The 54,978-nt window shown below is 64.2% G+C and carries 57 protein-coding genes (2 of these 57 only partly in view); 25 read left to right on the forward strand and 32 right to left on the reverse strand.

Annotation, left to right across the window (positions count from 1 at the left end; genetic code table 11):
• Positions 1 to 820, reverse strand: partial view of a c-type cytochrome gene (locus IOC82_RS07970; protein ID WP_290545648.1) — the beginning only. It extends 1,535 nt beyond the left edge of the window; the window shows 820 of its 2,355 coding nt (coding positions 1–820); it begins with the start codon at positions 818 to 820; the stop codon falls past the left edge of the window.
• Between the two features lie 99 nt (positions 821 to 919).
• Positions 920 to 1,324 carry a hypothetical protein gene (locus tag IOC82_RS07975; protein WP_290545649.1) on the reverse strand — a complete coding sequence of 135 codons (405 nt, stop codon included), beginning with the start codon at positions 1,322 to 1,324 and terminating at the stop codon, positions 920 to 922.
• Between the two features lie 153 nt (positions 1,325 to 1,477).
• Here IOC82_RS07975 and IOC82_RS07980 point away from each other — a divergent pair, with 153 nt between their 5' ends.
• Entirely contained in the window at positions 1,478 to 2,137 is a 660-nt protein-coding gene (locus IOC82_RS07980; RefSeq protein ID WP_290545650.1) for a peroxiredoxin, read from the forward strand.
• A gap of 127 nt (positions 2,138 to 2,264) precedes the next feature.
• Here the strand turns inward: IOC82_RS07980 and IOC82_RS07985 are convergent, their stop codons facing one another.
• The 8 genes from IOC82_RS07985 to IOC82_RS08020 form a co-directional block, all read right to left on the reverse strand.
• The gene (locus IOC82_RS07985; protein WP_290545651.1) at positions 2,265 to 3,137 is read right to left on the reverse strand and encodes a DMT family transporter; all 873 of its coding nucleotides are present in this window, start codon (positions 3,135 to 3,137) and stop codon (positions 2,265 to 2,267) included.
• A gap of 29 nt (positions 3,138 to 3,166) precedes the next feature.
• Positions 3,167 to 4,255, reverse strand: a complete 1,089-nt coding sequence (locus IOC82_RS07990; RefSeq protein ID WP_290545652.1) for an aromatic ring-hydroxylating dioxygenase subunit alpha — start codon at positions 4,253 to 4,255, stop codon at positions 3,167 to 3,169.
• 140 nt (positions 4,256 to 4,395) lie between these two features.
• Positions 4,396 to 5,862, reverse strand: a complete 1,467-nt coding sequence (gene gatA, locus IOC82_RS07995; protein WP_290545653.1) for an Asp-tRNA(Asn)/Glu-tRNA(Gln) amidotransferase subunit GatA — start codon at positions 5,860 to 5,862, stop codon at positions 4,396 to 4,398.
• Positions 5,863 to 5,865: 3 nt separating this feature from the next.
• Positions 5,866 to 6,153: an Asp-tRNA(Asn)/Glu-tRNA(Gln) amidotransferase subunit GatC gene (gatC, locus tag IOC82_RS08000; protein ID WP_290545654.1), complete on the reverse strand. Its 288-nt coding sequence runs from the start codon at positions 6,151 to 6,153 to the stop codon at positions 5,866 to 5,868.
• Between the two features lie 88 nt (positions 6,154 to 6,241).
• Positions 6,242 to 6,751 carry an SRPBCC family protein gene (locus tag IOC82_RS08005; RefSeq protein ID WP_290545655.1) on the reverse strand — a complete coding sequence of 170 codons (510 nt, stop codon included), beginning with the start codon at positions 6,749 to 6,751 and terminating at the stop codon, positions 6,242 to 6,244.
• Positions 6,752 to 6,754: 3 nt separating this feature from the next.
• A complete protein-coding gene (locus IOC82_RS08010) occupies positions 6,755 to 7,252 on the reverse strand; it encodes an MGMT family protein (protein ID WP_290545656.1) in 498 nt (165 codons plus the stop codon).
• A 91-nt stretch (positions 7,253 to 7,343) separates the two neighbouring features.
• Positions 7,344 to 7,970, reverse strand: coding sequence for a GNAT family protein (locus IOC82_RS08015; protein ID WP_290545657.1), 627 nt, complete (start codon positions 7,968 to 7,970; stop codon positions 7,344 to 7,346).
• 68 nt (positions 7,971 to 8,038) lie between these two features.
• A complete protein-coding gene (locus tag IOC82_RS08020) occupies positions 8,039 to 8,746 on the reverse strand; it encodes a metal-dependent hydrolase (RefSeq protein WP_290545658.1) in 708 nt (235 codons plus the stop codon).
• A gap of 96 nt (positions 8,747 to 8,842) precedes the next feature.
• On the opposite strand from IOC82_RS08020, the gene ruvX reads away from it, so the two are divergent.
• The 6 genes from ruvX to dprA all read left to right on the forward strand — a co-directional run bounded on the left by ruvX (position 8,843) and on the right by dprA (position 14,372).
• Positions 8,843 to 9,307, forward strand: a complete 465-nt coding sequence (gene ruvX / locus IOC82_RS08025; protein ID WP_290545659.1) for a Holliday junction resolvase RuvX — start codon at positions 8,843 to 8,845, stop codon at positions 9,305 to 9,307.
• Positions 9,304 to 10,239 (forward strand): AEC family transporter, encoded by a 936-nt coding sequence (locus IOC82_RS08030; RefSeq protein ID WP_290545660.1) that lies wholly within the window; start codon positions 9,304 to 9,306, stop codon positions 10,237 to 10,239. Before ruvX ends, IOC82_RS08030 begins: the two co-directional genes overlap by 4 nt.
• A 67-nt stretch (positions 10,240 to 10,306) precedes the next feature.
• Positions 10,307 to 11,266: an aspartate carbamoyltransferase catalytic subunit gene (locus IOC82_RS08035; protein ID WP_290545661.1), complete on the forward strand. Its 960-nt coding sequence runs from the start codon at positions 10,307 to 10,309 to the stop codon at positions 11,264 to 11,266.
• Positions 11,263 to 12,579 (forward strand): dihydroorotase, encoded by a 1,317-nt coding sequence (pyrC, locus tag IOC82_RS08040; protein WP_290545662.1) that lies wholly within the window; start codon positions 11,263 to 11,265, stop codon positions 12,577 to 12,579. Before IOC82_RS08035 ends, pyrC begins: the two co-directional genes overlap by 4 nt.
• A gap of 75 nt (positions 12,580 to 12,654) precedes the next feature.
• Complete coding sequence (plsY, locus tag IOC82_RS08045; RefSeq protein WP_290545663.1) at positions 12,655 to 13,260, forward strand: glycerol-3-phosphate 1-O-acyltransferase PlsY; 606 nt, start codon at positions 12,655 to 12,657, stop codon at positions 13,258 to 13,260.
• Between the two features lie 11 nt (positions 13,261 to 13,271).
• Entirely contained in the window at positions 13,272 to 14,372 is a 1,101-nt protein-coding gene (dprA, locus tag IOC82_RS08050) for a DNA-processing protein DprA (RefSeq protein ID WP_290545664.1), read from the forward strand.
• A gap of 29 nt (positions 14,373 to 14,401) precedes the next feature.
• Here the strand turns inward: dprA and IOC82_RS08055 are convergent, their stop codons facing one another.
• Positions 14,402 to 15,025: an XRE family transcriptional regulator gene (locus tag IOC82_RS08055; RefSeq protein WP_290545665.1), complete on the reverse strand. Its 624-nt coding sequence runs from the start codon at positions 15,023 to 15,025 to the stop codon at positions 14,402 to 14,404.
• A 184-nt stretch (positions 15,026 to 15,209) separates the two neighbouring features.
• Between IOC82_RS08055 and IOC82_RS08060 the strand changes: the two genes are divergently transcribed.
• Genes IOC82_RS08060 through IOC82_RS08080 form a run of 5 tightly spaced genes read left to right on the forward strand, consistent with a single transcriptional unit; the run spans position 15,210 to position 19,465 of the window.
• Positions 15,210 to 16,232 carry an NAD(P)-dependent oxidoreductase gene (locus tag IOC82_RS08060; RefSeq protein ID WP_290545666.1) on the forward strand — a complete coding sequence of 341 codons (1,023 nt, stop codon included), beginning with the start codon at positions 15,210 to 15,212 and terminating at the stop codon, positions 16,230 to 16,232.
• Positions 16,229 to 16,570, forward strand: a complete 342-nt coding sequence (locus IOC82_RS08065; RefSeq protein ID WP_290545667.1) for a DUF2849 domain-containing protein — start codon at positions 16,229 to 16,231, stop codon at positions 16,568 to 16,570. The genes IOC82_RS08060 and IOC82_RS08065 overlap by 4 nt, the downstream gene beginning before the upstream one ends.
• Positions 16,571 to 16,575: 5 nt before the next feature.
• Positions 16,576 to 18,231: a nitrite/sulfite reductase gene (locus tag IOC82_RS08070; RefSeq protein WP_290545668.1), complete on the forward strand. Its 1,656-nt coding sequence runs from the start codon at positions 16,576 to 16,578 to the stop codon at positions 18,229 to 18,231.
• Positions 18,218 to 18,748 (forward strand): DUF934 domain-containing protein, encoded by a 531-nt coding sequence (locus IOC82_RS08075; RefSeq protein WP_290545669.1) that lies wholly within the window; start codon positions 18,218 to 18,220, stop codon positions 18,746 to 18,748. The genes IOC82_RS08070 and IOC82_RS08075 overlap by 14 nt, the downstream gene beginning before the upstream one ends.
• A 6-nt stretch (positions 18,749 to 18,754) precedes the next feature.
• Positions 18,755 to 19,465 (forward strand): phosphoadenylyl-sulfate reductase, encoded by a 711-nt coding sequence (locus tag IOC82_RS08080; protein ID WP_290545670.1) that lies wholly within the window; start codon positions 18,755 to 18,757, stop codon positions 19,463 to 19,465.
• A gap of 10 nt (positions 19,466 to 19,475) precedes the next feature.
• Here the strand turns inward: IOC82_RS08080 and IOC82_RS08085 are convergent, their stop codons facing one another.
• The 3 genes from IOC82_RS08085 to IOC82_RS08095 all read right to left on the reverse strand — a co-directional run bounded on the left by IOC82_RS08085 (position 19,476) and on the right by IOC82_RS08095 (position 21,844).
• Positions 19,476 to 20,132, reverse strand: coding sequence for a glutathione S-transferase family protein (locus tag IOC82_RS08085; protein ID WP_290545671.1), 657 nt, complete (start codon positions 20,130 to 20,132; stop codon positions 19,476 to 19,478).
• Positions 20,129 to 20,545 (reverse strand): rhodanese-like domain-containing protein, encoded by a 417-nt coding sequence (locus IOC82_RS08090; RefSeq protein ID WP_290545672.1) that lies wholly within the window; start codon positions 20,543 to 20,545, stop codon positions 20,129 to 20,131. Before IOC82_RS08090 ends, IOC82_RS08085 begins: the two co-directional genes overlap by 4 nt.
• A gap of 99 nt (positions 20,546 to 20,644) precedes the next feature.
• Complete coding sequence (locus IOC82_RS08095; protein ID WP_290545673.1) at positions 20,645 to 21,844, reverse strand: MFS transporter; 1,200 nt, start codon at positions 21,842 to 21,844, stop codon at positions 20,645 to 20,647.
• A 116-nt stretch (positions 21,845 to 21,960) separates the two neighbouring features.
• Between IOC82_RS08095 and IOC82_RS08100 the strand changes: the two genes are divergently transcribed.
• Positions 21,961 to 23,382 carry a cation diffusion facilitator family transporter gene (locus IOC82_RS08100; RefSeq protein ID WP_290545674.1) on the forward strand — a complete coding sequence of 474 codons (1,422 nt, stop codon included), beginning with the start codon at positions 21,961 to 21,963 and terminating at the stop codon, positions 23,380 to 23,382.
• On the opposite strand, the gene IOC82_RS08105 is transcribed toward IOC82_RS08100, so the two are convergent.
• Positions 23,379 to 23,690: a hypothetical protein gene (locus IOC82_RS08105; protein WP_290545675.1), complete on the reverse strand. Its 312-nt coding sequence runs from the start codon at positions 23,688 to 23,690 to the stop codon at positions 23,379 to 23,381. The two genes, IOC82_RS08100 and IOC82_RS08105, sit on opposite strands and share 4 nt — an antisense overlap.
• A gap of 166 nt (positions 23,691 to 23,856) precedes the next feature.
• Between IOC82_RS08105 and topA the strand changes: the two genes are divergently transcribed.
• The gene (gene topA, locus IOC82_RS08110) at positions 23,857 to 26,496 is read left to right on the forward strand and encodes a type I DNA topoisomerase (RefSeq protein WP_290545676.1); all 2,640 of its coding nucleotides are present in this window, start codon (positions 23,857 to 23,859) and stop codon (positions 26,494 to 26,496) included.
• 134 nt (positions 26,497 to 26,630) lie between these two features.
• Here topA and IOC82_RS08115 read toward each other — a convergent pair whose 3' ends face one another.
• Positions 26,631 to 27,038, reverse strand: a complete 408-nt coding sequence (locus tag IOC82_RS08115; RefSeq protein ID WP_290545677.1) for an NUDIX hydrolase — start codon at positions 27,036 to 27,038, stop codon at positions 26,631 to 26,633.
• Between the two features lie 203 nt (positions 27,039 to 27,241).
• Between IOC82_RS08115 and rnr the strand changes: the two genes are divergently transcribed.
• From rnr to IOC82_RS08130, 3 genes are all read left to right on the forward strand, one after another.
• Positions 27,242 to 29,533, forward strand: a complete 2,292-nt coding sequence (gene rnr / locus IOC82_RS08120; RefSeq protein WP_290545678.1) for a ribonuclease R — start codon at positions 27,242 to 27,244, stop codon at positions 29,531 to 29,533.
• Positions 29,534 to 29,682: 149 nt separating this feature from the next.
• Entirely contained in the window at positions 29,683 to 30,741 is a 1,059-nt protein-coding gene (locus tag IOC82_RS08125) for an ELM1/GtrOC1 family putative glycosyltransferase (RefSeq protein ID WP_290545679.1), read from the forward strand.
• Positions 30,738 to 31,652: a hypothetical protein gene (locus IOC82_RS08130; protein WP_290545680.1), complete on the forward strand. Its 915-nt coding sequence runs from the start codon at positions 30,738 to 30,740 to the stop codon at positions 31,650 to 31,652. The genes IOC82_RS08125 and IOC82_RS08130 overlap by 4 nt, the downstream gene beginning before the upstream one ends.
• A 237-nt stretch (positions 31,653 to 31,889) precedes the next feature.
• Here the strand turns inward: IOC82_RS08130 and IOC82_RS08135 are convergent, their stop codons facing one another.
• Genes IOC82_RS08135 through IOC82_RS08145 form a run of 3 tightly spaced genes read right to left on the reverse strand, consistent with a single transcriptional unit; the run spans position 31,890 to position 34,987 of the window.
• Complete coding sequence (locus IOC82_RS08135; RefSeq protein WP_290545720.1) at positions 31,890 to 32,981, reverse strand: TRAP transporter substrate-binding protein; 1,092 nt, start codon at positions 32,979 to 32,981, stop codon at positions 31,890 to 31,892.
• 38 nt (positions 32,982 to 33,019) lie between these two features.
• Positions 33,020 to 34,432: a TRAP transporter large permease subunit gene (locus IOC82_RS08140; protein WP_290545681.1), complete on the reverse strand. Its 1,413-nt coding sequence runs from the start codon at positions 34,430 to 34,432 to the stop codon at positions 33,020 to 33,022.
• 15 nt (positions 34,433 to 34,447) lie between these two features.
• Positions 34,448 to 34,987 carry a TRAP transporter small permease subunit gene (locus tag IOC82_RS08145; RefSeq protein ID WP_290545682.1) on the reverse strand — a complete coding sequence of 180 codons (540 nt, stop codon included), beginning with the start codon at positions 34,985 to 34,987 and terminating at the stop codon, positions 34,448 to 34,450.
• Positions 34,988 to 35,286: 299 nt separating this feature from the next.
• On the opposite strand from IOC82_RS08145, the gene IOC82_RS08150 reads away from it, so the two are divergent.
• The gene (locus IOC82_RS08150) at positions 35,287 to 35,655 is read left to right on the forward strand and encodes a DUF983 domain-containing protein (protein ID WP_290545683.1); all 369 of its coding nucleotides are present in this window, start codon (positions 35,287 to 35,289) and stop codon (positions 35,653 to 35,655) included.
• On the forward strand, positions 35,652 to 36,344 hold the full coding sequence (locus IOC82_RS08155) for an NUDIX hydrolase (protein ID WP_290545684.1): 693 nt from the start codon (positions 35,652 to 35,654) through the stop codon (positions 36,342 to 36,344). Before IOC82_RS08150 ends, IOC82_RS08155 begins: the two co-directional genes overlap by 4 nt.
• A gap of 252 nt (positions 36,345 to 36,596) precedes the next feature.
• On the opposite strand, the gene IOC82_RS08160 is transcribed toward IOC82_RS08155, so the two are convergent.
• The 3 genes from IOC82_RS08160 to IOC82_RS08170 are packed head-to-tail and all read right to left on the reverse strand — an operon-like array spanning position 36,597 to position 38,548.
• Positions 36,597 to 37,091 carry a hypothetical protein gene (locus tag IOC82_RS08160; protein WP_290545685.1) on the reverse strand — a complete coding sequence of 165 codons (495 nt, stop codon included), beginning with the start codon at positions 37,089 to 37,091 and terminating at the stop codon, positions 36,597 to 36,599.
• A gap of 9 nt (positions 37,092 to 37,100) precedes the next feature.
• Positions 37,101 to 38,252 carry a HigA family addiction module antitoxin gene (locus tag IOC82_RS08165; protein ID WP_290545686.1) on the reverse strand — a complete coding sequence of 384 codons (1,152 nt, stop codon included), beginning with the start codon at positions 38,250 to 38,252 and terminating at the stop codon, positions 37,101 to 37,103.
• Positions 38,252 to 38,548 (reverse strand): type II toxin-antitoxin system RelE/ParE family toxin, encoded by a 297-nt coding sequence (locus IOC82_RS08170; protein WP_290545687.1) that lies wholly within the window; start codon positions 38,546 to 38,548, stop codon positions 38,252 to 38,254. The genes IOC82_RS08165 and IOC82_RS08170 overlap by 1 nt, the downstream gene beginning before the upstream one ends.
• 108 nt (positions 38,549 to 38,656) lie before the next feature.
• Between IOC82_RS08170 and IOC82_RS08175 the strand changes: the two genes are divergently transcribed.
• The 3 genes from IOC82_RS08175 to IOC82_RS08185 all read left to right on the forward strand — a co-directional run bounded on the left by IOC82_RS08175 (position 38,657) and on the right by IOC82_RS08185 (position 41,366).
• Complete coding sequence (locus IOC82_RS08175) at positions 38,657 to 39,550, forward strand: IS1 family transposase (RefSeq protein ID WP_290545688.1); 894 nt, start codon at positions 38,657 to 38,659, stop codon at positions 39,548 to 39,550.
• 81 nt (positions 39,551 to 39,631) lie between these two features.
• Positions 39,632 to 39,799 (forward strand): 50S ribosomal protein L33, encoded by a 168-nt coding sequence (rpmG, locus tag IOC82_RS08180; RefSeq protein WP_111198460.1) that lies wholly within the window; start codon positions 39,632 to 39,634, stop codon positions 39,797 to 39,799.
• 85 nt (positions 39,800 to 39,884) lie between these two features.
• Positions 39,885 to 41,366 carry an aldehyde dehydrogenase gene (locus IOC82_RS08185; RefSeq protein ID WP_290545689.1) on the forward strand — a complete coding sequence of 494 codons (1,482 nt, stop codon included), beginning with the start codon at positions 39,885 to 39,887 and terminating at the stop codon, positions 41,364 to 41,366.
• Positions 41,367 to 41,462: 96 nt separating this feature from the next.
• Here the strand turns inward: IOC82_RS08185 and scpB are convergent, their stop codons facing one another.
• The 6 genes from scpB to IOC82_RS08215 all read right to left on the reverse strand — a co-directional run bounded on the left by scpB (position 41,463) and on the right by IOC82_RS08215 (position 49,994).
• Positions 41,463 to 42,164 carry an SMC-Scp complex subunit ScpB gene (gene scpB / locus IOC82_RS08190; RefSeq protein WP_290545721.1) on the reverse strand — a complete coding sequence of 234 codons (702 nt, stop codon included), beginning with the start codon at positions 42,162 to 42,164 and terminating at the stop codon, positions 41,463 to 41,465.
• Positions 42,165 to 42,425: 261 nt separating this feature from the next.
• Positions 42,426 to 43,274, reverse strand: coding sequence for a ScpA family protein (locus tag IOC82_RS08195; protein WP_290545690.1), 849 nt, complete (start codon positions 43,272 to 43,274; stop codon positions 42,426 to 42,428).
• Positions 43,275 to 43,421: 147 nt separating this feature from the next.
• Entirely contained in the window at positions 43,422 to 44,441 is a 1,020-nt protein-coding gene (gene nagZ, locus IOC82_RS08200) for a beta-N-acetylhexosaminidase (protein WP_290545691.1), read from the reverse strand.
• A 21-nt stretch (positions 44,442 to 44,462) separates the two neighbouring features.
• Positions 44,463 to 47,033: an SPOR domain-containing protein gene (locus tag IOC82_RS08205; protein WP_290545692.1), complete on the reverse strand. Its 2,571-nt coding sequence runs from the start codon at positions 47,031 to 47,033 to the stop codon at positions 44,463 to 44,465.
• A gap of 15 nt (positions 47,034 to 47,048) precedes the next feature.
• Entirely contained in the window at positions 47,049 to 48,782 is a 1,734-nt protein-coding gene (gene argS / locus IOC82_RS08210; RefSeq protein ID WP_290545693.1) for an arginine--tRNA ligase, read from the reverse strand.
• Positions 48,783 to 48,821: 39 nt separating this feature from the next.
• Complete coding sequence (locus IOC82_RS08215) at positions 48,822 to 49,994, reverse strand: deoxyguanosinetriphosphate triphosphohydrolase (protein WP_290545694.1); 1,173 nt, start codon at positions 49,992 to 49,994, stop codon at positions 48,822 to 48,824.
• 47 nt (positions 49,995 to 50,041) lie between these two features.
• On the opposite strand from IOC82_RS08215, the gene erpA reads away from it, so the two are divergent.
• Both erpA and xth read left to right on the forward strand, forming a co-directional pair.
• Positions 50,042 to 50,371 (forward strand): iron-sulfur cluster insertion protein ErpA, encoded by a 330-nt coding sequence (gene erpA, locus IOC82_RS08220; RefSeq protein WP_290545695.1) that lies wholly within the window; start codon positions 50,042 to 50,044, stop codon positions 50,369 to 50,371.
• A gap of 38 nt (positions 50,372 to 50,409) precedes the next feature.
• Positions 50,410 to 51,195 carry an exodeoxyribonuclease III gene (gene xth / locus IOC82_RS08225; RefSeq protein ID WP_290545696.1) on the forward strand — a complete coding sequence of 262 codons (786 nt, stop codon included), beginning with the start codon at positions 50,410 to 50,412 and terminating at the stop codon, positions 51,193 to 51,195.
• 144 nt (positions 51,196 to 51,339) lie between these two features.
• Here the strand turns inward: xth and IOC82_RS08230 are convergent, their stop codons facing one another.
• The 4 genes from IOC82_RS08230 to IOC82_RS08245 form a co-directional block, all read right to left on the reverse strand.
• Positions 51,340 to 51,930, reverse strand: a complete 591-nt coding sequence (locus tag IOC82_RS08230; protein ID WP_290545697.1) for an RES family NAD+ phosphorylase — start codon at positions 51,928 to 51,930, stop codon at positions 51,340 to 51,342.
• Positions 51,930 to 52,268, reverse strand: a complete 339-nt coding sequence (locus tag IOC82_RS08235) for an antitoxin Xre/MbcA/ParS toxin-binding domain-containing protein (protein WP_290545698.1) — start codon at positions 52,266 to 52,268, stop codon at positions 51,930 to 51,932. The genes IOC82_RS08230 and IOC82_RS08235 overlap by 1 nt, the downstream gene beginning before the upstream one ends.
• Positions 52,269 to 52,287: 19 nt before the next feature.
• Positions 52,288 to 52,665: a hypothetical protein gene (locus IOC82_RS08240; protein WP_290545699.1), complete on the reverse strand. Its 378-nt coding sequence runs from the start codon at positions 52,663 to 52,665 to the stop codon at positions 52,288 to 52,290.
• Between the two features lie 192 nt (positions 52,666 to 52,857).
• Complete coding sequence (locus tag IOC82_RS08245; protein WP_290545700.1) at positions 52,858 to 53,202, reverse strand: phasin family protein; 345 nt, start codon at positions 53,200 to 53,202, stop codon at positions 52,858 to 52,860.
• A gap of 352 nt (positions 53,203 to 53,554) precedes the next feature.
• Here IOC82_RS08245 and IOC82_RS08250 point away from each other — a divergent pair, with 352 nt between their 5' ends.
• Positions 53,555 to 54,978: the 5' portion of a D-alanyl-D-alanine carboxypeptidase gene (locus tag IOC82_RS08250; RefSeq protein WP_290545701.1), read on the forward strand. Its footprint extends 70 nt past the window's final position; 1,424 of the gene's 1,494 nt are visible here — the first part of the coding sequence; it begins with the start codon at positions 53,555 to 53,557; the stop codon falls past the right edge of the window.

The raw sequence follows: 54,978 nt of genomic DNA on the forward strand, positions 1-54,978 counted from the left end.
TCGACTTGCCGGTGATGGGCGAGGCGCGCTTGCCGAGGCAGACGATGCCATCGAGCGCCACGGTCACGCCATCGTCCGGGTTGGTGTCATCCGAGCGCGGCAGCGCGATGCACATTCCCTCCGGGCTGGTGCTGACATAGGTCATCACCTCGACGCTGCTGTTGAACAGGAACAGCTGGTCGGTGGGAATGAAGCCCTGGCTCACCCAGCGCGGGTCGCCGATGGGCGGCGGGATGGGCACGCCGTGGCTGCGGCACTCATTGATGTAGGCGAGGCCCGAATTGGTGGTGGCCGAGCGCGGCGCGAGCGTGACGGCGGTGCCGAAGCCATAGCGCTGCAGATAGGCTTCGAAATCCGCGCCGAGATCGATGGGCTTGCCATAGACGAGCGTGCCGGGGGTTGCCGTTTTCGGCAGGTCGAAGCGCAGCACATAGGCAAGGCTGTTGAGGCCGCGGCGGTTGCTCTCGTCCGAGGGGACGGGTTTGGCGTTGGCATAGAGCCAGTCGGCGGCGCGCAGGTCGAGCATCAGGCGCTGGTTGGCGGAGAGCACGCGGTCACGCCGGGCGGCGGCGAGCTGGCGGTCGAAGACGGTGCGCTTTTCCAGCGGCACGCGGCCATAGGCGTCATTGATGTACCAGGCGATGGCGCTGGTGACGAAGCTGGCGGTTGGAATGATCTGGTTGCCACTCTTGTCGAGGAAGGCGCCGTGGCCCATCACGGCGATGGGCCCCGTGGCCTCCTGCGCTGCGGCGGGGCCCGGTGGCAAGGCGGACAGGAACAGGGTGACGAGCAGGCCAAGCCAGGCTGAAAAACCGCGCATTCCACACCCCCATCATGTTACGTGCCAATGCGCCACCGCCGGACACTTGACGTAACGTTAACAGAATAGGTGGTTTATGCAACTCTTGCGTGACAGCCCTCAGCGGCCGGCCGCGAGCGCCTGTTCGCGGCGGGATAAGAACAGCGACATCAGAAGACCGGCGATGACATCGATAAGCGTCATCAACGTCAGGATGAAGAAGGTGGCTGTGCCGGCATAATCGACCAGCAGGAACGCCACGAGTGCCACCCCGAAAGTGGCGACCGAGAGGATGTGGCCGAGGACCGCCGCCCACCCCGGCCATGCCGCCTTGACCATGTTGAGAAACAAGGCAATGAGACCGGCGATCACGAAGAAATCGCCGCCGCGCAGCGTCATTTCCGCGCCCGAGGCGAGCGTCATCGAATAGGCATCGCCGTCGATCATCATGCCGCCGCCCGGCCCCATGAGCAGATAGGCCGCGATGACGATGGCGAGGGCGGGAAAGGCGGTGATATACTTCATGGCGGCGGTTCTCCGGTGTGGCCCATAGCTAACCCGGGTTCGGCGATTCCCGCAAAGCCGGGTTGAGCGAAATGCCGGACAAAATGTTCTTTATTCAGAACCCGACCTGCACTATACTCTACTACCGCGCCAGACAATGATGGAGGCTCCCACATGACCCTGCAAATCGGCGACATCGCCCCGGACTTCGAGGCCAACACCACGGAAGGACGCCTGAAGTTCCATGATTACATCGACGGCTCCTGGGTGGTGTTCTTCTCCCACCCCAAGGATTTCACCCCCGTCTGCACAACCGAACTCGGCTCGGTCGCCAAGATGAAGCACGATTTCGACAAGCGTGGCGTGAAGCTGATCGGCATCTCGATCGACTCGGTCGAGGATCACAAGCGCTGGAAGGACGACATCAAGGACGTGACCGGCGCCACGGTGAATTATCCGATGATCGGCGACGAGGATCTTTCCGTGGCGAAGCTCTATGGCATGATCCACCCCAATGCGTCGGGCAACGCCAAGGGCCGCACCGCGGCGGACAATGCGACCGTGCGCAACGTCTTCGTCATCGGGCCGGACAAGAAGATCAAGTTCATCGCCGCCTATCCGATGAGCACGGGCCGTAACTTCAACGAAATCGTGCGCGTGGTGGACTCCCTCCAGCTCACCGCAACGAAGTCGGTCGCCACACCCGCCGACTGGAAGCAGGGCGAGGACGTGATCATCCTCGCCTCCATTTCTGACGATGCCGCCAAGGAGAAGTTCCCCGGCGGCTGGAAGACGCTGAAGCCATACCTGCGCGTGGTGCCGCAGCCGAAATAAGTGGAAGTGCCCCGCAGCGCCCGCTGCCCGATCTCAAAATGCCCGGCTGCTCCGGGCATTTCCCGTAACCGCTCAAGCGCGTCGTCGGGTCGCGCCGGGCAGGGGCGCGGACCCATGAAAGTGCGCGTCAGTGCTGTACCGCCCCGGCTCGCAGGTGAATGTAGCCGACCGCGAGAATGGTGATCACCGCGCCGAGAAGCTGCAGGCCCGTGAGCACCTCGCCCAGAAGCAAAAACGCCAGCACCAGCCCGAACACAGGGGTGAGGTTGAGGCAGCTTCCAGCCAGCCCTGCCGAGATCCTCGCCAGCGCATACATGTAGAGGGAAAAGGCCACCGCATATTGCAGCACGCCCGAGATGATTACCACCGTCCACTCGCCGGCCCCCGATGGCCCCGCCAGCCCCCCGAAGAGCAGCGCATCCGCCGGAAGGGCCGTCAGCGCCAGCACCAGGGCCGAGAGCTGCTGCAGGCCCACGATCACCGAAGTGTCGTGATTGGCGGCAATGCGGGCGCTGAGCGTCACATAAACGGCAGCGGCGGCGGTGGCCACGAAAATGAGGATGACGCCGGTCGGATCGTTCTCCCCGGCGCCGGTGTCGAAGAGTCCCAGGGCCATGGCGAGGCCCGCCAGCGCGACGAGCGACGACACCACGACCGGCACCCGCAACGGCTGCGCCAGCAGGACTGCCGCAAGCACCAGGATCATGATCGCCTCGCTGGCCTGGATGAGTGTGGCCACCCCTGCTCCCACGCTGACTAGTCCGATGAGGCCGAGAAGATAGGCGAGACCCGGCTCCAGGAGCCCCAGCAGCGCGATGCGGCCAGCCGCAGGACGTGGCGGCAGCCTGCGGCGCAGGACGAGGATAACGCCCCACAACAGCATGTTGCTCACTATCAGCTGCAAGGTGAGCAGCAGCACGGGAGAGGTGTTCTGGAGCGCTGCCTTGGAGAGCACCGTGGCGCTGGCCCAACACAAAGCGGCAAGGGAGGCAGCTGCCACGCCCGTGACGTGCTGCCCCGCCGCAGGACTCATCTGGCACCGACAGCGCGGGCGACGAGGCTATTGAAGTGGGCAAGCGGACCCTCGGTGAGGGCCGGCTGCGCCGGGTTGACCACGAACACCCCATGCTCGAGAGCGCCGGACTTCAGGCCCTTGTGCGCCGCCACGATCAGCTCATTGTCTTCGCGCTCCAGCACGTTTCCTTCCCAGTCCATCAGCGCCTGCGCTTCGGCATCGACCGCGCCATCGACAAAGAAGTAGTCGCAATAGCCAATGGTGCGCTCGGCCGAGACCGGCATCATATGGAAGACGAGAAGGTTCTGCTGGCCGGGGAAAATGTTGAAGGTGAGGTTGGGCCACAGGCCCCAGCCGGAAAACTCCGTCTGCATGCCCTCACGCGGCGTATGGCGGTAGGCGGCATTGTCCGGCCGCAGCGCCGGCGCACGCGTCGACACGTAGAACGCCGATTGCGAGACCTCGAAGGCGGGGATGCACATCAGATCGGCGAGGGCCGGGTGGGTCGGTGTGCAGTGATAGCACTCGAGATAGTTCTCGACCATCACCTTCCAGTTTCCGGCGACCTCCGCCGTGAATCGCCTGGCGAAGCGCAACCTGTCGAGGGCGGGGGACTTCGCCTCAAGCTCCGCCAGGAAGCCGCCGAAACGTTCGTCGAAATTGTCCGGCCCCGCTTCGATCCGCACGAATACAAACCCGTGCCGGACGATCACCTCGACCGGGCGCAGCCCATCATGACCGCAGGGGAACTGTCCGCTGCCGAGACCCGGCACCGCCCGCAACACGCCATCCGTGCGATAGGTCCAGGCATGATAGGGACAGGTGAACTGGTTAACCCTGCCCGCGCCCACCGCCAGAACGTGGCCGCGGTGCACGCAGACATTATAAAAGGCGCGGATCACTTGATCGCTGCCACGCACGATAAGCAGCGGCACCGGTCCGACGTCGAAGGTCTGGTAGCTGCCCGGTTCCGGCAGCTGCGACACATGAAGCGCGTAGAGCCATTCGCACCGGAAGATAGTGCGGAATTCTAAGTCGAAGCGCTCCGCAGAGGAATAGGCCGCCGCAGGCAATGTCGGCACAAACCTCAAAGCCGATGACATCGTTTCGAACCCCGGATACCAACTACAACCTTCCCTAGGGTAAAATCGTTCACATAGTCAACCAGAAAGTATTCTCCCTTGCGAGATGGAGGCGCGGTCCGCCGCGATGCCCTTCCTTTACGACGGGGAGTGACCCCGGCCTACCAGCAGGGCCACGCGCTGAACCGTCCGGCCGCCTGCTCGATCGCCGCCGCAGCCTGGAACAGCGTCTCCTCGCCGAAGGGCTTGCCGATGAGCTGGAGGCCCAATGGCAGGCCATCCGCCGAGAGGCCGGCGGGGACCGCGATGCCCGGGAGGCCAGCCATGTTCACCGTCACCGTGAAGATGTCGTTCAGATACATCTGCACAGGGTCCGTGATCTCGCCCGGCGCGAAGGCGGGGCTGGGGGTGGCGGGGGTCAGCACCAAGTCGACCTCGCTCCAGGCCTTGTCGAAGTCCTGTTTGATCAGTGTGCGGACCTTCTGGGCGCGGACGTAATAGGCGTCGTAGTAACCCGCCGACAGCACATAGGTGCCGATCAGGATGCGGCGCTGCACTTCGCGGCCGAAGCCGGCGGCGCGGGAGTTCTCGTACATATCCACGATGTCGTCACCGGGGACGCGCAAGCCATAGCGCACGCCGTCATAGCGCGCGAGGTTGGAGGAGGCCTCGGCGGGCGCCACGATGTAATAGGCGGGAAGAGCGTATTTTGTGTGGGGCAGCGAAATCTCGACGATCTCCGCTCCTTCAGCCTTCAGCCACTCGGCGCCCTTCTGCCACAGCGCATCGATCTCGGCGGGCATGCCGTCGACGCGGTATTCCTTCGGGATGCCGACGCGCAGGCCCTTGATGGGGCGGCCGATGGCGGCTTCGTAGTCCGGGACGGGGAGATCGACGGAGGTCGTGTCCTTCGGATCCACACTCGCCATGGACTTCAGCATGATCGCGGCATCGCGCACGTCGCGCGCGATGGGGCCGGCCTGATCGAGAGACGAGGCGAAGGCGACGATGCCCCAGCGCGAGCAGCGGCCATAGGTGGGCTTCATGCCCACCGTGCCGGTGAAGGCCGCGGGCTGGCGGATGGAGCCGCCGGTGTCAGTGGCCGTGGCGGCGGCGCAGATGTGGGCGGCGACTGCGGCAGCCGAACCACCCGAAGAGCCGCCGGGCACGAGGGCGGCGTTGGAGCCCTTGCGTTTCCACGGATTGATGACGTTGCCGTAGTAGCTCGTCTCGTTGGAGGAGCCCATGGCGAACTCATCCATGTTGAGCTTGCCGAGCATGACGGCGCCGTCACGCCAGAGATTGGCGCTTACGGTTGATTCATACTGCGGCTTGAAGCCGTCGAGGATGTGGCTGCAGGCCTGGGTGTGGACACCCTCGGTGGCGAAGAGGTCCTTGATGCCGAGCGGGATGCCTTCGAGCGCCCCGCCCTGCCCCGCGGCGAGCCGGGCATCCGAGGCCCTGGCCATCTCACGCGCTTTCTCCGGCGTCTCGACGACATAGGCATTGAGCAAGCGTGCCTTCTCCATGGCGGCGAGATAAGCGTCCGTCAGTTCGAGGGCGGAGAACTGCTTTTTCTTCAAACCCTCGCGGGCGGCGGAAATGGTGAGGGCGGTAAGGCTGGTCATCGCTTACTCCACCACCTTCGGCACCATGAAGAAGTCATCGTCCTTCGCGGGCGCATTGGCGACGATTTTCTGCGGATAGTGTCCGTCGGTCACCTCGTCCTGGCGCATCTTCATCTTCATGGTCACGACGGAGGTCATGGGCTCGACAGTGGCGATATCGACCTCGTTCAGCTGCTCGATGAAGCCCAAGATGGCGTTTAGTTCGCCCGCAAGCCGCGGCACGTCCTCGTCCTTCACCTTCAGGCGCGCAAGCCGCGCCACGCGCTTGACGGTTTGCTGATCGACAGACATCGGGGAATCCAGTCCTTGAGGCTTAATCCAAGCGCGCGGAATAGCATCCGCTCCGGCCCCCTGCAACTTGGCTTTCGAGCCCGCGCCTCTAGGGCCCGGGGGCCGGTGGCATAAGCGCCTTGCCCAGGTCGGCCAGGTAAAGATCCGTGTGCGATCCAGGCGGGGCAACGAGACGGCCGATAAGCCGGAAGACAGGATTGGGGATCGTGACCCGCTCGGTCACCTCAAGGCGTGTCCCTTCGCCCTGCGGCGTGAAACGGCCGGTCCATTCACCGTTGAAGCCGCGGGCGGAGACATAGGAGATGGCGAAGCGCTCATTGGGCAGGCTTTCCTCGATCCTGAATGCGATCCGGTCGCCGTCGCTGGTTTGTTCCACCCAGTTCTGCCCGTCAGACGCCATCTCGATCCTGCCGATGTCGGAGCGCCAGTTCGCTTGCCCCGCTGCGTCGGCGACCTTTGCGAAGACGCGCTCGACGGGGACAGGCAGCACCACGGACCGGTTGGCTTCGGTGGTCCTGGGCAGAAGCAGCCCAGCAATCAGCACAACGCCTCCAAGGGCGAGGATCGAACCTGCAACGACAATGATAGCGGTCTTCATGGGTCAGGCCTCCTCGATGTTGCGCTCAGGCTTGCGCGCTTCATAGTCATAGACGGCCAGTTGCTTGCGCAGCGGCGAGGCGCGTACCCCTTCCGCTGCGAGCAGCACCGACTGGCGTTCGACACCGCCAGGGAGCTTTGGGTTGAGGAAGCCGCCCTTGCGCAGCACCCGCCACCAGGGTGTGAGTTCGTCCTGCGGAACGCCGCGCGCCCGCCGCTCCTCCGCCGCGCGGGCCGACATGTTGGCGAAGATGGCGGTCGAGACCGGGCAGGCCACCGCCACCTTGTGACGCCGCGCGAGCGCCGTCCTGAGATCATCGAGCGTCACGACCTCGCCCGGTTCGAGCTTGCGGATCAGCGCGTCAACCTCCGCCGGGCTCGACACCACCATGGCCCCGCCCTTGGCCTCCGCATAACCCGGCGCACCGCGCGGGATGACATGGACGATGTGCGGCTCGCGCCCGCTGTTCAGGTGCTCGATTGCGGATTTCTTTTTCGCCATAACGACCCCCGGCAAGTCACTGCTGCACGGTGAGGTAGCGCAGGGGTTGAAGTTTGTGAATAAGGCCTGTTTGTTCAGGCTCCGTTCCCGCTCATGCCACCGCCAGGGGTGCTTTCTGACGGCCCTTCTCGTCGAAGTTCTCAGGCCGGAGCCAGCGCTCGAAGCCGGCCCTCACGCGGCGCCAGTCCTTGTCCAGCATGGCGAACCACGCGGTGTCGCGGTTGCGGCCTTTGACGATCATGTGCTGGTGGAAGATGCCCTCGAATTCGAAGCCAAAGCGCGCGGCCGCCTTGCGCGAGGGGGCGTTCAAGGCGTCGCATTTCCATTCGAGGCGGCGCACGCCGAGGTCATCGAAGCAGTGGCGGATCATCAGGAAGATCGCTTCGGTGGCCTCGCGGGTTTGCTGCAGGCCGGGCGACATCCAGATATGTCCGATCTCGATCACCCCATTGGGGGCGTCTGACCGCATGAAGCTGCCCATGCCCACGGCTTTGCCGGTGGCGCGGTCGATGAAGGCATAGAACCACGGATCGCGCGAGGCCTGCCGCTCCCCTATCCAGGATTCGAACTGTTCGAAGCTCGCCCAAGGGCCGTAGCCCAGGTAAGTCCAGACTGTCCCGTCCGGATCGCTGTCCTTGAAGCTTTCATAGAGGTCCCTGGCGTGGCGTTCCGCCGACACCGGCTCAAGCAGCACCCAGCGGCCGTGCAACGGGCGCATGTCGGGTTGGGAACCCGGCGGAAGCGGATCAACGGCGGGGCCGGCCGGGCGTGCAGCCTTCTTGCGCATCAGAAGGTCAGCGTTTCGCCGGACGCCATGACGCGGACCTTGCCGGCATCGGGGCCCATGGCCTTGAGGAACTTCGAGGCGTCGTCATCCACAAAGCCCTTGAAGGAGGCGAAGTGGCAGGGGATCACCGTTTTGAAATCGAAAAAATGGCGGCAGGCATGGGCTGCCTGATCGCCGCCCATGGTGAACCGGTCGCCGATCGGCAGGATGCCGATGTCGGGGCGATAGAGCTCATTGATGAGCTTCATGTCATAGGAGATGCCGGTGTCGCCGGCGATGTAGAGCGTGTTGCCCTGCTCTTTCTTCGGCGCGATCACGAAACCCGACGGGTTGCCGAGATAGACCGGCTGCCCCGCCACCATATCGGAGGAGGAATGCCATGCGTTGGTGAAGATCACGTCGAAACCGTCGAAACCGATGCGGCCGCCATGGTTGCCGGGGCTGTATTTCTCCACCCCCTTGCCGTTGAGCCATGAGCAGACCTCGAAATTGGAAACGAGCGTGGCGCCCGTGGCCTTGAGGATCTCGACCGAGTCGCCCACGTGGTCGCCATGGCCGTGGGTGAGGAGGAGATGGGTGAGCCCCTGGCTTGCCTCCTGCCAGCTGGATTTCGCAGCGGGATTTCCGGTGAAGAACGGGTCGACAAGGATGACAGCCCCGCCGGTTTCGATGCGGAAAGCCGAATGGCCGTGATAGGCGATCTTCATCTGAGGCACTCCTGTGGATGGCGATGTATCCTCCCCTGTCACGGGAATGGCAAGGCAGCGGTTTCGCACCGCCGCGGAATGGTCTAGGTGAATACCATGGCCGCCCCCGACCTCACCCTTGCCGATGCCGTTGCCGCCATTCCCGTCGGCCGGCGGCTGATGGGGCTCGACCTCGGCGCCAAGACCATCGGGGTTGCCACCTCCGACCGCACCCGGATGATCGCGACCCCCGTCGAGACCATCGCGCGCAAGAAGTTCACGCTCGATGCGGAGCGGCTGATCGCCATTGCGGCGGCGGAGAACATCGGGCTCATCGTGCTGGGGCTGCCTGTCAACATGGACGGCACGGAAGGGCCGCGCTGCCAGTCCACCCGGTCCTTTGCGCGCAATTTCGGCAGGCTGTCGCCCATCCCCATCGTATTTTGGGATGAGCGGCTATCGACGGCGGCGGTGGAGCGGATGCTCATCCAGGCCGATGCCTCGCGCGCCAAGCGTGACGCGGTGATCGACAAGCTCGCCGCCGCATGGATTTTGCAGGCCGCACTCGACTCGCTCAGATGACGGCGATCTTCCTCGCGCTTCTTCCGGTCTTCATGGTGATCCTCGTCGGTTTTGCGCTGAGGAAAGGGCAAGTCATCCCGGACGGGCAATGGGCGGGTCTCGACCATGTCTGCTATTTCGTGCTGTTCCCGGCGATCATCTTCAAGGAGATCGCGGCGGCGGATTTCTCCAACGTGCCGGTGATGCAGATGGCGGGAGCCATGGCGATTTCGGTGATCGCGATGATCGGGCTGCTCGTCCTGTTCAACAAGCCGCTGATGGCGGCGCTGGGGATTAACGGGCCGCAATTCACCTCGCTCGTGCAGGGGGCGGCGCGCTGGCACACCTTTATCGCCTTCGCCATCATCCCGCTGACCTTCGGCACGCAGGCGCTGTCGCTGGGCGCGGTGAGTGCGGCGGTGATGACGCCGCTGCTCAACATCCTTTGCGTCACCGTCATGGCCCGCTTCGCGCACGAGACCGATGTGCCGCCGGGCCGGCTTCTGCTGTCGATTCTGAAGAACCCCTTTGTCTTCTCCTCCCTCGGCGGTGTCGCCTGGCAGCTTTCGGGGCTGGAGCTTCCGGCCATGGCGCTGCAGGTGCTGGACATGATTGGGCGCGGCGCTCTGGGCCTTGCCTTGCTCACCGTGGGGGCTGGCCTGCGCATCGGCTCCGTAGTCACGGAATGGCGGCCGGTGGCGCTGGCCGTCGTGCTGAAGCTCCTGGCCATGCCGGCCCTGATGGCGGCAAGCCTGTGGCTGATGGGTGTTGATGGCGAGGCCTTCGCGGTGGCGCTCCTTTGCGGGGCGGTGCCGACCGGCTCCGGCTCCTATGTCCTGGCCCGCAAGATGGGGGGCGATGCGCCCATGGTGGCCAACATGCTGACCATTCAGGTGATCGCCGCGGCCGTCACAATTCCCCTCGTTTTGTGGCTGGCGGGTGTGGCCCGTTAACCCGCTGTGCAAAGGCTTGAGATCGCCCTTGCCGGGGGCGGAAATAGCGCTTACACACCCGGCTTTAATGACACGCGAAGCCCGCCCGCCGCTCCTCAGGCGCCAGCACTTGCTGGCCATCGAGGATATCTCCTCCCTCGAAGCTATCCGCCTTCTCGACCTCGCCGAACGCTATGTCGAGGTGAGCCGCCAGACCGATAAGCGGCAATTGGTGCTTCAGGGCAGGACGCAGGTGAACCTGTTCTTCGAGGCCTCCACCCGCACGCAAAGCTCCTTCGAGATCGCCGGCAAACGTATGGGCGCCGACGTGATGAACATGGCGGTGGCCACATCCGCAGTCTCCAAGGGCGAGACGCTGCTTGACACGGCGATGACCATCAACGCCATGCAGCCGGATTTTCTGGTGGTGCGGCATCCCTCGTCAGGGGCTGCCGAGCTGCTGGCGCAGAAAGTCTCCTGTGCTGTCATTAATGCGGGCGATGGCCAGCATGAGCACCCTACTCAAGCACTTCTCGATGCGCTGACCATACGCCGCCACAAGGAGACTTTCGAGGGCCTGACCGTGGCGATCTGCGGCGACGTGCTGCATTCGCGGGTCGCCCGCTCCAACATCCATCTGCTCAACCGGCTGGGCGCGCATGTGCGGGTGGTCGCGCCCTCGACGCTGCTGCCGTCCGGCATCGCCAATTTCGGCGTCGAAGTCCACCGCAGCATGGAGACGGGCCTCCGGGGGGCGGACGTTGTCATGATGCTGCGCCTGCAGCTTGAACGCATGACGGGAGCCTTCGTGCCCTCGATCCGCGAATATTACCGCTTCTATGGCCTCGATGCCGGTAAGCTGAGGCTCGCCAAGCCCGACGCCATGGTGATGCACCCGGGCCCGATGAACCGCGGTATCGAGATCGACTCGGATGCCGCCGACGGCGTGCAGTCGGTGATCCGCGAGCAGGTCGAGATGGGTGTGGCCGTGCGAATGGCGGTGCTCGACGCGCTCTCCCGCAACATCCCCGGCGGAGACAATGCATGATTAATCCTGCCCGCCAGAACGCGCGCCGCCGCGCCTATGTGAATGCCGAGATCGTGGCCCCCGCCCAGGGGCTGGCCGGCAGGGGCGGGATTCTGATCGAGGATGGCTGGATCCTCGACGTGGGGCCGAAGGTGACGAAGGACAGCGTGGGCTCTTCCGCGCAGATCACCGACTGCAAGGGCGTCGCCCTCATTCCCGGCCTGATCGACATGCGGGTCTTCACCGGCGAGCCCGGCACGGAATACCGCGAGACGCTGGCGAGCGCCTCGGAAGCCGCGGCGGCCGGCGGCGTCACCACCATGATCGTCATGCCCAACACCCAGCCGGTGATCGACGATGCGGCGATCGTCGACTTCATTCTGAGGCGCGCGCGCGATACCGCCTCGGTGCGCGTCGCCGCGATGGCGGCGATCACCAAGGGCTTGCAGGGCGAGCTGATGACCGAGATCGGCTTGCTCAAGGAAGCCGGGGCCGTGGCCATCACCGAGGGCACCAAAGCTGTGGCCAGCGCCAATGTGTTCCGCCGCGCGCTGACCTATGCCAAGGATTTCGACCTGCTCGTGGTGCAGCATGTGGAGGAGCCCACGCTGTCGACTGGCGTTATGAACGCCGGCGAGGCGGCAAGCCGTCTTGGCCTTTCGGGCAATCCGGCCATGGCGGAAGTCATCATGCTGGAGCGCGACCTGCGCCTTGTCGAGATGACGGGTGCGCGCTATCACGCCTCGCAGATTTCAAGCCGCCAATCCGTGGAGGTGATGCGCGCTGCCAAGGCGAAGGGGCTGCCCGTCACCTGCGGCGTGTCGATCCATCATCTCGTGCTCAACGAGAACGACATCGGCGCCTACCGCACCTTCTTCAAACTCTCGCCGCCGCTCCGCGCCGAGGAGGACCGGCGGGCACTCGTCGAGGCGTTGAGCGATGGCACCATCGACGTGATCGTCTCCGGCCATGATCCGCACAGCGCAGACACCAAGCGCCTGCCCTTCGCGGAAGCCGCTTATGGCGCCATTGGGCTTGAGACCATGCTCTCCGCCGCGCTGGGGCTGCACCACAACGACGGCGTGCCGATGGCGCGGCTGGTCGAGACCATGTCGTCAATGCCGGCCGGGATCCTGCGGCTCGAAACCGGCCGCCTCGCGCCGGGCGCTCCGGCCGATTTCGCGCTGCTGGACAAGCACCTGTCCTGGACGGTCGAGAAAGATGGCCTGCGCTCGCGCGCCAAAAACTCGCCCTTCGAGCGCCGCACGCTGGAAGGCCGCGCAGTGGAGACCGTCGTTGCGGGCGAAAGCGTCTTCGCATACGCTCGCAGGTGAACCGTGCCCCTGTCCTTCCCCCGTCTTGTCGCGGGGAGGGAGGGGAACGAGAACAAGCATGGCGTGCATGGGGGAATGATGGGCTCCGGCCTCGAAATGCTGATTGCGCTGGTGTTCGGCTATCTCTGCGGCGCCATTCCCTTCGGGCTGATCCTGGTGAAGTCCGCGGGGCTTGGCGACATCCGCACGGTCGGATCCGGCAATATCGGGGCCACCAACGTGCTGCGCACCGGGAACAAGACGGTTGCCGGCCTCACGCTGATCCTCGATGCGGCGAAAGGCGCCGTGCCCGCCGCGCTGATGGGCTGGCTCTATGGCCCCGAGGCCGGCATCCTCGGCGGGCTTGCCGCCTTCTTCGGGCATCTTTTCCCGATGTGGCTGGGCTTCAAAGGCGGCAAGGGGGTTGCCACCAGTATTGGCGTGCTGTTCGGCCTGTTCTGGCCGCTGGGGCTGATCTTCATCGGGGTGTGGATCGTCATGGCGCTCGTATTCCGCATCTCGTCCCTCTCGGCGCTGACCGCGAGCGTGCTGTCGCCCTTCGCGGCCTGGGCGCTGGGGCGGGGCGACCTCATCCTTCCCGCCGTCATCATGGGGGCGGCGATTTTCGTGACCCACCGCGCCAATATCGCGCGCCTCGTCAGGGGCGAGGAGCCGCGCATCGGAAAGTCGAAACCGGCATGACGGGCGCCTGAATGAGCGACGTCCCGTTGAGCGAGGAGGAACGCCGCGACTGGCTGATCCTGTCACGCAGCGAAAATGTCGGGCCGGCCACCTTCAAGACCCTCATCAGACGCTTCCACTCCGCCGGCGCGGCGCTCAGGGCGCTGCCGGATCTCACGCGCAAGGGCGGCCTCAAGCGGCCGCCGCGCATCTGGAGCCGCGAGGCCGCCGAACGCGCCATGGCGGATGCGCAGAAGATCGGCGCGCGTTTCCTGTGCAGCATCGAGCCCGCCTACCCGGCCCTGCTGCGCACGGCGGACAGCGCGCCGCCCGTGCTCTGCGTCAAGGGCGACGAGCGCCTTTTCGCGAAGAGCGGCATCGCCATCGTCGGCGCGCGCAACGCCTCCGCGCTGGCGCGCAAGTTCACCCGCCAGCTGGCGCGCGAGATCGGGGCCGAAGGCCATGTCATCGTCTCCGGCCTCGCGCGGGGCATCGACACGGCAGCGCATGAGGCCGCCATCGAAACCGGCACAATCGCCGTCGTCGCTGGCGGCCTCGATGTCATCTACCCACCCGAAAACGAGGCGCTGCATGCGGCGATCTGCGCGCGCGGGGCGATCGTCTCCGAGCAGGCGCCGGGCACGGAGCCCAAGGCGGATTTTTTCCCCCGCCGCAACCGCATCATCTCCGGCTTGTCGCGCGCGCTGATCGTGGTGGAGGCGGCGCTGCGGTCGGGCTCGCTCATCACCGCGCGCTTTGCCGCCGAACAGGGGCGTGAGGTCTTCGCCGCGCCGGGCTCGCCATTGGACCCGCGCTGCGAGGGCACCAACCGGCTGATCCGCGACGGCGCCACATTGCTGATGTCATCGCGTGACGTGCTCGAGGCGCTGGGAAGCAATGCCCCCCGGCAGATGAGCTTCCTCGAGCCGGACCCGCCGCCGCTGCCGCCGCGCGAACCGGACGCCGCCGACATGCGCCACGTGTTGGAGCTGCTCTCCCCCAACCCCATCGACATCGACGATCTCGCGCGAGAGAGCGGCCTCGATGCCGCCACGCTCTCCGCCCTGCTGCTGGAGCTGTCGCTCGCGGGCCGCGTCACGCGCCACGCCGATGGCAGTGTGTCACTGGCCTGACGGCGCGCGCGGCGCCCTCCTCAACCCTTTCAGCCGCTGTTGTCGGCCGAGCCCAGCTGGCGGAGCACCAGCACCATGGTGGCGTGAGCCTCGCCCTCGCCCACATTGACGATCTTGTGCGGAAGATCGCCCCGGAAGCGCAGGGTCTCGCCCAGCTTCACGCGGCGGGTTTCCTCGCCGGTGGTGACGTCGAGTTCGCCGGCGAGGAGGTAAAGGTGCTCCACCGTGCCCTGCGGGTGCGGGTCGGATTCGAGAATGCCGCCGGGCCTCGCCCGGAAATCATACCACTGCACCTGCTCGACCAGGTTCAGCGGGCCGGCGATGGCCAAGCGGCACAGCCCGTCCTGGCTTTCAAGGATGGGCACGCCGGACTTGGACTGGTGCTCGAGGAATAGCTGGGCGCCTTCCGTGCGCAGCACCTCGTCGATCGTTGTGTCCAGCGCCCGCGAGAGCCTGTAAACGGTTGAAAGAGTTGGGTTCGTTTCGTTCCGCTCGATCTGGGAGATGATCGATTTGGCGACACCCGACTGCTCCGAAAGATCGCCCAGCGACATGTTGTAGGCCTTGCGCAGGCGCTGGATGGTCTTGCCCAGCGAGGGCGTCGGGTCAAAGTCCTGTGAAGGGGCGTTTTTCCGGCCGCGGCGCGTTGACATTTCGTCGTCCTGAACTTAAAACTCGTGTTCGTTAAAACGAACAACCAGATGAATGGATGTTCCGCCAGCTCTTTGATACCGCGTTTTCGTCCCAAAGTTCAAACGAATTCGTGGCTTAGCTCAAGAACCGTCCGGAAGACCGAACGTTTGGAACAGCGAACGAGAAGCTACGGGAACGGATGACATGCGCTATTTTCCGATCTTCGTCGACCTTGAGAACCGGCCCGTCACCGTGGTGGGCGGCACCGAGGAGGCGCTGCGCAAGGTGCGCCTGCTGCTGAAGACGGGTGCGGTCATCAACGTCATCGCCCCGGCGCTGCACGAGGAGCTCGCCGCCGAGCCGCGCGTCAACTGGATCGCCCGTGGCTATCATGCCGGGTTGCTGGAGGGCGCGGCCCTCGTCTATTCCGCCGATGCCACCTTGAACGAGCGCGTGGCGGAGGATGCCAAGGCGCTGGGCATTCCGGTCAATGCGGTCGATAACCCGGACATCTCCTCCTTCATCGTGCCCTCGATCGTCGACCGCGACCCTGTCGTCGTGGCCATCGGCACGGAGGGTACCGCCCCCATCCTCGGCCAGGGCCTGCGCGCCCGCATCGACGCCATGCTGCCCCACGCGCTGGGCGATCTCGCCGTTGCCGCCGCTTCACTTCGCGGCCGCGTGGCAGAGACGATCCCCGCCGGCAACCGTCGCCGCAGCTTCTGGTACCGCTTCTTCTTTGGCGAGGTGCGCGAGGCCTTCCTTGCGGGCGAGCCCTGCAACTATCAAGCCGGTGTGGAGAACCTCTTCGCCGCCGAGGCGCAGGCGCCGCAGGGCCGCGTGAGCTTCGTGAGCCTCGGTTCGGAAGACCCGGAGCTTCTCACTATCAAGGCGCAGCGCAAGCTGCAGGAGGCGGACGTGATCGTGCATGATCGCGCGGCGCCACGCGCCATTCTCGAACTCGCCCGCCGTGACGCGGTGCGTGTGGCCGTCAAGGGCGAGCTTTATGACGGCGCCACTGACGTGCTGCTGGCCGAGGCCGGCGCGGGAAAGCTGGTGGTGCGCCTGTCGGTGAACGGCGTGTCGCTCGAGGAGACCGTGTCGGTCGCCGCCGAGGGCCTTGCCTTCGAGACCATCCCCACGGTGCCGCCGCCTAAGCCTGCCGAGGTGATCGCATTCCCCGTCCGCGAGGACATCCGTGAAGAGATTTTGAGAGCCGCATCATGACCACCCCGGAAAAGGGCCAACTCGTGACCGCCAACCGCCTGCGCGACGGCATCGCCGTGTTCCTCACCCGCGGAGGCGAGTGGAGCGAGGCGATCGACGAGGCCGTGCTGGCGCAGGAGCCGCAGGCCGCCGCAGCTCTCGAGGCCCGCGCCCGCGAGGACGAGAAAAAGACCATCGTGACGGGGTCCTACCTCGTCGATGCCGAGCGCCTCGATGGCCGGGTGCGCGCCGCGCACATCCGCGAGCGCATGCGGGCGCTCGGCCCCACCGTGAGACTGGACCTCGGCAAGCAGGCCGAGGGCAAGGGTGCGGGTTTCGCCGCCCCCGAGGGAGAGTGATTTCAATGTACCGCTACGACGAGTTCGACCACCAGTTCGTCCGTGAACGCACAAACCAGTTCCGCAACCAGACCGAACGCCGCCTGTCGGGTGCGCTGACGGAGGACGAGTTCCGCCCGCTCCGCCTGATGAACGGCCTCTATTTGCAGCTACATGCCTACATGCTGCGCGTCGCCATCCCCTATGGCACGCTGTCGGGCCGCCAGATGCGCCAGCTGGCGCACATCGCCGAGAAGTGGGACAAGGGCTACGGCCATTTCACCACGCGGCAGAACATCCAGTACAACTGGGTGAAGCTCGAAGACGCGCCGGACATTCTCGATGCACTGGCCGAAGTCGAGATGCATGCGATCCAGACCTCCGGCAACTGCATCCGCAACGTGACGACCGACCATTGGGCCGGTGCTGCGGCAGACGAGATCGCCGATCCCCGCCCCGTGGGCGAGCTGCTGCGGCAGTGGTCGTCGCTCCACCCAGAATTCTCCTTCCTGCCGCGGAAGTTCAAGATCGCGGTGACGGGCGCACCCCATGACCGCGCGGCGGTGAAGGTGCATGACATCGGCCTCAGGCTTCACAAGAGCGACGCGGGCGAGACCGGCTGGGAAGTGATCGTCGGCGGGGGCCTGGGCCGCACGCCGATGGTGGGCGTCACCGTGCGCGACTTCCTGCCCCAGCATGAGCTGACCGGCTATCTGGAAGCCATCATGCGCGTTTACAATCTCTATGGCCGGCGCGACAACAAGTACAAGGCGCGTATCAAGATCCTCGTCCACGAGATCGGTGCGGAGAAATTCAAGTCGGAGGTCGAAGCCGAATATGCCCGCAGACCTCACCCCACGACGGAAGTGGAAGAGCGCGAGCTCGCCCGCATCGCCGCCTATTTCGCCCCACCCGCGTTCGAGAAGCTGCCGCGCTGGTCGGCCTCCTTCGAAGAGGCGAAGCTCGGCAGCCCCGATTTCGCGCGCTGGGCCAAGAACAATCTGGGTCCCCACCGCGCCGACGGCTATGCCATCGTCAACATTTCGCTCAAACCCGAGGGTGGCATTCCTGGCGATGCCACCGCCGGCCAGATGCGCGTCATGGCGGATCTGGCCGAGCGCTATGGCAACGACGAGCTGCGGGTGAGCCACGCCCAGAACATCGTGCTGCCGCATGTGAGGAAGGACGATCTCTTCGCCGTGTGGCAGGCCCTGGTGAAGGCCGGTCTCGCCGCCGCCAATTATGGCCTCGCGGGCGACATCATCGCCTGCCCCGGCCTCGATTATTGCGCGCTGGCGACCGCCCGCTCGATCCCCGTCGCCCAGTCGATCTCGCGCAAGTTCGCGGACTCGAAGAAGCAGGACGAGATCGGCAAACTCAAGATCAATATCTCGGGCTGCATTAATGCCTGCGGCCACCACCATGTGGGCCATATCGGCATCCTCGGTCTCGACAAGAAGGGCGAGGAATTCTACCAGATCACGCTGGGCGGCTCCTCCGCGGAGAACGCGTCCATCGGCACGATCCTCGGGCCCGGCTTTGCCGGCCACGAGGTGGCGGATGCCATCGAAACCATTCTCGACACCTATCTCAAGCACCGTCAAGACGGCGAGGAATTCCTCGCCACCTACCGCCGCCTCGGCGCCAGGCCCTTCAAGGAGGCCCTCTATGCCACTGCTTAAGAACAACGTGCTGGTGCCTGACACCTGGATCAACGTGGAGGCCGAGGGTGCACTGCCTGAGACCGGCGACGTGATCGTGCCCTTCGCGCGGCTCCTGAAGGAATGGGGCGAGCTGTCGAAGCGCAACACCCGGCTCGGCCTCAGGCTTTCCAACACCGACAAGCCGGAGGCGCTCAGCGCCTTCCTGCCCGGCCTGTCGCTGATCGTGCTGCCCTTCCCCGCCTTCAACGACGGCCGCGCCTATTCGATCGCGCGCAGCCTGCGTGAAATGGGCTACGCGCACGAATTGCGCGCCACTGGCAACGTGCTGCCAGACCAGCTGCAATTCATGCTGCAGGTGGGCTTCGATGCCTTCGAGATCGGCAAGCGATTCCCGTTGGAAACCTGGGCGAAGGCCTCGCGCCAGATGTCATTGGCCTATCAGCGCGGGTTGTTCCGCCGCGGCGCCGAAGCCGAGATCTGGACCGAGCGCCACACTGACGCCGAACCCTGGCTGGAACAGCCGCACGCCGGCTGAACCGCCATGGACCGCGCCATCTTCGAAAGTTACGCCGGCCTCGAGGGCCGGCAATTGCTGGAGCCGATCCTGCGCGACTTTGCGGGCAAGGCCGCCGTCGTGTCGTCCTTCGGGGCGGAGTCGGCAGTGCTGCTGCACATGGTTTCGCAGGTGGACAGGGCGACACCCGTCATCTTCATCGACACGGCCAAGCATTTCTGGGAGACGCTCTCCTACCGCGCCAAGCTGATCGATCGGCTGGGCCTCACCGGGGTGCGCATCATCTCGCCCGATGAGGCCGATCTTGCAGCGAAGGATGCCGGCGGCACGCTGCACAAGACCAACGCCGATGCCTGCTGCCACATCCGCAAGACGGTGCCGCTGGCCAGGGCGCTCGATGGTTTCGAAGTGACCATCTCCGGCCGCAAACGCTACCATGGTGCGGCCCGCGCCACGCTGGACTTTCTGTCGATCGCCAATGGCCGATTGAAGGTGGAGCCGCTCGCCGGCTTCTCCGCCCTCGACATCGCTGCCTACATGAAGGCGCATGACCTGCCGGCCCACCCGCTGACCGGGGTCGGCTATTTCTCCATCGGCTGCGAGCCCTGCACCGCGCCGGGCGGCACCGCGGCCGACCCGCGTGCGGGCCGCTGGGCAGGCTCCGCCAAAACCGAATGCGGCATCCACTGGACGCATAACGGCGAGTCCATCGCCGTGCCCTCGCGCGCCGCGCACTGAGGGCTGCCGGTCAGTCCACCTCGTCGGAGGGGACGATCCACATCTCCTTCAGCGCCGCCTCGCGCCAGGACTTGAACGCGGGCGTCGACAGGATGGCATCCATATAGGCACGCGTATCCTCCGCCACAGGGATGGCGAAGGTCTCGAAGCGTGAAACGACCGGGGTATACATCGCATCTGCAATCGAGAACTTGCCGAACAGGAACTTGCCGCCCTTGCCGAAGCGGGCGCGGCAGTCGCGCCAGAGCTGCTCGATGCGGGCGATGTCGCGCTTCACCGCGTCATTGAGCGGCACGGGCTTCGGCGGGCGGCGGATGTTCATCGGGCAGGCATTGCGCAGTGCCGAGAAGCCGGCATGCATCTCGTTCGACACGGCACGCGCCACGGCGCGGGCCGAGATGGTCTTGGGCCAGAGGTTCTTTTCGGGGAAGAGCTCGGCCAGATATTCCATGATGGCGAGGCTCTCCCACACCACCTGGCGGCCATGATGCAGCACCGGTACGCGGCCTGCCGCGGAATGCTGGGCGATGAGCTTCGCCGTCTCCGGCGTGTCGAGCGGGATAACCGTTTCGCGGAACGGGATCCCCGCCATGGAGAGCGCCATCCACGGCCTCAGCGACCAGGAGGAATAGTTCTTGTTGCCGATAACGAGGTGAATGTTGCTCATGGTTTGTCCGCCTTCTTCCCGACTGTCTCGACCGGGCCTCCCGCCTCTTTCCAGGCCGCGAAGCCGCCCTTGAGGTTGACGACCGGTTTCAGCCCCATGCGCTGCAAGACCTGTGTGGCAAGCAGCGAGCGCCAGCCGGAGGCGCAATGGATGATGAACTTCTTTTCTTCCGCGAAGATCGGCTTGTGATAGGGGCTCTCGGGGTCGACCCAGAATTCCAGCATGCCGCGCGGGGCATGGAAGGAGCCGGGGATGCGGCCCTCACGCTCGATCTCGCGCGGGTCGCGGATGTCGATGATGGCGACACCGGGCTGGTCCAGCAGCGCGATGGCATCGGCGGCGGGCAGGCTCTCCACCTCGGCTTCGGCCTCGGCCATCAGTTGCCTGTGGCCCACGACGATGTTCTGCGGCATGTCCCCTCCCCCGCTGTTCCTCCTTTTTCCTCGCGCGGCGGCGGTGTGCACGTCAAGCGAAATGCCCTCGCCCCGTCGCGGCGCCATCCGGAACATGCGCTAAAGTGACTTCGGCACATAGCGCCAGGTGAACCATCCGACGGCCGCCAGCCAGCCGGACAGGATGACGAAGACCGCGCCAATCGGCAGCCAGAGCAACGCGATGGCGAAGATGAAGGCCGGGATCAGTTCCGAGCAGTCGATATAGGTGCGGTAGACGGCGGCCATCTTCTGGCGCTCATGGTGGCGCACGGCGCGCAGGAAGGGAATGCCGCCCACGCCGTCGATGGCGGAGGCGGAGACGGAGCCCGCCAGCAGGCAGGCGATGGCCACATAGGGAGAGGCCGTGCCGGCGAGCCCCGCCGCCAGAGAGGCAACGGCGCAAACCGTGAAGGCGACGGCCAGCACCGCGCGCACGCCAAAGCTCCGCGCGAAGCGCCCCGCGAACCAGGCGGTGAAGAGCAGGATCTGGCTTCCAGAAATCATATAGCCGCCCACCCGCTTGTCGAGGCCTGCTTCCACCAGCAGCAGCGGACCATAGATGAAGAAGGTTGTCCAGAAGCAGGAGCGCCCGAAGGCGATGAGCCAGGCGAGCCGGAGCCGCGGCTGGGCGAGGAAGCGCCTGACATTGACCAGCGGGTTGAAGCCCTCGAGGTTGCCAGCAGGCAGCGCCCCGGCAGTGTCCGAAAGCCGCAGCCACCAGAACAGGATCAGCAAACCCGCCGCCGCGCCAATAGCCACGAGCTGCGGCCCCCAAGGCCCAAAGCTCACATAGAGCGTGACGCCGAGCGCAGGACCGATGGTCCATGAGGCCGTCGACAAGCTGAGGCGGATGGGTTCCGAGCGCGCCAGCTCGGTGCGCTTGATGTTCTCCATGATGTAGAGCTGCAGCGTGATGTTGAGCACCGCCGCGCCGAGGTTCCTGAGCAGCATGCCCAGCGCCTGGCCCGCCAGCACGTGGGAGGCGAGCGCGAGGCTCGCCGCCATCATCATGCCGATACCCAGCGTATAGGCCCAGCGCCGCCGCATCCGCCCGAGCAGGAAGGGCAGCAGCAGCGTTGCCGAGAGCACGCTGAGCGAGACGACGGTCGAGAGTTCGCTCACTTTTTGCGCCGCGCCCAGAATGTCATAGGCCTGCAGGGAAATGACGGTCGAGTTGAGCGAGCGCACGAAGCTTTCGACCGCGAAGAGCGATGCGACAGTATAGGCCCCCGCACGGCGCGGCAGCGGAAAATCGGTGGTCGTGACGTCGGTCGGCATGGCTTTGCCTAACAAACGAGCATTTTTCGGGGCTGATCCGCAACCGCCTATCCCGCTGACCCGCATGCCGGAAAGGTATGGCTTGAGACCGTCACGGGCCGGGGTTAGACAGGGCCATGCACAGTCACAACGGTCACAGTCACGGCGGGCACAGCCACGAAAAGCAGTCGGTCGCGCTCATTTCCATGGGGGCGAGCGCCGCATTGGCGGTCGCCAAGTTCCTCGCCGCCCTGTTCACCGGCTCGCTCGGCATCCTGTCCGAGGCGATCCATAGCCTCATCGACTTCGGCGCCACCATCCTCACCTATCTCGCGCTCAGGGTCAGCGACAGGCCGGCGGATGACCAGCACCATTATGGGCACGCCAAGATCGAGAGCGTCGCGGCGCTGGTGGAGACCGGCCTCCTGTTCCTTACCACCGCCTGGATCTGCTGGGAGGCGATCCGCCGCCTGCTCGGCGAAGAGAGCCACGAGGTGGAGGTGACATGGTGGGCGGTGGCCATCATCGCAGGCTCCATCATCATCGACTACAACCGGGCGCGGGCCCTGAAGCGCGTGGCGCAGAAGACCTCCAGCGAGGCGCTGGAGGCCGATGCCCTTCACTTCTCATCCGACATGTGGAGCTCCGCCGTGGTGCTGGCGGGACTGGGCGCGGTGTGGGCCGGCGTTCCGGCGGCGGACTCGATTGCGGCGCTGATGGTGTCGGCCTTCATCGCCCATGCCGGGTGGGACCTCGGCGCCCGCACCGTGAACACGCTGCTCGATACGGCTCCCGCCGGGGCAACCGGGATCGTACGGGGCCTGGTCAACGACGTCCATGGCGTGCTGGCGCTGAAGTCGATCCGGCTCCGCCCCGCCGGCGCCACCATGTTCGCCTCGATCGTGGTTGAGGTGGCCCGAACCATGCCGATCGACGAGATCGTCCGCACCAAGGACGCCATCACCGCCGCCGTTCAGGAGCGCTTCCCCAATGCCGACATCACAGTGACGGCCAACCCGGTGGCGCTCGACAGCGAAACGGTGTTCCAGAAGGTGATGCTCATCGCCAGCCGGCGGAACCTCGCCATTCACCACCTCAATGCCCAGCAGATTGGCGGCCGGCTGGCGATCAGCTTCGACCTCGAAGTCGACGGCTCCATGCCAATGGGCGAAGCACACGACAAAGCAACCGGCCTCGAGGAAGCAATTCGCGCCGAGCTCGGTCGCGACGTCGAGGTGGAGAGCCACATCGAGCCCCAGCCCGGCCGCATGTTGCAGGGCCATGACGCGGCCATGGACATCACCGGCGAAGTTTCAGCCGCCCTGCTTCAGCTCGCTGCCGCGCATCCGCGGCTGAGCGGCGTGCATCAGGTCCGGCTGCGGCGCAACGAGGAAGGGCTGTTCCTGCATTATCACTGCCGCTGCTCACCGTCCGATACGGTGGAACAGATCCATGACGCGATAGACCGGGTCGAGGCCGCCCTCAAGGACCGCTTCCCCGGCATCCGCCGCGTCATCGCGCATGCCGAGCCCCTGGGGACGGAGCCGCACGCCCTTTAGAGGCCGCTGTTCGCGGGACCGTGATCGAAGCTTTCCGCCGCCTTGGACAGCTCCTTGAGCCGCTCCACCTCGCTGGTGGGCACCTCCACCCGGTGGGCCACACCGAAGGCCTCGTAATAGGCGAACTCAAGGGGAACCATGACATTGTGGAGCTGCACGGAACGTGCAAGGTTGCGCAGCTCGAGGATCATGTCAGCCAAGTATTCCGCTGTCTCGCGCTGGCGTTGCGCCAGGCTGGGAAGCTCCGCCGGCGCCGCATCCACGGGCACCGGGGCAAGTTTAGGGGCTGCGCCGCGCCGTTTATTCATGCCGTCCTCCAGTTGCGTCAATTTCCGAAGTCGCACTCTACGCGTGCCTTTATGAAATAAAAGCAACCTAACCTTGAATTCGAACTGTGAGTTGAAGAAAATTCCCTCGGCTTGAACCCGGCGGGCGATGCCTATATGAGCCCGTGAAACCTGAACGGGACCCAGCATGACCGTCGTCGTCGTTGAATCACCGGCCAAGGCCAAAACGATCAATAAGTATTTGGGGAAGGATTTCAAGGTCCTGGCTTCCTACGGCCATGTCCGTGACCTGCCCGCCAAGGATGGCTCCGTGCGTCCTGAAGCCGATTTCGCGATGGACTGGGAGGTGGACGGCAAGTCGGCGAAGCGCCTGGCCGACATCGCCGCGGCACTGAAGACCGACAACCGCCTGATCCTCGCCACCGACCCTGACCGCGAGGGCGAGGCCATCTCCTGGCATGTCATGGAGGTGTTGCGCAAGAAGGGCGCGCTCAAGGGCAAGGCGGTGCAGCGCGTGGTTTTCAACGCCATAACCAAGTCCTCGGTGCTGGAAGCCATGCGCCACCCGCGCGAGGTGGACGTGCCCCTCGTCGATGCCTATTTGGCCCGGCGGGCTCTCGACTATCTCGTTGGCTTTTCGCTCTCGCCCGTGCTGTGGCGCAAGCTTCCCGGTTCACGCTCTGCGGGGCGCGTGCAGTCAGTCGCGCTGCGCCTGATCTGCGACCGCGAGCTGGAGATCGAAGCCTTCCGGACCCAGGAATACTGGACCATCGACGGCGCCTTCGTGACGCCCAGGGGCCAGGAGTTCCAGGCCGCGCTCAATTCCATTAGCGGCAAGAAGCTCGACAAGCTCGACATCAAGGACGAAGCCTCGGCGCGCGCCATCGAGCAGGCGGTGAAGGGCCAGCCCTTCAAGGTGGACCAGGTCGAATCGAAGCCCGCCAAGCGCCACCCCTACCCGCCCTTCCGCACCTCAACGCTGCAGCAGGAGGCCTCCCGCAAGCTCGGCTTCTCGTCTGCCCGCACCATGCAGATCGCGCAGCGCCTTTATGAAGGGGTGGAACTTGGCGGCGAGACGGTGGGCCTCATCACCTATATGCGAACCGACGGCGTCGACATGGCCCCGGAGGCCATCGCCGCCACCCGTAACGCCATCCTGAAGAATTTCGGGGAGCCCTATGTGCCGCCCTCCCCGCGCATCTACACCACCAAGGCCAAGAACGCGCAGGAGGCTCACGAGGCGATCCGCCCCACCGAAATGTCGCGCCACCCCAAGGAGGTGCGCCGCGCCCTCGACGCGGACCAGTTGGCCCTTTACGAGCTGATCTGGAAGCGCACCATCGCGTCCCAGATGGAAAGCGCCGAACTCGAGCGCACCACCGCCGACATCGGCGCCGATGGCAAGGACGGCAAGCATTATGCTTTCCGCGCCACGGGTTCGGTGGTCAAGTTCGACGGCTTCCTGCGCGTCTATCAGGAAGGCCTGGACGATGCCGAGGACGAGGATTCGAAGCGCCTGCCCGCCATGGCGCGCGGCGATTCCATTGGCGTGAAGAAGATCGAGGGCGTGCAGCATTTCACCGAGCCGCCGCCGCGCTATTCGGAAGCATCCCTCATCAAGAAGATGGAAGAGCTCGGCATCGGCCGGCCCTCGACCTATGTTTCGATCATGGAAACGCTGCGCACCCGCGGCTATGTCCGCCTGGACAAGAAGCGCCTGATCCCCGAGGACAAGGGCCGCGTCGTCACCGCCTTCCTCGAGAGCTTCTTCCGCCGCTACGTCGAATATGACTTCACCGCAGACCTCGAGGAGAAGCTCGACGAGGTCTCAGCCGGCGCCATCGACTGGAAGCAGGTGCTGCGCGATTTCTGGCGCGACTTCACAGCGGCCCTCGACGATGTGAAGGAACTGCGCGTCACCAATGTGCTCGATGCGCTGAACGACATCCTCGCCCCCCACATCTTCCCGCCCAGGGAAGATAGCGGCGATGCCCGCGCCTGCCCGTCCTGCGGCGGCGGCCAGCTGTCTCTCAAGCTCGGCAAGTTCGGTTCCTTCATCGGCTGCTCGAACTATCCCGAGTGCAAGTATACCCGCCCCATGACGCCGGGAGCCGAGGGCGCGGAAGCCGTGCCAGCCGAAGGCGTGCTGCTGGGCATCGATCCCGAGACCGGCGAGAAGGTGACGCGCCGTGTTGGCCGCTTCGGCCCCTACCTGCAGCTGGGCGAAGCGGTTGAAGGCGAGAAGCCGCAGCGCGCCTCCGTCCCGCGCAACCGGAAGCCCGAAGAGATCACGCTGGAAGAAGCGCTGAAACTGCTCTCGCTGCCGCGCGAGGTGGGCCTCCACCCCGAGACGGGAAAGCCCATCGTCGCCAATTTCGGCCGTTTCGGACCCTTCGTGCTGCATGACGGCGCCTATGCCAATCTCGAAAGCCCAGAGGATGTCTTTACGATCGGCATCAACCGCGCGGTGGACATCCTCGCCGAGAAAAAGGCCCGCGGCTTCCAGCGCCCCACGGCGGGCGCGCTGAAGGACTTGGGGCCCCACCCGTCGGGCGGCGGCAACATCCAGGTGATGAAGGGCCGCTACGGACCCTATGTGAAGTTCGGCAAGGTGAACGCCACCCTGCCGAAAGACAAGGACCCCGCGCAGCTCTCCATGGACGAGGCCCTGGCCCTGATCGCCGAACGCGAGGGGAAGAGCCCGGCGAAGAAAGCTCCCGCAAAGAAACCTCCCGTAAAGAAGACCGCGGCGAAGAAGGCTGCGCCCAAGAAGCCGGCGAAAAAGGCTGTGAAGAAGGCCGCAAAGACGCCGAAGGAAGCGGCATAGGCGGACCCCACCCCCCGCCGCCCACCCCCACTCATCATGCCTGTGCTTGTCACGGGCATCCTTTCTCGGCGCTCACAAAAGTTCGCCGGGACGAGCCCGGCGATGATGGGCGGTGGAGGAAAGTCCTCGCGGTTCTACCTCAGCTTCCGGATGATCGCCTTCAGCTCCGGCTCCTCCACGGCCTCCGCCGCGTCTGGCACCGAGAACCACTGCAGCTTGCGCTGGCCCTGCTCCGGCCAGTCTGGGTGCTGGATCATCTGTTCGAGCGCGAAAACCTCGACGCGGGTGGGCTGCACCTTGCCCTTGCCGAGGCGCTTGCCGTACTCGAATTCGCCGATGGGCTTCTTGCTCACCTGGCCGCCGAGGCCCGCTTCCTCATAGGCCTCGCGCGCGGCGGTTTCGGCCGGGGACAGGCCCTTGACCGGCCAGCCCTTGGGGATCACCCAGCGGCCCGTGTCGCGCGACGAGATCAGCAGCACCTCGCGCGCGCCGCCGCTGTAGCGCCACGGCAGGGCCGCATATTGTTTCTTCGTGACCGGCATTCTCACGGCACCTGTCCAGAACATGGAATCGGGCTCCCGAATAACGTCGAACCGGAAACCCGCATTCAAGGACCATGGTCTTAAGATTGCGTTCCTGTCATGGCATTCGAAGATCTTATCCACCGCAACTGACGCGGGCCTGACGCGGAAACCCCTGCCAATCCGCTGGATTTTGGCCCCGAAACCCGGCTAGACCTTGCCCCATGGCGAAACGCCCCGATCCCAAGCCCAAACCCATGAAGGCCGCGAGGCCGGCTGCCTCGCCCCGGCTCCCGACCGAGGCGGATGTGCTGGCGTTCATCCAGTCCTCGCCCGCGATCGTGGGCAAGCGCGAGATCGCGCGCCATTTCGGCATCACGGGCGGCGGCAAGATCGGCCTCAAGGCGCTGCTGCGCGGCATGGAGGAAAACGGCCTGCTCGCCAGGCGCTCCCGCAAGCTGATCGGCCGCGCCTCGCTCCCCCCCGTCACCGTGCTGGAGGTGATCGGCGCCGATAAGGACGGCGAGGCCTATGCTGAGCCCGTCGAATGGGACGAGCGCCAGGCGGGAAAGCCCCCGCATGTGGTGATCGAAGGGGCGGAGAAGCCCCCACGCAAGGGCGACCGGGTGCTGGCCAAGATTCAAGCCTCGAAGGACGGCCGCTACAAGTTCCGCGGCCGGGTCATCAAGACGCTGTCGGACCGGTCGAACAAGGTGCTGGGCGTCTACCGTGTCATCCCGGGTCTGGGCGCCCGCATCGTGCCCGTCGACAAGAAAGCCCGCCACGAGCTGCAAGTGAAAAAGGGCGAGGAGAACGGCGCTGTAGACGGCGAGCTCGTCGAGGCCGGCATCCTCGAGGACCGCGGCCGCGGCCTGCCCATGGCCCGCGTGCGCGAACGGCTGGGCGACATGAACGGCCAGCGCAATATCTCGCTCATCGCCATCCACCACCACGGCATTCCCAATGAATTCGCCGAGCGCGTGCTGAAGGAGGCCGGGAGTCTCAAGCCCTTCGCGCGCGGGCACCGCACCGACCTCCGCCAGGTGCCGCTCCTCACCATCGACCCAAGAGACGCGCGCGACCATGACGACGCCGTGTGGGCCGAGATCGACGGGGCCACGGGCGGCGCCAATGTCATCGTCGCCATTGCCGATGTCGCGGCCTATGTCCGTCCCGGAACCGCGCTTGACCGAGAGGCGCGCATCCGCGGCAACTCGGTCTATTTCCCGGACCGTGTGGTGCCGATGCTGCCCGAGCGCATCTCGAACGACTTGTGCTCGCTGCGCGAGAAGGAAGAGCGCCCGGCGCTTGCCTGCTTCATGAGCTTCGACAAGTCGGGCCGCAAGACCAGGCACCGTTTCGCGCGCGTCATCATGCGCTCCGCCGCCAAGCTGGCCTATGAGGAGGCGCAGGCCGCCATCGACGGCCGCCCCAACCACAAGACCGACCCGCTTCTCGAGCGCGTACTGAAGCCCCTCTGGGCCGCCTATGCGATCCTGCTCAAGGGCCGCAATGCGCGGGAACCGCTCGAGCTGGACCTGCCCGAGCGCCGCCTGGTGCTGGATGCCCATGGCCTCATCGAACGCGTGGTGACGCCCGAACGCCTCGACGCTCACAAGCTGGTCGAGGAATTCATGATCCAGGCCAATGTCGCCGCTGCCGAAGAGCTGGAGAACCGCAAGACGCCCCTTCTCTTCCGCGTCCACGATCAGCCGTCGGAAGAGAAGGTCCGCGCACTGGCCGAGTTCCTCCGCACCGTGAACCTGTCCCTGCCCTTGGGCCAGGTCATGCGGCCCAAGCATTTCAACAGCTTGCTGAAGGAAGCTGAGGGAGAAGATTATCAGCACGTGGTCAATGAAATGGTGCTCCGCACCCAGGCGCAGGCGATCTACGACCCCGTCAACAAAGGCCACTTCGGCCTGGCGCTGCGCCGCTACGCGCATTTCACCTCGCCCATCCGCCGCTATGCCGACCTGATCGTGCACCGCGCGCTCATCACCGCGCTGGGCTTCGGCCCCGACGGCCTGAGCGCTGATGACATCGCGCGGCTGCCGGAAACCGCCGAAATGATTTCAGATGCCGAGCGCCGCGCCATGGCCGCCGAGCGCGAGACCATCGACCGGCTGATCGCCGCCCACCTCGCGGACCATACGGGAGCCACCTTCCGGGGCCGTATCGGCGGCGTGGTCAGCGCCGGACTTTTCGTGAAGCTGGACGAGAATGGCGCTGACGGCTTCGTGCCCGTCACCACGCTGGGCCGCGAATATTTCGTCCACGACAAGGCCCGCCACGCCTTGATCGGCGAACGCTCCGGCGAAACCTACCAGCTGGGCGACCGGCTGGAGGTCAGGCTCGTCGAGGCCACCCCCGTCTCCGGCGGCATGCGCTTCGAGGTGGTCTCCAAGGGCAAGGAAGGCCAGCCCGCGAACCGGCGGGCAATACGGCCGACGGCCAGGCCGTTCCGCGGCCACAAGCCCAAAGCCCGTAAGCGCTGGAAGCATGATCCGCGGACGTGAACCCTCATGCTCAAGCTCTTGATCTGGAGCAACTTTGCGTCAGCTTCCGAAGCCCGTGCAAGCTTCGCCCACGGTGCGATTCCACTTGCTTGCCCGATGCTCCGGCCCTACCGTTCCCGCTAGACCGGGCGCTTCCGCAGGAGGTGGGGTTGACTGTTTTATGGGTGCTGACGGGGCCGAAATCGGGCGACAATGGCCAGGTGATGAATGCTGCCAAGGCTTCGGGTTTGCCCTTCGAAACCCGCCATATCGTCTTCGACAGCGCGCATCTTGGGCGGAAGCCGGTGGTGCGGGCCAGCCTTGATGGCGTCGATGCGGAGCGTTCGGACAGGCTTTGCGGGCCGTGGCCCGGCATTGTGCTGGTCATCGGACGGCGCCTGTCCTGCGTTGCACTGTGGATCAAGAAGCAGTCCGGCGGCGCCACGCGCATCGCCCTGTTCAACGCACCCAAGGGCCGCGCCCGGGATTTCGATCTCGTGGTACTGCCACCTTATTACCGCAAACAGAAGTGCGCCAGCGCGCTGTCCATCCGCGCACCGCTGACCGGCATCGATCCCCTGCGCATCGCCCAGGCCGGGAACGAGCTGGCGCAGGCGCTCGGCGCGGGCCAACGCCCGATCCACGTTCTGTTGGTTGGCGGTGACATGGGCCAGCGCAAGCTGGAGCCCGGCTTCGTTGCCGGCATCTATCGCCAGATGCGCGACGGCTTCGCGGCCGGGGGCGCCATCCATGTTTCCACCTCGCCGCGCACGCCGCCCCGCGTGGTCGAGACGCTGCGGCCCATGCTCCGCCCGCAGGATTGCCTGCACGCATGGCGGCCGGACGCGACAGCGAATACCTATCTCGGTCTTCTGGCGCATGGCGAGAGTTTCACCGTCACCGCCGACAGCCTGTCCATGCTGATTGAGGTGGCGCGCCTCGGCAAGCCGCTCGTCATCGCCGAACCTCCGCGCCGCCACGGCCTTGCAGGGCTTAAGGACTGGGCCAGCGGCCTGCTGCGCCCGCGCGACCTGCGCCATGCCCTGCGCATGCTCTACAGCGGCGGCTACGCAGTGCCGCTTGGCATGCCTCCCCAGCCCTGCCGCGGCCTTCTGCCGGACGATACAGGCCTCGTGGCCGACCGGCTGCGCCTGCTTGCCGGCGCGGAAGCTGAACAGGTCATCCGACATTGCCCCGCAGTCCCCACAGCAGGCCCCCTCACGCAATGAAACCCACCGTCTTCGTTCATACCAATGCCAAGCAGATCGTTGGCGCGATCGTCTCCAAGTACTCCTTCGAACGCTTCGCCGCCGATCCGTCGGCCTTCGAGGTGAAGCTCATCGAAACCGCGTCCTATTCCTGGATGCGCGATTATGAAGGCAAGCTCTATCTCCGCGACGGGCTGAAGCGCCGCTGGCTCAACGAGGATTTGCAATCATTCACCGTGCTTCGTTTCGCGCCGCCGGAGATCATGCGTCACGAGGGGCGCTCGCTCGTGGTCGATCCCGACGTGTTCTGCATTTCCAGCGTCAACGAGCTGCTGGCGCGCGACATGAAGGGCGCCGCCATTCTGGCGCGCCACCGCACGGGCAGCAAGGAGGCCGCATGGGCGTCCAGCGTCATGCTGCTCGACAATGCCCGGCTCGCCCACTGGAACCTGCATGAGAACTTCGCCGAAATGTTCGCCTTCGAGCGCGATTACATGAAGTGGATCACCCTGCTGACGGAACCGCAGGACCGCATCGCCCCGCTGGAAAGCGTGTGGAACGACTTCGACCGGCTCACCCCCGAAACCCGCATGATCCACAACACGAAGCGTCAGACGCAGCCCTGGAAATCGGGGCTCCCGGTCGATTTCCGGCCGCCGGAATCGCGTCATGGCCTCACGCCGAAGAACCTCTACCACCGGCTGCGCCGCAGTCTGTTCGGCGACTATGGCCTGATGGGCAGCTACAAGGCGCACCCCGATCCCAACCAGGAGCGTCTGTTCTTCGCGCTGCTGCGCGAATGCCTTGATAAGGGGATGGTGACCGAAGCCATGTTGCGGCAGGAAATGAAGCACAACCACGTGCGGCACGACGCGCTGGACCTCGTCCGCCGCACCCCCACGCTGGACGAGAAGCCGCTTTTCGCCGCTTGACCGGCCTGCCAGGCCGCACGGGCGCGAGACCATCGGCCGGCTGATCGCCGTCCACCTCGCGGGCCATGCGGGCGCCACCTTCCGGGGCCGCATCGGCGGGGAACGCTTCGACGACATCATGATGGGCCTGCTGGCGCGCGAGTTTTCCGCCGGGAGAGATGGACGATAATGGACAGGTTTCCCTCCCCGGCAAAGAGGGGAGGGAATTCCTATTGTCGGTATGTTCCGGCGGCTGTGTCAGCCCTTCGGGCGGTTGCGGATCATGAAGGCGTCGAAGGTCAGTTCCGCCACCTGGTTCCACATGTTGGCCTGGTTGCGGAAGGCGGCCTGGTTGTCATAGATCTTCTTGAAGTCCGGATTATCGGCCGACAGCTTCGCATAAAGCGCGTTGGAGGCTTCGAAGGCCTTGCTCATCATGTCATCCGGGAAGGCGCGCAATTGTGCGCCGCCGGCGATGAGCGACTTGAGCGCGCCGGGGTTCTTGGTGTCGTATTTGGCGAGCATCGATTGGTTGGCGGTGGCCGCCGCGGTGGCGATGATGGCCTGATAGGTTTTCGGCAGCTCGTTCCACTTGGCCAGGTTGATCATGAAGTTGAGCGTGGGTCCGCCTTCCCAGAAGCCGGGATAATAGTAATAGGACGCCACCTTGTTCAGCCCCAGCTTCTCGTCGTCGTAGGGGCCGACCCATTCGGCCGCGTCGATGGCGCCGCGTTCGAGCGCGGGATAGATTTCGCCGCCGGGGATCTGCTGGGGCACGACGCCGAGCGCCTCCATCACCTTGCCGCCCATGCCACCGATGCGCATCTTGACGCCCTTGAGGTCATCGAGCGACTTGATTTCCTTGCGCCACCAGCCGCCCATCTGCACGCCCGTATTGCCGCCCGGGAACACGTGCAGGCCCTGGCTGTGGTAGAACTCGTTCATCAGGTCGATGCCGCCGCCGTGATAGTACCAGGCGTTCATGCCGCGCGCGTTGAGGCCGAAGGGGATGGCGGTGCCCAGCGCATAGGCGGCGTTCTTGCCCCAGTAATAATAGCTGGCCGTGTGAGCCATCTCGACCGTGCCCGCCGCCACCGTGTCGGCCGCCTCCGGCATGGGCACGATTTCGCCTGCTGCGAAGGTCTGGATCTGGAAGTTGCCGTCCGTCGCGTCGGACACGATCTTGGTGAATTCCTCCGCCGCGCCGTAGATGGTGTCGAGCGTCTTGGGGAAGCCCGAGGTCAAACGCCAGCTTATCTTCGGCGATGACTGGGCGATGGCCGGCGTGGCAATGGCGGTTGCCAGCGAACCGGCCGCTGCGGCCTTCAACAGATAGCGTCTCTTCATAATCATGGTCCTCCCTGTTGCATTCTAGGCTTCGAAAACGGTCATGGATCGAGATCGAGCGGCGCGATGCTCGGCATCTGGATGTCATTCAATTGCTGCTCCACGCCAGCATCGTTGAGCTTTGCCGTATCGGCAATCCAGTAATCGACGATTGCCGGAAATGTGATGATCAGCGCCACCAGGATGAGCTGCAGGATGATCCATGGAATGGACCCCAGATAGATGTCCCGGCTCTTGATTTCCGGCGGCGCGATGCCGCGGAGGTAGAACAGCGCAAAGCCGAAGGGCGGGTGCATGAAGGCCGTCTGCATGTTCACGCAGAGCAGCACGCCGAGCCAGATCAGGTCGATGCCGAGCGCATGGGCCGTGGGGATCAAGAGCGGCACGATGATGAACACGATCTCGAAAAAATCGAGAAAGAAGGCGATGAAGAAAATGAACACGTTGATGAAGATCAGGAAGCCCAGGCGGCCGCCCGGAATGTGGCTCAGCAGGTGCTCGATCCACTTGCCGCCATTCACCCCCTGAAACACCAGGCTGAACACCGTGGCCCCGATCAGGATGAAGATCACCATGGTGGTGATGCGCATGGTGCCGCCGGCCGATTCCCGCAGCATGCGCCAGTTGAAGCGGCGATGCGCCAGCGCCAGCAGGATTGCCCCCATCGAGCCCATGGCGCCGGCCTCCGTTGGCGAGGCGATGCCGAGGAAGATGGTGCCGAGCACGAGGAAGATCAGCACCAGCGACGGCACCATGCCCCAGGCGAGCTTGGACCACAGGGCGCGCCCCCTCAGGCTGCGGGCTTCGGGCGGCAGCGCCGGCACGCGCTGCGGCTGAAAGATCGAGACCAGCAGGATGAATGCCGAGAACAGCAGCACCTGCAGGATCGAGGGCCCGATGGCGCCCAGATACATGTCGCCGACCGGCACGCCGAGCTGGAAGGCGAGCACGATCAGCACCAGCGACGGAGGGATGACCTGGGTGATGGTGCCGGAGGCGGCGATCACCCCGGTGCCGATCTTCATGTCATAGCCATATTTCATCATGATCGGGATCGAGATCATGCCGATGGCGATGACGCTGGCCGCCACCGTGCCGGTGATGGCGCCCAGAATGGCGCCGACGAAGATCACGGCCTGGGCAAGCCCGCCCGGCATCGACCCGAAAAGCTGACCGAAGCCTTCCATCAGGTCCTCGGCAAGGCCTGACCGCTCCAGCACCACGCCCATCAGCGTGAAGAAGGGAATGGCCAGCAAGAGCTCATTCGACATGATGCCGAAGACGCGGGCCGGCAGGGCCTGCATGAACTCGACACCGAAATAATGGGCCTCGATCGCCAGGAAGCCGAAGAACAGCCCGAGGGATGCGAGCGAAAAGGCCACCGGAAAGCCGATGAGCAGGAACAGGATGAGCCCTGCGAACATGGCAGGCGCGAGGAGGCCGTAATCAAGCACGAGCGCTCTCTCCCGTCATTGCAGCGGCCTCTCGTAGGCGAGCGCCACCTCGCCCGTGCCGCGCAGCAGCGCCACGCGCTTCACCAATTCGGACATGCCTTGCAGCAGGAGCAGCGCAAAGCCCACCGGCAGCAGGCCCTTCACCGGCCACACCGGCAGGCCGCCGGCATTGGCGGACCCCTCCCCCGACCAGAAGCTGCGCAGAAACCATGGAACGGTCATGTCCAGCATCACCAGGCAGAAGGGAAAGAAGAAAAACAGGAAGCCGAAGATGTCGACCTTGGCCTTGGAGCGGGTTGAGAGGCTGCCATAGACCAGATCGACGCGCACATGCTCGTTGAGCTTCAGCACCCAGGCAGCACCCAGCAGGAAGGTTCCGGCGAACATCTGCCACTGGATTTCGAGCCACGCATTGGACGAGGCATCGAAGAGATAGCGCGACAGGGCGTTGGCCGCGCTGATGAAGCAGCTCACGAAACAGAGCACGGAGGCCAGGATCGCGGCAGCCTGGCTGAGCCGGTCGATGCCGCGGGACAGGGACAACAGTGAATGCATTCGCCTCAGACGCTCCCAGCCTCATCCGCACATGACGCGACGATAACAGAAGATGGGCTTGAGTTGACAACCACAATTTTCAGCAGGGAGCGCTTTTCAGGCGCTCCAAATGGCTGGCCGCCCGGCCCCCCGGCCCGGGTGGAGGCGGCAGGGTCCGTTCCGGTCCTTGCGGCAGACAGTCGCGCGGGGCAAAAGCGCCTTCAATTCGCAAACTCCCTCCCCCATCCTCGCCCGTTATGACACTTACCGCTCAGACTCCCGCCCTCGCCCTCCCGGAACCACGCTCCTGGAAGCAGGCCATGTGGCGCGGCTTCACCTGTTCCTGCCCGGCCTGCGGCGAGGGGCGGATGTTCGGCAAGTATCTGAAGGTGGTGGATTCATGCACGTCCTGCGGGGAGGAACTGCACCATCACCGTGCCGATGATGCGCCGCCCTATTTCACCATGATGATCGTCGGCCACATTGTGGTGCCGCTCGTCCTCGTGGTCGAGAAGGTCTGGCATCCGGATGTCTCGATCCATGTGATGATCTGGACCGCCGTCACTTTGTCCATGACCTTCGCCCTCATGCCCGCCGTCAAGGGCGCCATCGTCGGTCTGCAGTGGGCGAACCGCATGCATGGCTTCGACCCGGCCCACCGCGACGGCGTGCATCCGCCCGGGCCATGACCTACGACCACCCGGAATTCGCGGGTTCCAAGCTCCACCCCAAGGTCCTCAGGCCGAAAGATTCCGCCACCCTCATGCTGGTGCGGCGGGGCGCGGGCGCACCGCGTATCCTCATGGGCCAGCGCGCCCAGGGCCATGCCTTCATGCCCAACAAATATGTCTTCCCGGGGGGCCGGCTCGATGCCGCCGACTGCCGCGTGAAGCCGGGCCGGGACCTCCATCCGGCCACGCTCGCGAAGCTCCTCGATCGCATGCGCGGCAGGCCCACCGAAAGCCGCGCCCGCGGCCTTGCCTATGCCGCGGTACGCGAGACGTGGGAAGAAGCGGGCCTGCTGTTTGGCCGCCGGACTCTGGCGGACGCCCCGGACCTGTCAGGCCTCACCCTGTTCATGCGGGCGATCACGCCGCCGGGCCGCACCAGGCGCTATGACAGTCGTTTCTTCGTGGCCGATGCCGGGAATCTCTCCAACATCGAACAGCCGCATCACGATGGCGGCGGCGAACTCCTCACCCTGTCCTGGCTGACGCTGGACGAAATCGCCTCCCTCGACCTGCCGCTGATCACCATCGACGCCCTGAAGCGGCTGAAACCCTTCCTCGACCAGGGTCATCTGCCGCCCCAGGATTGCACCGCTTCCTTCCAATATCTCCGGGGCAAGAACTGGATGGAGGACGAGATTTCCCGGTAGTGTCTCAGTTTGATTAAGGCTGCTGAGGTTAGCTTTTTTTCCAGCGTGCCGTTGCGGCTGCTCGTGCTATTTCTGACCGCTGTTGAGCGGTGAGACTAGCCGATCTGGCTTTTGCACCCTTTTTTCCGCCTTTTGCCCTGTTGGGGGCATTCCCGAGCGTATCCTCGATTTCACCTGTCGCAATACGGCCCACCATAACGGCACGCGCATTCACATCGGAGGGTCGTTTCTCGCCTCGTGGCCCCTTCGCCATCATGCGGCCTCGTCATCCCTGTCATCATCCAAAAGATCTGCCGCCCTTCGCTCCGCAATATCATCGCTGAAGTCAGTGAGAAAGTTCAACTGAGGATCTTCAGGGAAGACCTTGTTCATGTGCTCGGCATCACACACCGCGCGGTATACATCCGATGCAATGGCTTCACGACGCTGCCGCACAGCTCTTTGCCGCAGATTTGAAGTGCCGCCTTTGTCAGTATCAAACCATAGGCGCAACTGCATACCGCCGTCGCTGATCGCTACGCATTGTTTCGCGCGATAGGAAAACCCATCGGGGTCTCTGCGCATGGCAGTCCGCAATGCGCTAGTAATCTGCTTACGAAAGATTTTCTTCAAATCCTGCAATCGCGGAACCAACTTCTTGTGTTCCATAGCCCACGAAAGGAAGTCATCGGGATTATTAGCTTCCGCTCCCGTTGTTTCTTCCCATTCATCCCATGCACGAAGTATTTGTTCATCAAAAGTCGCCATACTAATCTCCTAAAGACCAGTGGGGCATTGCCGACCCCAACCATCTACATACTGCCATCCAAACAAATGCTCTCTTACGCTCGTCTGATACTTGCGTAGCCAATTGTACTTGTTTGTCTTGTGTTGCACCTGCCCAACAACAATAGCAGGATGAATCTCCATTCTTGCAGCGAACGCCAAGACATCTTGTTCAGATATGAATGGACTTTTACGAAGAATGAAGGACGTCAAATGCTGTTTTGGAACGCAAAATTCCGCTGCAGCTTCATTGGCGCGGCGCTCAATTTCAGAGCCATCCTGAGAATCAGGGTCAGTCTTCATTTCGCAATCAACGGGAACGAAGGCAACATCTCGTCCATCGCCCCTTAGAACATGCTCACACTCATGCCTGAGAACAAAAGCAAAATTATCGAGGCGATCTAGCCGGGTTGTCATGCCAATTGCGGGCTGGCCGTCAATCCACACGCAAACACCATCAACCTTTGAGCCGGGCAACGCTTCGACCAGAACAAATCGAACGCCCGCCTCTCGCAGGATGGACGGAATGTGCTTCAGGTCTTCCCGGTCGAGAAGATGGCTTCTGATCTTAGACAGGCTTCCGCGAAGCTTGTCTTCTGAGTATAGCGGCGCACTAACTGTTTCTGCAATCTTGATGACACGATGAAGCCATGTGTATTGCAGCGGACCAATTGCAGCCTCGTAATCATTGCCGCTAAGCCTAAAGGCACCTGGGGCGATCTCCCCGCGGCCAATCCAAGGTATATCTTCAATCCGGTTCTTGCCGAAGAACCGCATCATCTGCAAATCCAACAATCCCGGTTCAGTGTCTTCGATCCAGCCACGCTTGATCATGTCGCGGACTGGGAAATGAGAAACCCAAGACGCGCGAGTACGAACACCGGGATCAACCGGCTTCGCTTTATTGAGATCATACATCTTCTGAAGGTTGGCGAAAAAGTCGGGCGGCATGTCGAATGCTGCCCCCAGTGACGCTGCCATATCCGGGGTAATTCCTGCCTTACCAGAAAAAAGAGGGCTAAGCGCCTGCGGAAGGACACCAAGAATGTAAGCAAGGTCCACCTGCTCCCACCCTCGGGCTTCCAGCTCTTCCTTGATGAATGTACCCGGATGATCGACGGGCACAGGCTTGCTCTGGGGCATCAATGGTAATCCTCAATCGCCAAGACGGTGGCGGTCTGCGGGTTGGTTGTTTCGTCCAGCGACAAAACCATACGGTATTGGTCATTCAGCCGGATCGAACGAAGGCCGTCCCGGTCTCCTTTCAGCTTTTCGTAGTGAAGGCTCTTCCAGTTCCGCAAGGAGCGGTCATCAACTGCAGCCCGCAAAACAGTCAGTTTCCGCCGTGCAGACTGAATTACCGATACCGGCAATTTGGTCTTGCCTGCTTCTTCTGTTTCAACGAGAGCCAGCCTGGGGTCTGCGAACACGACATCCATCCGGGTCTTATAACGTTGATTCTTATATAGTTCAACGCCAATAAATGCAAGCCCTTAAACTGACAAATATGCTTGACATTTATCTCAGGCGGGCATATTTTTCACTTCATGAACAGGCTGCCCCTCAAAACCCGAGTTCAAATCCTCAACATGCTGGTTGAGGGGGCTTCTATGAGGTCAACCTCTCGTGTAGCGGGCGTGTCCATCAACACTGTAACCAAACTCCTTGAAGATGTCGGAGCGGTTTGCAGCGCCCTGCACGACGACATGGTTCGAGGAGTCAATGCCAAGCGGGTACAGTGCGACGAGATTTGGAGCTTCTGTTATGCTAAGGCTAAGAACGTCCAAACTGCAAAGACCGCACCGGACGATGCAGGCGACGTTTGGACTTGGACAGCCTTAGAAGCGGACAGCAAGCTGATCCTGTCGTGGCTAGCAGGCGGTCGCGACAGTCAATATGCTGTCGCGTTCATGGACGACGTCAGGGCAAGGATCACCAATCGAGTTCAACTCACCACCGACGGCCACAAAGCTTACCTGGAAGCCGTTGAAGGCGCCTTTGGTGGCGATGTCGATTATGCGATCCTTCACAAGGTCTACGGCGCATCGCCGGACCCCACAAAGGGCAAGTACAGCCCAGCCGAATGCATTGGCATTCAGAAGCGCCGGGTCGAAGGCGATCCTGACCCCAAGCACATCAGCACATCATACGTCGAACGCCAGAATCTTACCATGCGGATGGCAATGCGCCGCTTTACGAGACTCACAAATGGGTTCTCGAAAAAACTCGAAAACCATGTCCATGCGCTTGCGCTTTATTTCATGCATTACAATTGGATGCGTCAGCATAAGAGTTTGAACAAATGGACGCCCGCCATGGCGGCGGGCCTGACAGATCGGATTTGGACGTGGGAGGACATCCTCGTCATCGCTGACAGGGCAGAAACCGAAGCCGTTCAGGCCAAGCGGCTTGCCCTTCTCGAAACGCCACAATCAAACTGAGACACTACCGATTTCCCCCGCGCCTTGACTTTGCCCAGCATTTCGGGTTTACCGGCCCCAAATTCCTGTTTGGAGACCATGATGGCCAAAGGCAATGTGATCAAGATCAAGCTGGCGTCGTCCGCCGATACTGGCTATTTCTATGTAACCAAAAAGAACTCGCGCACCAAGACCGACAAGCTGTCGTTCAAGAAATACGACCCCGTGGCGAGGAAGCACGTCGAGTTCAAGGAAACCAAGATCAAGTAATCTTGGCCCCTTACGGCCCAAATCGAAAAGGCATCGTCCATGGGCGGTGCCTTTCGCGTTTCTGACCCCCGTTCAGGAGAAACCCATGCCTGTCGACTACCGCGCCATGATCCCGAGCCTCAGCTTCCGCAACCAGGCCTTCATCAACGGCAAATACGTAAGCGCGGCCTCGGGCAGGACTTTCGATTGCATCTCCCCCATCGACGGCCGGGTGCTGACCCAGGTGGCCGAATGCGACGCTGAAGACGTGAACCGGGCTGTCACCGCGGCGCGCGCCGTTTTCGAGAAGGGCTCCTGGTCCGCCTGCCACCCGGGCAAGCGCAAGAAGGTGATGCTCAAATTCGCCGAGCTGATGGCCAAGCACAAGGACGAGCTGGCCCTGCTCGAGACGCTGGACATGGGCAAGCCGATATCGACGTCTGCGGGCGGCGATATTCCGGGGTCGATCCAGGCCATCCAGTGGTATGCCGAGGCCGCCGACAAGGTCTATGACGAGATCGCGCCCTACCGCCCGGACTCGGTCTCGCTCATCACGCGGGAGCCGATCGGCGTCGTCGCGGCCGTGGTGCCATGGAACTATCCCCTGATGATGGCCTCGTGGAAGCTGGGGCCCGCACTCGCAACCGGCAATTCGATCATCCTCAAGCCCGCCGAGCAGTCGCCGCTGACGGCGATCCGCATTGCAGAACTGGCGGCCGAGGCAGGCATCCCGGATGGCGTGCTGCAGGTTCTGCCCGGTTTCGGCGAGACGGCGGGCCAGTGGCTGGGCCGCCACATGGACGTCGACATGGTGGCCTTCACCGGGTCCACCGAGGTCGGAAAATATTTCCTGCGCTATGCGGGCGAGTCCAACATGAAGCATGTGTCCCTCGAGACCGGCGGCAAGTCGCCCAACATCGTCTTCGCCGATGCCGGCAACCTCGATCACATCGCCAAGACTTCGGCCGATGGCGTCTTCTACAATTCCGGCCAGAGCTGCAACGCGCCCACCCGCATTCTCGTCGAGGACAGGATCAAGGACGAGTTCGTGGCCCTCCTCACCAAGCACGCAAAGCCCTGGACACCCGCCGACCCGCTCGACCCCAACACGTCAATGGGTGCGATCGTCGACACCGGCCAGATGAACCGCGTGCTGGGCTACATCGAGGCCGGCCGCACGGAAGGCGCCACGGTGGCTTTGGGCGGCGCGCAGGCGCGCAAGGATACAGGCGGCGCTTATATCGAGCCCACCGTCTTCACCGATGTGCGGAACGAAATGAAAATCGCCCAGGAGGAAATCTTCGGCCCCGTCGCCGTCGCCATCGCCTTCAAGGACGAAGACGAAGCGGTGGGCATCGCGAACGAGTCGATCTATGGCCTGCAGGCCAATCTCTGGACCCGCGATGTGAGCCGCGCGCACCGGCTGTCACGCCGGCTGAAGGCGGGAACTGTGGTTGTCAACAACGTATGGGGCTCGGACATCACCAACCCCTTCGGCGGCTACAAGCAATCCGGCATCGGCCGCGACAAGTCGCTCCACGCCATGGACAAGTATTGCCAGGTAAAGAACACCTATATTCAGTTGTGAATATGTGAGCGGTGCGCAAAGGCCCGCGCCATTGATCAGGGCCGTAGTGGGGATATGAGGACTGAGGCATGTCAGTCCCGCCGCCTGCCCCTGCCTTTACGGCTGCTCCCCGCCCTGCTCTTCGCTGGCCTCGGGCAAATGCATCTCCAGCGGCAGTTGCTCGGTCTCGGTGCCGTCGAGCGGGTCCTCGTCGGGCAGCAGGCCGTCGCCCGCCCGCGGCAGGGGGATGTCGAAGCCCGGCGGCAGGTTGGCGTCGAGCAGGCCCGCGCCCTTCAGTTCCTGCAGGCCCGGCAGATCGGCAACCTCGTTGAGGCCGAAATGGCTGAGGAAGGCGTCGGTCGTGCCATAGGTCACCGGGCGGCCCGGCGTCTTGCGGCGGCCGCGCATCCTCACCCAGCCGATTTCGAGCAACTGGTCGAGGGTGCCCTTCGAAATAGCGACGCCGCGGATGTCCTCGATCTCGGCCCTAGTCACCGGCTGGTGATAGGCGATGATGGCGAGCGTCTCCATCGCCGCCTTGGAGAGCTTGCGCTCCTCAACCTTGTCGCGGCGCAGCAGATAGCTCAGATCATCCGCGGTGCGGAACAGCCACTTGCCCGCCACCTCGACAAGGTTGACGCCGCGGTTGGCATAATTGGCCTGGAGGTCGGCGAGCAGCCCCGCAACGTCCGTGCCCTCAGGCAGGAATGTCTTCAGATGCGCCGTCTCGACGGGCTCCGCGGTCGCAAACAGGATCGCTTCCACAATGCGCAGGTGCTGGTTGCGGTCGGCGCGCGGGTGGCGCGTCACCGTCGCCATCGGCTGGACTTCGGTTTCGCCTTCCGGAGAATCCGTGGCGGACTCGTCCATGACGAACTCTTCGGCCACAATCTCGATTTCCGTCACCTCTTCGGCGAGGATGGACACAAGCTCTTCCCCGCCCGCCGCCTCGCCGCCGGGCTCACCCTTCCCGGCCTCGCCGGGACCCGCCACCGCCTCCTCCTCGATGGCGGCGTCAACCGCCATGGCTCGCGTCTGCATGGTCATGTTCCTCACTCCGTTACGTCACTGACACGGCCGTTAGGCCGCGCTTGCCCGCCGCCTGAGATAGATGGGGCGGAAGGGCCCCTCCTGCCTCAGCTCCAGCAGGCCTTCGCGCGCCAGTTCGAGGCTCGCAGTGAAACTCGATGCCGTCACCGAGCGGCGCATGCCCGGCTCGGACATGTATTGCGCCAGCCAGATGTCGAAGGTGCCCCAGTCGTCCATAACGCCAATCATGCGCTCCAGGGCGGAGCGGGCGTCCTTTATGGACCAGGCGGGGTGGCGCCTAGGCACATAGGTCTGATGCACCAGCTTCTTCTTGCGCCGGTCCGCATAGGCCTTGAGCAGGTCGATAAGATTGTCGGAATACCGGCGTCTGGTGTCGACGACGATGGGCTCCGGCGCGCCGCGCGCGAACACGTCGCGCCCCAGCATGCTGCGCTTCATCAAATTCTCGGACGCCGTGCGCATCGCCTGCAGGCGCTGCAGGCGGAAGGCCAAACGCGCCGCGAGATCGGCCGGCTCATGCTGTTCCGAGCCGGGAGGTGCGGGGATGAGCAGCCGTGACTTGAGATAGGCGAGCCATGCCGCCATCACCAGGTAGTCGGCCGCGATCTCCAACTGAAGCTTGCGCGCCTTCTCGATGAAGTCGAGATACTGCTCCGCGAGCTTCAGGATTGAGATCTGCTTCAGGTCCACCTTGTGCTGGCGGGCGAGTTCGAGCAGCAGGTCGAGCGGCCCTTCGAAGCCGCCCACGTCGACAATCAGCATGCCGTCATCGGCCACGGGTTCGATGCGCACGGGTGCCTCGCCGTCAGGCCAGCCCTCAGGAGCGGCGGCTGCAGCCTCATGGGCCGGCTGCTGTTTGCTCTCGTGCTCACTGGTCACGCCGGAATCATCCTCTTACCGTCACCATGCTGATACCAAGGGATGGTGGACGATTCGCCCCTCTGCCACAACTTATCCCCAGATTCACCAGTGGGATACCCCCCGTCCCGCCTCTCTCGGCCAGAAGGGGGCGAGGAATGGTCAGGGTTATGCCGGCAGCACGGCCGCAAGGTCCTTCAGCGCCTGTTTTCGGTCGAAGGGTTGCGGTTTGCGGGCGGCCTTCAGCGCCTCCTTGGCGCGGGCCAGGGACTTGCCCTTCAGCACGCCTGCGGCGGCCGCCACCTCTTCCATTTGCGCCATGTCGCCATTGCAATGGAGGACGACGTCGCAACCCGCCGCCAGTGCGCGCTGCGTCTTTTCGGCATAACTCCCCGACAGCGCCTTCATCGACAGGTCATCCGTCATCAGAAGCCCTCGGAACCCGATCTGCCCGCGGATGACGGAGGAGATCACTTTTTTCGACAGCGTGGCGGGCGCCGTCTTGTCGAGCGCGGTGTAGACCACATGCGCCGTCATCGCCATCGGCGCATCCGCCATGGCGGCAAAGGGCGGAAAGTCAAAGGCCTCGAGTTCGGCGCGCGACGCATCCACAACCGGCAGTTCAAGGTGGCTGTCCGCCCTGGCGCGGCCGTGGCCGGGGATGTGCTTGACGACCGGCAGTACGCCGCCATCGGCAAAACCCGCAGCATGGGCGCGGGCCAGCGCCATGATGGCCTCGATACGGTCGGAATAGGCGCGGTTGCCCACGATCTCATGCGCATCGGGCTGCGGCACGTCGAGCACGGGCACGCAATTCGCGGTGATGCCAGCCGCGACCAGGTCTTCCGCCATCAGCCGGCCCACATTTCGCGCGGCGCGCAAACCCTGAAGCGCGCTGGCGTTGAAGGCCTCGCCATAGGCGCGCGCCGCGGGGTAGCGCCGCCAGGCATTGCTGGGCGGCCCCAGGCGCTGCACGCGGCCGCCCTCCTGATCGATGAACACCGGCGCATTCCTGCGGCCCACGGCGGCACGAAAGGCGCCCGTTAGCGCTTTCAGCTGATCCGGCGTCTCACAGTTGCGCTTGAACAGAATGAGTCCCCAGGGATTGGCGCGGGCGAAGAAATCACGTTCGGCCGGGCTGAGCACCGGCCCCGAACAACCCGAGATGAAGGCGCCGACCGGGGTCATGAAATCAGCCTGCGGCAGGCCTCACGGACCCCTCACGATGCAGTCGCTCTCGCCGGCGGCGATCAGCTCGCTACACACTTTGGTTGCGTCGCCGCGCGTCGGCAGCGGCCCCAATCCCAGCTGATAGCGCGTGCTGCCGCCCACGTTGGTCTGGCGGATCTGCGGCTTGAGCGGGCCGACAACGCTCGGATAGGCGCCCGCAACACGCGAATATTCCTGGTTCGCCTCGTTTTCGGTACGGAACGAGGCAAGCTGTACCACATAGCCACCGCCAGGTGTGGCCTGCGGCGCGGTGGCGGCGGGTGCAGTGGCCTGCCTGGTCTGCGTCGCGGCGGATGCAACCTGGGTGGGGGCGGCCTGCTGGGCTGGTATGCCGCTGTCGGAGGCGCCGCCGTTGAACAGGTCGAAGATGGTCTTGCGCTTCTGCGCTGCGGGAGCGGTGCCCTGGCCCGTCAGGTCCACCGGAGCGGGTGCGTCGACGACAGGCGTAGCCGGGGCCAGAGCCGGTTGATTGCCGCCCTGCTGCGACGGCGGCACCAGCACCACCGGCTTCGATCCCAGATTGTTGTAGTCCGTCTGCTTGGCAGCCGGCTTGGCGGCGGTCTTCTTGGCGGCGGTCTTCTTGGCCGGTGGCGGGGGCGGCGGTGTAGGCTCGGCTTCGGCCGTGGGCGCAGGCGGGGTGATCTGGGTGTCGGGTACAGGCGTCACCGATGTGGCAGCGCCGGGCGCGGCGGCCTTCGGCGGATTTGCAGCGGTGGCGGCTCCCGCTCCCGCTGCTGCTGCTTCCCCGGCCTCTGAAACAAGAGCCGCCCCGTCGGTGGTTTTTTCCGGGGGCGGCAGGGTCATCTGGTCACTCGACGAGGTCTGGGCCGGACTGGCGGGGGTTGGCGGTGGCGCCGCCATCCCCCCCTGATCCACCGCCGCCTGGTTCGTCGTCACCTGACTTAACGTCACGGGGCTTGAGGTAACCTGATCCGGCTTGGCCGAGGCAGCCGCCACCTGGTCCCCGCCCTTCAGGTCAAGACTGCCTTGCTGGTCGCTGCCGGGGATTGGCAGCGGCGGCGGCGGTTCGGGGTCGGGCAGGCCTTGGCCCGTGGCGCCTTGGGAGGGCGCGTCCGGCGCCGGGATCTGGTTGGTCGTGCCCTGCGGCTCGATCTTCGGCACCTGGTCGGCAAGCGGCACGACGGCGTCAGGCTGCGCGGCTTCGGGAGGGACAGGGATCTCCTCCGTCGGCTGCATTTCGCCGGTCACTTCCTGCTCGCCCACGATGCGGTCATATATCTGTTTCTTGCGCGCTGCCGGCGCTTCGGTCTGGGTGTCGCCACTGCCGCTGCTGGCATCGGGTGCGGCCACCTTGGCGGGGGTCGCCGGCGCCGGCACGACGGGTGAGGAGCCCGGCGAGTCGGAGGCGCCCGCATTGACCAAGTTCTTGAGATCGCCGCTGTAAAACCAGATCACGAAGGCCGTCAGCAGGCCTGCGACCAGCAAGGCGAGCCCCAGCAGCAACGGTGCCCTGGAGCGGCGCGGCTCGTCGGCGAAACCCTCTTCGGCCTCGTCATGGGCGGACTGCAAGTCACGCGCGCTGGCGCGGCCACGGGGCGGCAGCTGTTCGTCCTCGAACACCTCGTCAAAGTCGTCCTGGCCGCGGCTCTCCGGAGCAGGGCGGCCGAGGCGCGGCGCGGCGCGAGCATCGTCCTCAAACTCGTCCTCAGGGAAGTTGCGCGGATCGGGCGGCGGGGCGGGAACATATGAGGCAGGCAGCGGTGGACGCGGCGGCGGGACGCGGCGGGCAGCGCTGTAGCCCGCCAAGTCGCTGCCGAGGCCCGCACGCGGCATCGCCGGAGTCTGCAGGCGCGGCGGCGCCACATAGCCGGATCCGCCTCCGGTGCCGGCCGGGCGGAAGGCCGGTTGCGGACGCGCCCCAAGGCTGCCATTGGGACCCGCCCCTGTGCCCGGGCGCAGGAAAGGCGGCGGCGAACGTTCACCGCCCAAGGCGGGGCGCGGCGGGGTCAGCGGCGGCGTCACGCCTGGACGCGGGGCATCGGCGCGGGTCTCGTCGGCAAAGCTGAACTTGGGCCGTGCCGCGCCGCCGAGTGGCGGTTTGACGCCGGGGCTGCGCGGTGCGGAAGCTGCGGCGGCAGGGCGCGGCGAAGGCGCGGCGGGGCGTGCCGGCGGCGCAGCGGGCACAGGCTTCTTGACTTCGGTTTGGTTGCGGGCGGCCTGCACGCGCTGTTCGGCCAGGCGTTCCGCGGCGGCGCGCTGGGCGCGCAGTTTCTCTGCCAGCGCATCCTGCGCGGCATTGTCGGGCGCCTTGGGCGTGGCGCGCGACGCGGACGGCGGCACCGCAGGCGCAGCCGGCGTCCCGGAGGCAGCCTGGGCAGGCTTCGGTGCGACGCGCGGGGCCATCGGCGCGGGCTTGGTCACCGGCGCCCGCGGGGCGGGCGTGGCAGTTCCGGCAGGCGGTGGCGCAGCCGCCTGCTGCCCGCCGCGAAACTCATCCGAAAGCTTCGGAAGGTCCTTCGCACCGATGCCGAGACGTTCGCGCCAGTTCCGCTTGTCCGGCCCAGCGCCGTTGCTCGAATCTTGATCCATATGACCCTTACGCCTCTACATCTCTTCGGCGGGTCTAACCCCGAGGATCCGAAGGCCATTTGCCAAAACATATCGAATCGCCATGAGGAAGGCGAGACGTGTTTGGGTGAGTTTCACATCTTCTGTCAAAATAAATCTTAAATGCGGCGAGTCTTTGCCCTTGTTCCAGAGCGCATGGAAATCGCCAGCAAGGTCATAAAGATAGAAAGCCACGCGGTGGGGCTCGTGGGCCTGGGCCGCGGCCTCGAGCAGGCGCGGGAACTCGGCCATGCGGCGCACCAGTCCCAGTTCCGCCTCATCCGAGAGCAGATCGAATTCCGGTGTTTTCGCCGGCTTCAGCCCCTCCTCCGCCGCATTGCGGATGACCGAGCAGGTCCGGGCATGGGCGTACTGGACATAGAACACGGGGTTGTCCTTGGATTGCTCCGTCACCTTGGCGAAGTCGAAATCGAGCGGCGCTTCGTTCTTGCGGAACAGCATCATGAAGCGCACTGCGTCAGGGCCTACCTCGTCCACCACATTGCGCAGCGTCACGAACTCGCCTGCCCGCTTCGACATGCGCACGGGCTCGCCGGCGCGGTAGAGCTTCACCAGCTGGCACAGTCTGACAATGACCTCGATCTTGCGGTTGGCCGCCAGTGCGGAGCCCAGCGATTCCAATCGCTTGACATAGCCGCCATGGTCAGCGCCGAGGATATAGATCAATTCGTCGAAGCCGCGCCGGATCTTGTTGCGGCTGTAGGCCACGTCCGAGGCAAAGTAAGTGTAGGATCCGTCCGACTTGAGCAGCGGCCGGTCGATGTCGTCGCCAAACCCCGTGGTGCGGAACAGCGTCTGCTCGCGGTCTTCCCAGTCTTCCGGCACCTCGCCCTTGGGCGGCGGCAGGGTTCCCTGGTAGACGAGGCCCCGCTCGCGCAGCTCGTCGATCGTCTCCTTCACCTGGCCCGACTCGTGCAGCGCCTTCTCGGATGCGAAGACCTCCTGCCGGATGTTCAGCGCGGCGAGATCATCGCGGATCAGAGCCATCATCATCTCAATCGCCCGCTCGCGCACGATGGGCAGCCACACGGCCTCGGGCTTGTCCTTCAGCGCTGTCCCGTGTTCGGCGGCGAGCGCCTGCCCCACCGGCTTCAGGTAGTCGCCGGGGTAGAGCCCAGCGGGGATTTCGCCGACTGTCTCGCCCAACGCCTCAAGGTAGCGCAGATAGGCCGAGCGGGCGAGCACGTCGACCTGCGCGCCGGCATCGTTGATGTAGTATTCGCGGGTGACCTCGTAGCCCGAGGCCGTGAGGAGTTCGGCCAGCGCATCGCCAAACACCGCGCCGCGCACGTGGCCGACATGCAGGGGTCCCGTCGGGTTGGCGGAGACGTACTCGACATTCGCCTTCTTTCCGCAACCCAAAGTAGAAGTTCCATAAGCGCCGCCCTCGGCGAGAACCGCCCGGAGCACCCGCGGCCACTCGGAGGCAACGAGTTTGATGTTGATGAAACCGGGTCCCGCGATGTCTGCGGCGGCAACGCTTTTGTGCGCCGACAGCAACGCCGAAAGCGACTGCGCCAACAAGTTCGGCGGCATGCCAAAGGCCTTGTTCAGCACCATCGCGGCGTTGGTGGAAATGTCACCGTGGGAACGGTCGCGCGGCGGTTCGACCGTCACCCTGGAAAGGTCCGGCAGTGGCACGCCCCGTTCTGCCGCGACCGTGGCGACGGCCTTGGCGACCACCTGCAGAAACTCAGCAAACAGGTTCATGTCTAGCTTTAAACTGTTGAAACAACACCCTGCTGGCCCCTAGCGGAAAAGCGGTTCGAGGTCAAACAACCTCTTGTGTTCCGCGATCGCGTAGCGGTCGGTCATGCCGGCGATGAAATCACAGATCTGGCGGGGGCGGCCGTCCTGCCAGCCCGCCGGCAGGAGCTTCTGATCCTGCATATAGGCATCGAAGAGATCGTGCATAACGCGCCGCGCTCTTGCCATGATTTTCTCCACTTTTTCATGGCGATACATGCGTTCATTGAGAAATGACTGCAACGCCCGATTCTGCTCCGCCATGGCTCTGCTGAAGACCACGAAGGGCTTGCCGAGATGACGCACCTCCGCAGCGTTGCGGAAGTTGCTTATTGCGTTGCTGTTGTTGCATGCCGCGATGATGTCGTTGACCATCGCCGACATCACGCGGCGCACCGTTTCATGCACGATCCGGTCCTGCTCCAGACCGGGATAAAGCCTCAGCACTTGCGCCAGCGCGTCGCCCGCCAGCGGCACGTCGCCCAAGTCGATCAGCCCGAACAGCCCCGCCCGCAGCCCGTCGTCGATGTCATGTGCATTGTAGGCGATGTCATCCGAGATCGCCGCCACCTGCGCTTCAGCCGAAGCATAGGAGGCGAGTTCCAGATCATGCTCCGCCGCATATTCGATGATCGCCTCGGGCAGCCCGCGCTCCCGGTAGCGGCCCACCGGGTCACCCTCGGCATTGACCAGCGGGCCATTGTGCTTGACCAGTCCCTCCAGCGTCTCCCACGTCAGATTGAGGCCGTCGAACTGGGCATAGCGTTTCTCCAGCTTGGTCAGGATGCGCAGCGACTGGGCATTATGGTCGAAGCCGCCCCAGGGCTTCATCAGCGTGTCGAGCTCGCGCTCGCCGGCGTGGCCGAAAGGCGTGTGGCCAAGGTCATGGGCCAGCGCCAGCGCCTCCGTCAGGTCCTCGTCGAGGCCCAGTGCACGGGCGATGGAGCGGGCGACCTGGGCCACCTCGATGGTGTGGGTCAGCCGCGTGCGGTAATGGTCCCCCTCGTGATAGACGAAAACCTGCGTCTTGTGTTTCAGCCGCCGGAAGGCCTGGCAATGGATGATGCGGTCCCGGTCGCGCGCGAAGGCCGAGCGGAAGTCGGATCCACCCTCGGTATGCACCCGCCCGCGGGTCTCCTCGGGAAGCGAGGAATAGGCTGCCGTGAACCGCTGCATGGGAGAATCCGTTGACAAGACTGGAGCAGGCCCCAACATACACCATCATGACCGTGTCCATCACCCTCACCGAGGCGGCAGCCTCGCGCATCCGCGACATCCTGGCGAAGGAGCCGGGCAAGGCGGCACTGCGGATTGCGGTGAACGGCGGCGGCTGCTCCGGCTTTCAGTATGATTTCCAGCTCACAGAGGCCGCCGCCGAGGACGATCTCGTGATCGAGCGCAGTGGCGTCAAGGCGGTGGTCGATCCGGTGAGCCAGGAATTTCTTAATGGCGCCGAGATCGACTTCGTCGACGACCTGATGGGCCAGTCCTTCCGCATCAGGAACCCCAACGCCACCTCCTCCTGCGGCTGCGGCACGTCTTTCGCGATCTGACTTGCGGCGCATGAGCGCCACCGCCATCATGGGCGGCCATGAAGATCGCCACCTGGAACGTCAACTCCATCAAGGCCCGCCTCGACAACGCGCTCGCGTGGTTGCGGCAGGCCAATCCGGACATCCTCTGCCTGCAGGAACTCAAATGCGAGGACCACGCCTTCCCGGCGCAGGCCTTCGAGGAGCTGGGCTACAATGTGCTGGTCCACGGCCAGAAGACCTATAATGGAGTGGCCATCCTCTCGAAGCTCAAGCCCGAGGACGTGACGCGCGGGCTTGCAGGCGAGGACGGGGACAGCCAGGCGCGCTACCTCGAGGCGGTGTTCGCGCGCAAGTCCGGCGTGGTGCGCGTCGCCTCGATCTATCTGCCCAACGGAAATCCTCTGGGTACGGAAAAATTCGCCTACAAGCTGCGCTGGATGGACCGGCTGCAGGCCCGCGCCAAGGCGCTGCTGAAGCTGGAGGAGCCGCTGGTTCTGGCGGGCGATTACAACGTGATCCCCACGCCGCTCGATGCCAGGCACCCGGAGAACTGGACCAATGATGCGCTGTTCCAGCCCGAGTCCCGCGCCAAGTTCCGTACCCTCCTCAATCTCGGGTTCACCGACGCCATCCGGCAGGTCCATGGCGATGAGCCCGGCCTCTACACCTTCTGGGACTACCAGGCCGGCGCCTGGCAGCGCAACAACGGCATCCGCATCGACCACCTGCTCCTCTCCCCCCAGGCCGCCGACTTGCTGAAGAGCGCCCACATCGACCGCGAAGTCCGGACGCAGGAGAAGCCATCGGACCACGTGCCGGTGGTGATCGAGCTGAAGGCCTGACGGAAAACATCAACAGAGCTGAGACGGCATTCACCTGACGGCCTGGCGCGCTGGAAAGACTTGACCGCTGTCAGTGTCTTGCGCGCCAAATCAAACAGATGGAATCTCTTGCCGAGAGGACATGACTTGCGCGTGGGAGCATATCTATTTGCTCTGATGAGGCAAAGAGGTTCGCGATGTGCGCGCAGCATGCCGGCGCCACTCTGGCCAGTCAATTGGGCCACCAATTGATCCTTCCAGCTCGATGTCCGCAGGCTGAAGCCGCCCCGTAAACAATACCAAGTTGTGGCATGCCCATCGGGCACTAGGGACTATTAAAGCGTCAAACCCGAGAAAGAATGCGGCGTCGGCAATGCTTTGTGTCCGTTCGTAATGTCGCTCTCTGTAGGTCGTCGTTTCAACTCCCAGCCGTTGCAGTGTTGCGAGATCGGCAATGCGGAGTGTTTTCGATGATCGAACCTTAAGTTCGTAGCAATCCCATCTTATCTTGGAAGGAAATACCGGTTGGAGTGACAACAGTGCGTCAATCTCGGCTATTGCGCCGTCCTTTTTCAGTGATGTGTAGAGTACGTCGAATTGGCCGTTGCACCAGCGGCTTTGTGATGGGCTCCCGACAGTAGGGTCTCTGCCATCACGCACGCAGCGCCAAACGCGGCCTTCGAAAGGTTCGCGTGCAAAAGCGTCGACTGCGTCAAGAAGCTGGAGATCACGTGCCTTCCGCAATTCGGCCGGCATCAGGTATATGCACCGGCTTCAAGGGCTTCAATTACAGCAAGCACCGCCTCAGTTCGACCTTCATTAATAAGGTCGATTGCTCGCTCTCCATTCAGCATTGGATGTTTGGAATGAAGCCATAGCCGCGTTTCGTCCGCCGCATAAAAGTCGGAAAGACGATCGACGACATATCGCAACTCAGCGATAACAGTTTGAGTCCGCAGGTCAGGGGTCGCCTTACCACTGGACCAGCGTGATACCGTTGCCGGAGACACAGCAACAATATTTGCGATGTCTTTTCCCTGTAAGCCTCCATCGCTTTTCAGATGATCTAGGATTCGGCTCACTGCGGTAGCCATGATTAACACCTATCTCTCTTCACTTGACTTGATTACTCGGTTCTCTGATCGCGAATGCCGCAGATCGCGTTGCCCTAGAACTTGTCTTTTCGAGGCCACCTAGGGCTTCTGTCAGAACGCCATCGGGATTAGCCCATGGTGCGTTTCGTGCCTGACCAGCATACCTCGCGATTGCCGATAGCTCTGCAACATTGGTGTCAAAAACGAGCTCATGACCTTCTTGACGCAGAGCCGATACTAGGTCTTGTTGCTCTTTCAGCGACCCGGCTTCGATCACGAAGCGGTCGTATGGCAGCCGTTCAGCTTCAAGGAGATGCTCTAAGCGCCGATGCTCACTTACTCGCAAGAAACGTGCGATGGGAGCCGGCTGGCCATGTAGATAGACGACGTTGCTCATACCAACTTCCGAATCACAGAGTTGCATATCGCTTTCACGAATGCAAGTTATGAAATCGACTATTTTGGCAGATAGAGCTTTCCTTCGGGTCTGAGTTTATTGAACTCCCGGCCTGTTTGCCTTACCCCGTTCATAGAAAAACCCGCGCGCCTCGCGGCGCGCGGGTTCCGTCAGCTCAATCCGGCGAAGCGGTTACTTCGGGGCCTTGACGCCGAAGGCGGCCATGGAGGCCTCGAAGGGCTTGTAGGCTTCCTTGGCGGTGGCGACGTACATTTCGTTCAGCTTGGTCATCTGGGCGACCAGCGACTCGTAATGCTCCTTGGCGAGGGCTTGCTGGACCTCGAGCGCCTTGTCGAGCGACTTCGTCGCGGTGAGCTTCTCGAAAGCCGCGGTGCCCTTCTCGAAGGACTGGCGCGAATAATCGGCGGCTTCCTGGGCGATCGCCTGGAAACCCTTGGTCAGGGCGTTCGAGGCGGCAACATAGGCCTCGAAACCGTTTTTGCCGAAAGACTGGAACTCTTCAAAGGACTTCATCATGGTGCGTCTCCATTTGCCGTAAAGTGAATGCGCGTAATATGTGCGCCGCAACATGGTTGTCAATATCTATTTTGCATTGCACCATAACTTTCTCGGTGGAAATGCGCAGGCCTTTGATTTACTCCCCCGTAACAGTGCTTGGTCGAAAAGCACCAGAAACGCAGCAGAAGGCAGTTGGCCGGGCCAGCGGGCTGGCTGGACTGGCCGGACTATGATAAACTTAACCCACTTTGGGGTGGGCCGATTTGGTGGAGTTGGCATGCATTTTCTTGGGCTCCGCGGCGACCGACTGAGGCCGTGCATGGGATCACCGGTGTTGCGTGTTTGGGTGTTGCGTGTTTGGCGTCAGGCGGTGGCTGCCGTCCTAGCGGTGGGACTGGGCATATCCGCCGCATATGCTGCGCCGCGGTTCTCCGCCCTCACCGTCGACGCCCGCGATGGCAAAGTGCTCTATGCCAATGACATAGACGGCATCCGCCACCCGGCCTCGCTGACCAAGATGATGACGCTCTACCTGCTGTTCCAGGACCTGAGCGCCGGCAAGCTGAAACTCAATTCGCCGGTCACCGTTTCCGCCCGCTGCGCTGGCATGGCGCCCTCGAAGCTGGGCGTGAAGGCCGGCCAGAGCATCACGGCCGAGACGGCGACGCGCGCGCTGATCGTCAAATCGGCCAATGACATCGCCTGCGCCGTGGCCGAAACTCTCGGCGGCAGCGAGAGCGCCTTCGCGCAACGCATGACGCGCACGGCGCGCAGCCTCGGCATGTCGCGCACCACTTTCCGAAACGCCTCGGGCCTGCCCAATCCCAACCAGGTGACCTCGGCCCGCGACATGGCCACGCTCGGCCTGCGTCTGATGCGCGACTACCCGCAGTATTACCCCTATTTCCGTACACGGAGCTTCGTCTTTCAGGGCAAGACCATCACGGGCCACAACCGCCTGCTCGGCAGCTACGAGGGCGCCGACGGCATCAAGACGGGCTATGTCGCCGCCTCGGGCTTCAACCTCGTCACCTCGGTGCGCCGTGGCGACAGGCGCCTCGTCGGCGTCGTGCTGGGCGGCAGGTCCGGCGCCTCGCGCGATGCCTACATGAAGCAGATGCTGAGCCAGTATTTCGACGACGCCACGAGCGGCCGGACCATTGCCGCCTATGCGGGTTCCGCCAAGGGCGCCAAGCCGACGGAGGAGACTGAAACCGCCGCGGCGGGCAATGCCGCTGCCGCGCCCGCCGCCAAGCAGCCGCGCAAGGATGCCGCAGCGAAACGTCTGGCCGCGCGCAAGAGCAAGGCCAAGGAAGACCGGACCGCCGCGGCGGGCGCTGGCGAGCCTGCCGAACAGGGCGACACCGAGGACGGCGTGGACCAGATGGCGAACCTCGCAGCGCAGGCAGCACAGCCCGCAACGGCCGCCGCGGCGCCGGCTGCCACGGGAACCACCACCCAGGCCGCAGGAGAAACCCCGCAGGTCGAGACCGTTCCCGCGCCCATGCCGGATCAGACGGTGGGCGAGGCGCCGTCAACCGGGCCTTCCGAACAAAAAACGCAGGCCCAGCAGTTGGCCGATCAGGCCCAGATGGCCGCGATCGCCGCGGGGACGGATGGCGGCTGGAGCATTTCGCTGGGCGACTATGCCACCAAGGCCGATGCGACGGCGGTGTTGCAGCAGATGCGTAAGCGCACGCCCGGCGTGCTCGGCGGCCGCACCGCCCAGACGGTGAAGGTTGAGAAGAAGGGCAAGATCACCTATCGCGCGCGCTTCACCGGCTTCGACCAAGC

This window comes from Aestuariivirga sp. (assembly GCF_020252395.1).
Lineage (GTDB): Bacteria > Pseudomonadota > Alphaproteobacteria > Rhizobiales > Aestuariivirgaceae > Aestuariivirga.

Coding starts and splice junctions, on each gene's coding strand:
- IOC82_RS07975 (WP_290545649.1), bottom strand. CDS start 1,324: ATGAAGTATATCACCGCCTTTCCCGCCCTCGCCATCGTCATCGCGGCC.
- IOC82_RS07980 (WP_290545650.1), top strand. CDS start 1,478: ATGACCCTGCAAATCGGCGACATCGCCCCGGACTTCGAGGCCAACACC.
- IOC82_RS07990 (WP_290545652.1), bottom strand. CDS start 4,255: ATGTCATCGGCTTTGAGGTTTGTGCCGACATTGCCTGCGGCGGCCTAT.
- gatA (WP_290545653.1), bottom strand. CDS start 5,862: ATGACCAGCCTTACCGCCCTCACCATTTCCGCCGCCCGCGAGGGTTTG.
- gatC (WP_290545654.1), bottom strand. CDS start 6,153: ATGTCTGTCGATCAGCAAACCGTCAAGCGCGTGGCGCGGCTTGCGCGC.
- IOC82_RS08005 (WP_290545655.1), bottom strand. CDS start 6,751: ATGAAGACCGCTATCATTGTCGTTGCAGGTTCGATCCTCGCCCTTGGA.
- IOC82_RS08010 (WP_290545656.1), bottom strand. CDS start 7,252: ATGGCGAAAAAGAAATCCGCAATCGAGCACCTGAACAGCGGGCGCGAG.
- IOC82_RS08015 (WP_290545657.1), bottom strand. CDS start 7,970: ATGCGCCCGTTGCACGGCCGCTGGGTGCTGCTTGAGCCGGTGTCGGCG.
- IOC82_RS08020 (WP_290545658.1), bottom strand. CDS start 8,746: ATGAAGATCGCCTATCACGGCCATTCGGCTTTCCGCATCGAAACCGGC.
- ruvX (WP_290545659.1), top strand. CDS start 8,843: ATGGCCGCCCCCGACCTCACCCTTGCCGATGCCGTTGCCGCCATTCCC.
- IOC82_RS08030 (WP_290545660.1), top strand. CDS start 9,304: ATGACGGCGATCTTCCTCGCGCTTCTTCCGGTCTTCATGGTGATCCTC.
- IOC82_RS08035 (WP_290545661.1), top strand. CDS start 10,307: ATGACACGCGAAGCCCGCCCGCCGCTCCTCAGGCGCCAGCACTTGCTG.
- pyrC (WP_290545662.1), top strand. CDS start 11,263: ATGATTAATCCTGCCCGCCAGAACGCGCGCCGCCGCGCCTATGTGAAT.
- plsY (WP_290545663.1), top strand. CDS start 12,655: ATGATGGGCTCCGGCCTCGAAATGCTGATTGCGCTGGTGTTCGGCTAT.
- dprA (WP_290545664.1), top strand. CDS start 13,272: ATGAGCGACGTCCCGTTGAGCGAGGAGGAACGCCGCGACTGGCTGATC.
- IOC82_RS08055 (WP_290545665.1), bottom strand. CDS start 15,025: ATGTCAACGCGCCGCGGCCGGAAAAACGCCCCTTCACAGGACTTTGAC.
- IOC82_RS08060 (WP_290545666.1), top strand. CDS start 15,210: ATGCGCTATTTTCCGATCTTCGTCGACCTTGAGAACCGGCCCGTCACC.
- IOC82_RS08065 (WP_290545667.1), top strand. CDS start 16,229: ATGACCACCCCGGAAAAGGGCCAACTCGTGACCGCCAACCGCCTGCGC.
- IOC82_RS08070 (WP_290545668.1), top strand. CDS start 16,576: ATGTACCGCTACGACGAGTTCGACCACCAGTTCGTCCGTGAACGCACA.
- IOC82_RS08075 (WP_290545669.1), top strand. CDS start 18,218: ATGCCACTGCTTAAGAACAACGTGCTGGTGCCTGACACCTGGATCAAC.
- IOC82_RS08080 (WP_290545670.1), top strand. CDS start 18,755: ATGGACCGCGCCATCTTCGAAAGTTACGCCGGCCTCGAGGGCCGGCAA.
- IOC82_RS08085 (WP_290545671.1), bottom strand. CDS start 20,132: ATGAGCAACATTCACCTCGTTATCGGCAACAAGAACTATTCCTCCTGG.
- IOC82_RS08090 (WP_290545672.1), bottom strand. CDS start 20,545: ATGCCGCAGAACATCGTCGTGGGCCACAGGCAACTGATGGCCGAGGCC.
- IOC82_RS08095 (WP_290545673.1), bottom strand. CDS start 21,844: ATGCCGACCGACGTCACGACCACCGATTTTCCGCTGCCGCGCCGTGCG.
- IOC82_RS08100 (WP_290545674.1), top strand. CDS start 21,961: ATGCACAGTCACAACGGTCACAGTCACGGCGGGCACAGCCACGAAAAG.
- IOC82_RS08105 (WP_290545675.1), bottom strand. CDS start 23,690: ATGAATAAACGGCGCGGCGCAGCCCCTAAACTTGCCCCGGTGCCCGTG.
- topA (WP_290545676.1), top strand. CDS start 23,857: ATGACCGTCGTCGTCGTTGAATCACCGGCCAAGGCCAAAACGATCAAT.
- IOC82_RS08115 (WP_290545677.1), bottom strand. CDS start 27,038: ATGCCGGTCACGAAGAAACAATATGCGGCCCTGCCGTGGCGCTACAGC.
- rnr (WP_290545678.1), top strand. CDS start 27,242: ATGGCGAAACGCCCCGATCCCAAGCCCAAACCCATGAAGGCCGCGAGG.
- IOC82_RS08130 (WP_290545680.1), top strand. CDS start 30,738: ATGAAACCCACCGTCTTCGTTCATACCAATGCCAAGCAGATCGTTGGC.
- IOC82_RS08145 (WP_290545682.1), bottom strand. CDS start 34,987: ATGCATTCACTGTTGTCCCTGTCCCGCGGCATCGACCGGCTCAGCCAG.
- IOC82_RS08150 (WP_290545683.1), top strand. CDS start 35,287: ATGTGGCGCGGCTTCACCTGTTCCTGCCCGGCCTGCGGCGAGGGGCGG.
- IOC82_RS08155 (WP_290545684.1), top strand. CDS start 35,652: ATGACCTACGACCACCCGGAATTCGCGGGTTCCAAGCTCCACCCCAAG.
- IOC82_RS08160 (WP_290545685.1), bottom strand. CDS start 37,091: ATGGCGACTTTTGATGAACAAATACTTCGTGCATGGGATGAATGGGAA.
- IOC82_RS08165 (WP_290545686.1), bottom strand. CDS start 38,252: ATGCCCCAGAGCAAGCCTGTGCCCGTCGATCATCCGGGTACATTCATC.
- IOC82_RS08170 (WP_290545687.1), bottom strand. CDS start 38,548: ATGGATGTCGTGTTCGCAGACCCCAGGCTGGCTCTCGTTGAAACAGAA.
- IOC82_RS08175 (WP_290545688.1), top strand. CDS start 38,657: ATGAACAGGCTGCCCCTCAAAACCCGAGTTCAAATCCTCAACATGCTG.
- rpmG (WP_111198460.1), top strand. CDS start 39,632: ATGGCCAAAGGCAATGTGATCAAGATCAAGCTGGCGTCGTCCGCCGAT.
- IOC82_RS08185 (WP_290545689.1), top strand. CDS start 39,885: ATGCCTGTCGACTACCGCGCCATGATCCCGAGCCTCAGCTTCCGCAAC.
- scpB (WP_290545721.1), bottom strand. CDS start 42,164: ATGGCGACGGTGACGCGCCACCCGCGCGCCGACCGCAACCAGCACCTG.
- nagZ (WP_290545691.1), bottom strand. CDS start 44,441: ATGACCCCGGTCGGCGCCTTCATCTCGGGTTGTTCGGGGCCGGTGCTC.
- IOC82_RS08205 (WP_290545692.1), bottom strand. CDS start 47,033: ATGGATCAAGATTCGAGCAACGGCGCTGGGCCGGACAAGCGGAACTGG.
- argS (WP_290545693.1), bottom strand. CDS start 48,782: ATGAACCTGTTTGCTGAGTTTCTGCAGGTGGTCGCCAAGGCCGTCGCC.
- IOC82_RS08215 (WP_290545694.1), bottom strand. CDS start 49,994: ATGCAGCGGTTCACGGCAGCCTATTCCTCGCTTCCCGAGGAGACCCGC.
- erpA (WP_290545695.1), top strand. CDS start 50,042: ATGACCGTGTCCATCACCCTCACCGAGGCGGCAGCCTCGCGCATCCGC.
- xth (WP_290545696.1), top strand. CDS start 50,410: ATGAAGATCGCCACCTGGAACGTCAACTCCATCAAGGCCCGCCTCGAC.
- IOC82_RS08230 (WP_290545697.1), bottom strand. CDS start 51,930: ATGCCGGCCGAATTGCGGAAGGCACGTGATCTCCAGCTTCTTGACGCA.
- IOC82_RS08235 (WP_290545698.1), bottom strand. CDS start 52,268: ATGGCTACCGCAGTGAGCCGAATCCTAGATCATCTGAAAAGCGATGGA.
- IOC82_RS08240 (WP_290545699.1), bottom strand. CDS start 52,665: ATGAGCAACGTCGTCTATCTACATGGCCAGCCGGCTCCCATCGCACGT.
- IOC82_RS08245 (WP_290545700.1), bottom strand. CDS start 53,202: ATGATGAAGTCCTTTGAAGAGTTCCAGTCTTTCGGCAAAAACGGTTTC.